Raw genomic sequence first — 57,671 nt, 5'->3', positions numbered from 1 at the left:
TCGATCACGCTCAGCGCGAGGGACTTCAGCGCGTCCAGGGCTGCGTTCACGGCGGCGCGGACCGCGTCGAATATCTCGCCGATCGCCGACACGAGCGCGTCGAAGGCGTCCTTGACGAAGCTGACGGCCCGGTCCCACCAGCTCTCGTCCTCGGCCTCGCGCTCGGCCCGGGCACGCTCCTCCTGCGCCCGCCGCTCGCCGTCGGTCACCTCGGCGGCGATGTCGGACTCCGCGGCGACGTACGAGCCGTCGATGGCCTGCTGCTCGGTCTGCACCTGACGGTCGATCACGGCCTCGTCGGCCTGCCGACGGCCGGCCGCCTCGCCACGGATCCGCTCGACCTCGGCCTGCTGGGCGTCGATCGCCGACTGGCGCTCCGCCTGGATCGTCGTCCGCGCGTCCGTGACCGCCGCGGTCTGCTCCGCCTGGGCCGTCTCGTTCAGCTCGGCCGCGCCCTGCTGGGCAGTGGCGACGGCCTCGTCGCGGGCGGCGTCGCGGGTGATCGTGGCCTCGTCGGCCTTCGCCGCGGCCTCGGCCATGCTCTCCTGCATGGCTGTCTGCTGCTGCTCGTCGAAGGTGAGCTGCACCTCGGGCGGGAGGCCCAGGGCGAGGTAGGCCTGCGGACCGTCCGGGACGGCGAGGGTCGCGGGCGCGGGCGGCTCGACCGGCTCCACCGCGTACGACTCCTGCAGTCCGGCCGGCTGGACCTGTTCCGGGCCGGGGCCGTCGACCACCGCCCGGACCGCCTCGTCCCGGGCGGCCGCGGCCTGGGTGGCGCCCGCCGCCTGCTGTGCCGCGATCCGCTCGGGGTCGGTCTCCCCGCCGAGCGGGATGGCCGGCGGCGGGCCCGGCGTCCTCGGGACCGACGGATCAGTGGTCCGGACCTCGCTCAACGTCTCGCCGATCGCGTCGGCGAGCTGCTCGGGTGCGGGTGCGGTGAGGTGCCCGAACGCGCTGCTGACACGGTCGTTCGCGGTGAACGGCGCCGCCTCGGGCACCTCCGCCAGCTCCGGCTCCGGCGCGGGCGCGACGGCTCCGGGCTCGAGTCGGACCTCCGCGGCCGGCGGGAGCTCCACCCGGAGCGACGCCGGCGGTGCGTCGTCCGTACCCGGCAGGGAGGCCTCGATCGGCGGCACCGCGCTCTGCCACTCCCGGGTCTCGGCCGGCAGCACCGTGTTCAGGTGCTCCGACAGCGACGCCGCCTGCTGCGCCTTGACCGTCGGCGCTGCGCTGACGTACGTCTCCAGCAGGTCACGCGCGCTGCCTGCGCCGGTCAAGGGCGCCGCCGCCTCGGCGGCGGCCGCCTCGCGGGCGGCCACCTCCTCGGCCGACACGGTGGGCTGCGCCGCCGGCGCGAGCGCGAACGCCTCGCCGGTCGGTGCGGTCTCGCCTCCGGCCGGCGCCGCACCCGCCTCGATGCCCGGCGCCGGCCGGGTCGGGCCGGCCGTCTCGGCAGGTGCCGGTCCCTCCGCGGCGGGAGCGGACGGCGGCGCCGCGTCGACGCTCGGCGGCGGCGCGGGCTCGGGTGCGGGCTCGGGCTCGACGGCGATCGTCGGCTCGGCGGTGATCGGCGGGCTCTGCAGCAGCAGGGCGATCGCGCTGAGGGCGAGTCCCTCGGTCGGTCCCACGGGCGCGCGCAGCGCCCGGAGCGCCTCGACCTCCGGTGCGGCGTGCTCGTCGACGATGCCGCCCGGGCCGGGCCCGCCGCGGCGGGCCTGCAGCGCATGGGTGACCTCGTGGGCGACGACGTCAAGCGGTGCCGACGGCGCGCGGAGGAAGACGTCGTCGCCGCGGGTCGCGGCCGTCGCACCGAGCGCGTTGAGCGCGTCGGTGACCAGGGGGCCGGACCGCACCCGGATCCAGCCGAGCGGCTGGCCGAAGTGCTGCTCCAGGGCCGCCGCGTACGGCAGGCCGTGCACCGGCTCGGCCAGCGCGGCGTCGAGCATCCGGCCGGCGCGCTGCTCGGCCGGCTCCTGGATCGTGATGCGGTCGAACCGGTGGACGCCCACCTCCCCGGCCGGGCCGCCGGGCAGGCATCCGCGAGGTGGCGTCCGGTCGCCCGACCGGGTCCGGCGGGCCGCCGGGCGGCGTTCGGCGACCGCACGGGCGGGCGTCATGCCGGTGCCCCTGGAGCCGCCGGCTCCTCGTAGAGGCTGAGGGCCAGGACGCGGGCCAGGCCCTGCTCCCCGCCCCGTCCGTCCCACGCCATCCCGCGGATCACCGCGAGCGGGGTCCGCGCGTCGCGGCTCCAGGTCTGTGGGACGCCGCGCTCGGCCACCACCGTCCGGACGGCGTCGGCGAGCGCCCGCCGCAGCGCGACGGCGTCGACCGCGTGCCGGCTCTCCACCACCAGCCGGTCGATCCGGACGGCGATGTCGAGGGGGGCGTCGGCCGCGGGGCTCATGTCCAGCCCCGGATCTCGGCGTCGGGCAGCGACCGCTCCAGCTTGGTGTACTCGCTCCGGGCCGCCGCCAGGACGTGGGCCATCCTCACCGGCTCCCCGCTCTCGGCGGCGGCGAAGGCGGCGTTCAGCGCGATGTTGCGGATGGTGCCGCCGGCGACGCTGAGCCGAGCGAGCTTGTCGAACGCCAGCCCCTCGGTCGGCGTCGCCGCCGGGAACGCCTCGCGCCAGATGAGCGCCCGCGCGGCCGCGTCGGGGAACGGGAAGCCGACGACGAAGCGGATGCGACGCAGGAAGGCCGGGTCCAGCGAGCTCTTCAGGTTGGTGGTGAGGATCGCCAGCCCCTCGTAGGCCTCCATCCGCTGCAGCAGGTAGCTGACCTCCAGGTTCGCGTAGCGGTCGTGGCTGTCGCGCACCTCCGTGCGCTTCCCGAACAGCGCGTCGGCCTCGTCGAAGAGCAGGACGACACCGCCGGCCGCCTCCGCCTCGTCGAAGATGCGGCCGAGGTTGCGCTCGGTCTCACCGATGTACTTGCTGACCACCCGGCTCAGGTCGATCCGGTAGAGGTCGAGCCGCAGCAGCTCCGCCAGCGCCTCCGCTGCCATGGTCTTGCCGGTCCCGCTCGGGCCGGCGAAGAGGACGGAGATGCCGAGACCGCGCCGGGTCTTCTCGGCGAAGCCCCAGCTGCCGTACACGCGGTGCCGCACCCGGGCGTGGGTGGCGATCTCGCGGAGGGCCTGCTTCTGCTGCCGGGGCAGCACCAGATCCGCCCACGCCGTCGAGTCGGGCAGGTGCTCGGCGAGGTGCCCCAGACGCGGGCGGCTCCGCTCGCGGCAGAGGTCCCACAGGATGCGGCCGGCGTCGGCTGCGTCCACGGGGTCCCGCAGGGCCAGCTCACCGAGCACCGCCCGCACGTCCCGGCCGGTGAGGGTGAACTGCCCGGCGATCCGCTCGATCCCGAGGTCCGGCTCCGGATCGGGCAGCACCGCACGCCAGGCCGCCAGCCGCTCGGGGAGCGGCGGGGGCTCGACGACCAGCCGGACGTCCTCGCGGCGCAGACCCGGCAGCGGTCGCCGGGCCAGGACCAGGGTGGGGCTGGCCAGCAGGTCGAGGAGGCGCACGACGCCCGCCACGGCCGGCGGCTCGTCGCCGACCGTGCTCGCGTCGACCACGAGCAGCAGGTCGGACAGCACGGCCTCGCGCTCCCACAGTCGGGCCAGCTGCTCGCGCTCGGGTGCGCCCGCAGGGACGTCGTCGGCGTGCAGGACGGCGAGCCCGAGGCCCAGCCCGGCCGCGACAGCGGCGGCGACGTCGCGTGCGCCGTCGTCCCGGCCGGTCAGTTGGACCAGGGGCATCCTGCCGAGCGGGACGGTCGCGGTGAACGCCCGGATCGCGCGCTCGGCCAGCAGCGCGTGACTGGGCGCCAGCTCGAACCGCTCGGCTGGCCGCTGGAGGACGTCGACCACGCCGTCGATCTCCGGGGCCAGGGTCTGCACGCCGGCCAGGAAGTGCACCACCCGCTCGGCTGCGCGCAGCGGGGCCTGGGACAGCAGGCCGCCCGGCGCAGGCTCCACCAGGCGCCACCGCCGCAAGGGGGCCGACGGCGCGAGCGCGCTCCAGTGGGCGTCCGGCAGCAGCGCGAGCGCGGTGCCGAAGGTCGGCTGCCCGCCAGCTCCTGCCCGGCGCAGCGCGTCGACGAACTCGGCGTCGAGCTCGACACCGGCGCACATGAGCAGCACATCCCGCTCGAAGGCCGAGAGGCCGAACGCCGACGCGAGCGCCTGCAGGGCCGGGGGCCGCGGCATCTCGCGGGCGAGCTCGTCGAGATCGGGAGACGCCGCGACCGCGTCAGCCCCGCCGCCGACGACCCTGCCCAGCCGGTGCAGTGCCGATGAGAGATATGCCTGGTTGGCCTCGGTCCAGCGGCTCGTCGTGGCGGTCGTCATGGCACGGTCACCGCCGGGCCGACGTACTGCCCCTCGGTCGGACTCCCCGGCGTCGTGTCGACGGCCAGCACGGTCTCGGCGCCGTCGACGGTGACCCGGATCAGGTAGTCGCCCGCCGGAACGGCGACGAACGGCAGGTCGAGGTCGACGGTCTGGTCGGGCTCGCCCTCGGCGTCGCGGCGCTCGTCCTCGAACACGAACGACCGCCCCGTGCCACCCGGCACGGCGTTGAGCAACAGCGTCACCTGCTGCCGGCTGCCGACCGGCGGCTCGACGCTGACCGCCAGCCCGCCTGAGCGGAGCTGGGTCTCGGAGTCGGTCTGCACGTCGTGGACGGCGCCGGCGGCGAGCGGCAGCAGCCGGGGCTGGATCACGACGGGGAAGACGCTCGACTGCCCGGCCAGCCGGGGCCGGGGCGGTTCCCCCATGAGCCGACGGTGGATCACCCGGAGGCCGGTGACCCCGGCGCGGACCTGCGCCGGCACCTGGACCTCGATCCTGGTGCCGGAGACGTCCTGCGGATCCGGTGTCACCTCGACCCCGCCGAAGGCCACCACGGTGATCTCCTCGCCGCGGAGCTGGTTCCCGGTGATCAGCAGCGTCGTGCCGGCCCGGATCGGGCTGGACGGGGGACCGTCGGCCACCGCCCGCCCGATGACGGGCCGGAGCACGGTGGTCGCGAGGATCCGGCGCTCGCGCACGGGCAGAGCGCGGGTCGGCGTCTCGTCGGCCGTGAGGAGGACGACGCACGCCTCGTACGCGACCGAGAGCCGGTAGGGCGCCTGGAAGAAGCTGGACCACAGCGTCGACAGCTCGTCCACGGTGAGCGGCAGCGGACTGACCCGGACGAGCTCCACCTGCTCGGCGAGGTCGGACAGGCCCAGCGGGTGGTCGGGCGCCTGGGCCAGCACCTCGGCGATCGTGGCCTCGATCCGGGCCCGCGTCAGGAGGGGCACCGCCTCCAGCGTCCGGACGACGCTGCCCAGCATCCGGTGCGGCGCCAGCTGCGCCTCGTTGCCGACGAACGTCAGGAGGTAGTGCAGGTTCAGCCCTATCTGCGGTCGCTGGTACAGCTGCCCCGTGGGCGAGCGGGTCGGCACCGCGGTGTTCCGCCACGACGGGTTGGGCTCCACCCGGTAGAGGAAGAGGCGCACCTCCGGATCGGCATCGTCGGTGGCCGTGGCGTCGGGCCGCGCCGGGACGACCTTCGCGGCGTCGAAGTCGCGCTTCAACCGGTCGTCGAGCAACTCGACCAGCGTCTGGGTCGCCGCGGCGACGGCGAGGTGGTTGCTCATCGCCACGCCTCCCGGCGCAGGTAGTCCTGCAGCGACAGCCGAGGCTGCGGCCGGCGCGGCTGCGGCGGCGGGACCGGTGACGGCGGTGCGGCGGGCGGCGGGACCGGTGACGGCGGTGCGGCGGGCGCCCGGACCTCGACGCGGCCGATCGAGACGGTGACCTGGACAGGCGCCGACGGCGTCTCGCGTCCGCCCGCGGGGAGAACGCGTTCCGCGTCGACGCGGGCCGCCGGCTCCGCCGGCCGCGCTGCCGGGACGACCGTCCGGGCGCTCGCCGGTTCGGTCACCGGGGAGCGGCTCGCGGGCGGCGGCGCCGTCCCGACCCGCTCCGGCACCGGAGCGGGCGCGGGCGCCACGCGCTCGCGCGGTGCTTCGCTCGGCGGCTCCGGCCGTCGGTCCCGGGACGAGGGGGCCAGGGGCGAGGACCCGGGCTCGGCGGAAGCGCGGGGCACGTTCGGCAGGGACGACGTCGGCGGCGCCACGGCTAGCCGTGGCACCGCTGCTTCCCGGCGCACTGGCGGGGACTCGACGAGCACCGGCGCGGACGGCGCGGGCTCGACGGGAGCCCGCGGCACCTGCAGTGGCGACGGCGCCGTGGCGGGCTGGGGGACGAGGAGAGCAGCCGTCGGCGTCCAGTCGGCAGGTGCCTCCGCGCCCGGGCCGGGGGGCGCGTGCAGGTCGACCGCGGGCTCCTCGAGCGCAGGCGCGAACCGCGGCGCCAGGGCGGGGGCCAGCGCCGGCGCCACACCGAGCGCGCGGGCCGCGAGCGCGTCGAACAGGTCAGCCATGGCCGACCAGCTCGAGGTAGCGACGCCGGCGGCGCGGCGACAGGGCGAGTACCTGGCTCTCGCTCCAGCCGTACGCCGTGGCCAGCGCGTGCACGTCGCCGATCAGCCGCTCCGCCCACGCGTCGAGCTCCCGCCAGAGGTAGCTGTCGATGTCCAGGGGGCGGTGCCACGTGGTCCCGCAGGCGTCGCAGCTGATCGGCAGCTCCACGTCCGCCAGGGGCTCGGCGACGGCGAGCGCGGCGGCGGCAGTCTGCACGACGTCGTCGGGCAGGTCGGCTGCCGCGACAGGTGTGCCCCCCCGTTCGGCCGACAGGACCGCGCGCGCGACGAGCAGGGCGCGGGCGGCGCTCGCCGAGCCCGCCGCGGCCGCTTCGGCCAGATCGGTCATCCGTGGCACGCGGCAGCGGAGGGAGTAGCCGGCGACGTCCACCCCGACGACGTCCGGCCCCCGCTCCGCGCCGAACAGGGCGGAGGTCGTCAGTTCCAGCTCGAACACGAGACCGCAGGACGGGCAGTCCGCCAGCGCGCGCAGCGTGTGCCCGAACAGCCGTTCGCGCACCTGGATCAGCACCCGGTCGCGCTCGCCGACGTCCAGCTCCGCCAGCGCGTCGGGCTCCAGCCCGGTGACCGCGCGCAGCAGCGGCCCGGATCGGTGCACCGGGTGCAGTGACGAGCCGGCGTCCCAGGCATCGATCAGCTCCCCCGCGTCAGGTGTCCGGATCACGGCGGGTCCGTCACACGGCGGGTTCGGTGAACGTGGGCTCGGTCGGCTCCACAACCTCGTAGTCCCGCTCCCAGCCTTCGTTCTCCAGCTTGATCTTCTGGATCGCGACCCCGTTGCCGTTGGCGTCGAGCTCGGGCATCGCCTCGTACTCGGAGACCCAGCAGCGGTAGAGCTTGTACGCCACGGCGAGTTGGCCGGCCTCGTTGTAGAGCTCGAGGATCACGTCCTTGCGGAAGTCCTGCAGCGAGACCTCCCGGCCGAGCCCGGAGCCCCAGTTCCACACCTTGTTGGCCCACTTCTCGAACTCAGTGTCGTGCGAGACGCCGCGCTCGAGCATCACCGGCTCGTACTCGGTCCGCCCCGGTGACTTCCGGCTGGAACTCGGGTCGCCACCCTCCCGGTGCGTGACGACCTCGGTCTTGCGGTTGAGCGCGCCTGCCTTGCTGAGCCCGGCCACGTAGCGGCCGTCCCACTTCAGCCGGAACTTGAAGTTCTTGTAGGGGTCGAAGCGCGATCTGTTGACGCTGAACTGTGTCATGGCCCTACACCTCGACCTGTCCGGCGATCTGCTGGATCTGGATGACGACGAACTCAGCCGGCTTGAGCGGCGCGAAGCCCACGACGATGTTCACGATGCCGCGGTCGATGTCGGCCTGCGTGGTGGTCTCGCTGTCGCACTTCACGAAATAGGCCTCCTGCGGCGTCACCCCCTGGAATGCGCCCTGGCGGAAGAGGCCGTGCATGAACGCGCCGAGGGTGAGCCGGATCTGGGACCAGAGCTTCTCGTCGTTGGGCTCGAAGACCACCCATTGGGACCCGCGGAACAGGCTCTCCTCGATGAACAGGGCGGTGCGCCGAACGGGCAGGTAAGCCCACTGGCTGGCCAGGTCGTCGTCGCCCACCAGCGTGCGCGCACCCCAGACGACGCGACCGGCGGCGGGGAACGTGCGCAGGCAGTTCACCCCGCGCGGATTGAGCTGGCCGTTCTGGCCGTCGGTCAGCCGGAGGGTCAGTTCGCGCGCGCCCACCATGGCCGCCTCCAGGCCGGCCGAGGCCTTCCACACGCCGCGGGCGGCGTCGAGGCGGGCGATGACGCCGGCGACGACCCCGGAGGGGGCGAACTCGCGCAGCCGCTTCTCACGCAGCGGGTCGGCGGCGCAGATCCTCGGGAAGTACAGCGCGGCGTTGGGTCTGCGGGTGACGACGTTGGTGATGTTGTCGAGCACGTCCTGGGGGTCGTTCCAGGCGACGGGCGGGTCGACGATGACGACGGCGCGGCGGCGCGTGCAGTAGCTGACCGCCGCGTCCCACGTCGCGGGATCGACGTCGTCGGTGTCGGAGTACGGCGGGATGCACAGCAGGTTGAACAGGTCGGCGTCCTCGAGGGCGAAGATCCCGCGCCGGGCGTTCTCGAAGTCCGGACCCGCCACGTCCGCGTCGTCGATCCGGAGGCCGTCGTTGCCGTCGATGAGCGGCTCGGGGTCGGCCGTCACCACGGGCCGGCCGCCCGGCAGCGCGCCCACCCCCCGGACGAGCTCCGACTCCTGCTCCAGGACGTCGGTCACGAACCGCTCCCCGGCCGGGTCGAGGGTCAGCCGCAGGAACTTCTCCTCCGTCACCACGGCCGGTGGAGTCGCGCCGTCGGTCTCCTGGATCGTGAGGTGGAACTGGCTCGCCGCGTTCGGGTTGTTCGGATCCGGCAGCGGATGCGTCACCACCGCCTGCAGTCGGTTGCCCCACGTCCCCGGGCTGGACGCCTCCAGCCGCAGGACGCCACCACCCTCGGCCGCGAGGTCCGTGGCGGCGTGGTCGCGCACGCCGGGGGCGCTCTCGTGGTGCACCCGCACGATGAGCGCATCCGCGCCGCCGTTGAGGAAGAAGTGCTGGACGGCGTAGCTCATCGGGCTCTCGTCCCACAGGCCTCCGAAGAGCCGCTCGAACTCCCCGAATCCCTGGACCCGGACCGGCTCGTCCACCAGGCCGCGGCGGGCACGGCCGACGAAGGCGGTGATCGAGGTCGGTACGCCGCGAACCGTTCGGATCGCGGGTTCCAACTCCTGGATGTAGACGCCGGGATGGGCGAGCGTGAGGGGCATGGCATTCCTTCGATGAAGGGAATGGGCGGGTCAGGCCTGCCGTCCGACGAGGATGTTCACGTCGACCGGGTCGGCCGACGGATTGGCGAAGCGCAACGTCTGGGGAGGGTCGGCGAGCAGGCTGACCGGCCCTGCACCGATCAGCACGAGCGGACCGTCCAGGACGAAACTCGTGGTGCCTGCGTCGGCGCTGAAGCTGACGTCCGCTTTGTACGAGCTCGCCATGATGATCAACAGCTGCACGTCACCGGCTGCGGCTGACGGCTGGACGTCGACGTCGACGTCGGTCGCGGCAGCAGCGAGTTGGATGCTCATCTTGTCGTAGGCATCGGTCGTCTGACTCCCCGAAGCCGCAGCCTTGGGTCCGAGCACGACCGCGAAGTTGACCGACCAATTGATGGTCTCGGACATCGACCCCCCTTGCGAGAAGGACCTCTCGTGACCAACACACGCGCCCGGTCGAGCACACCACTGACCGAGAGGACTCTGCTGTGCCGTCGCGGTTCGGAATGGTGCGACGCTGCGGTCGACGGAGGTGAAGCCTCGGTCGAAGGTCTACCGGGCCACCGTCACCACACCGTCACCGCGGTGTCACCGCTGGCAGGACGCTCGGGGTCAGGTGCGCAGCAACCGTCGAGGCATACCGCCGCTTTCCGCCCTGAACCGTCGGAACCTGTTACTCGGTCAACTCGCGAGCGATGCCGGCCGACGTGCCGCCCGCTGCCTTGGCCTCCATGATCCGATCGACCCCTCGGGAAAGGGTGCGGGAGGCGACCTGGTCGAGCACCAGCACTTCTCGCAGCAACTGTCTCTCCGACTCGTCGAGGAGGGAGGAGTCCGCGCTGTTGCCACGCGTGCCGGCCTCTGAGACCGTCTTCGCGCGACCGGCTCAGTCATTCGAGGTCGTCAAGCCTCACCCCGTTGTCGTCCACCACGAGGTTTCTCTTCTTTCCCCCGGCGACAGCGTTACCGCCTATGGCTGAACCCGGGTCGTCCCAGCCGGTGCGTGAGGTGCGCACGAGATCCTCGCCCCCCACGGTCCGCTGCCAGATGTGAGCGATGACCCTTCCGGAGGAGTCCTGGATCTCCAGGTGCTTGGTCCTGAACTGGTCCTCGTTGTCGACCCAAGGGACATCGCAGCCTACTGACCTGGACCGGTTCGCAGGTACAGATCTATTGCAACCGGAGTTCTCGAGGTTCTGGTACTCGATCGCAGTGTTCCGGTTGTTCTCCACGGTCTCGATCCGCGTCTTCGCCATGCGAGTTCACGCTCCCACTGCTGTCGTCTCAGGCAACGGTCCGACAAGGGCCCACCTAGGAGCTTCTTCGGGCTCCCTCAGATGGTGCGTTGATGACGAAGGAGAGTTGCGGGACGAGCCCGTGACCGACGAATCCTATGTCGGGACCCCAGGTGATCTCCATGACCGCGCCTCCCCGCCTGATCTCTGCATGGAGACGGAGCGACTGGCTTCGAGGGTCGCCGGGTGAGAAGGTCACTCCTGATGGGAGAGCTGTCCCGGTTGCGGTGAAGTACCGTGCTAGATCCGTGACGAGCCCGTCGCGTAGATCTGCATCGGCACCCTGGATCTCACCAGTCGCGGAGATGATTCGGTCATCCTGAGCCAGCTCCAGGACTGCCTCGTGGATGGCGATCTCATCCGCGGCGACCTCCATCAGTCGTCGGAGCTCCTCTATGCGGCGGCCATGAGCCTGTATGTCCTCACGGAGCCTGGCAGCTGCTTCCTCTGGGAGGGTTTCCACGAGAACCTCCTTCGAGCCGGTGAGGCGACTGGGCTCCCAGCGCACCTCGTCGGACCTCTCCGGCCACTGATCTGCAGCACCGAGAGGCTTGGCGTCTCCACGGTTGCCGCCCATGCCTCCCACGACCGACTCTTCCCCACCCGCGTCACCCGCTCGTCACTGTTGCGTCACCGCCGGTGAACGATGCTGGGCCGGGTCCTCACGTTCCTGATCGCGAGCAGCCGCATCGCGACATCGCAGAGGGAACCCACGATGGTCCGGATCTCTCAAGACCATGAGGTGGGTCATGGGACAGGTCGGGTATCCGCGCTCCGCCGGCCGAAGCGCGAAAGGGCGCCAGCTGTACGTGGCCGCAATTCGGGGACTCCCTTCTGCTCCTGGCGTGTACGGCGTCCTGGCGCCGCAGACGACGATGGGTGCCGTCGCCCATCTCCCGGACGATGCGGCTCACCTCACCCACGGCGGTGACCGTGACCCCACCGGCCGAGACCGACTGCCGGGCGGGACCGAGGAACTACTCACCCCGCTCGGTCCACATCCACACCCGGATGTGCGACGGGCTGGAGAGCCTCAGCTCCGTGGCCAGTTCTTCCCGGGTCAGCGCCATGGCCTGGTGCCGGACCGATCGCCTCTGCGTCGCTCGTCGGCACGACGGTGCTGTGCGGCCAGGGAGCTGCAGGAGCGGAACTGGAGGATGGGGTCGCCGGCGAGCGCAGGGTGCAGCCGGCGATGGGTCCCGGGAGGACAGCGGCTCGGGGTGGACGCGCTGGGGGCGCCACCCGTAGCTCGCCGCTCCCCCACCGGGACTGCCCCGACGGTTCGCACGCGTGGCTCGCAGCGCTCCGGGGACCCGCCCAGCACCCGGAGCAGCGAGGACGTCCACACGCATCGCTCGAGGGCTACTTCAGGGGTTCGTCATGGTCCACTTGGGGACCTGCCACGCTCATGAGGCCCCTGACCTGCGGTTCTGCTCCTCCGATTGGACTCGAACCGACAACCCTGCGAGTTGATCGTGCGGCTGTCGACAGCGGTTAGCCGATGACGAAGGTGCAGGTCGGCGACGTCCGCGTCATCGGCTGGCATCGGTGATCGTCGGGCGTAGAAGGTGGTTCGTCGGTCGTGAGTCGGTCGCGTCATCGACGCGTGACCGATCGCCGGCTCCGACCGACCCGGTGGAGGTCGAGCCGGCACCCGCGGTTCTGGTGCGGCCCATCCCGAGGTCATCGACGCTGCGCCAGGCCCGTCGCGGCGCGTGCATCCGGTCTCGCACAGGCCACCCGGCCCGCCGCGGTGGAGTCGTCGGCGGGGTCGCAGCGGCCGATGCGGCGGCACGGGCCCTCGGCAGCGGAACGCCCGGCTGCACTCGTCTCCTCGTAGCGCGGCCCGTCGCAGAGCCGATCGCCCTCACACGGGCCTGCATCCTCGTCTGGCTGCGTGCTCCCACGTCGCATTGGCGCCCTGTCCGGCCCGCAGCCGTTCCCGATGCCCCATCCCCGGTGGGTTCATGGGGCCGTTCAGCCACGATGACTGCTGGGTCCACGCAGCCAGGGAGAGTGCCCCCGGCGACAGCGCACACAGTGGTCGACTCTCGTGACGGGCGCGTGACGCCCGGGTGACGAACCCGGATCAGCATGCCCGTCGAGAGCACGATCCAGCGACTCGAGGCGCAAGGGGGCCGGCGAGTGGATGAGGCACGGTCCGGCGGCCCCCTCGGCCGCTTCTGCTTCCTGAGCCACGAGATCGATGCGGCGAGCCTCGCCCGGGCGAGCAGCCGTGTGGAGGTGGAGGGGGTCCGGTGGTGGGGATCGGGCTGCCGGGACCCCTCCTCGTCGGTCGTGGACACAGCCGACGGTCGTGTCGCTCGCGATCGACGGCACCGCCCACGAATCCGACAGCGGTCATCCCGAGAGTCGCCGAGAAGATCCGGTCGAGTGCCATCGCCGTCCAGCGATGAGTCCCGTTCCGAACGGTGTGACGCTCGAGGAGGCTGCATGACGGCCCGAGCGGAGCCGGCGGGACCACCCCGTCGTATCGACGCCCGCTCGCGGAGCGCGCCGCATCCCTCGTCCCCGGCCGGCCGGCCCCCCGATGCCCCGGTTACTGCTGGACGGATCGGGTCACGCTCGATCTCTGTTGGCCGCCCAGGGCGCTCCCACCCCTGCATCCAGGAGGAGAAGTGAGCCCCTCCACGCGCCGCAACTCCCGCCGGGGCCGGCGAGGTTCGAACCGGATCGCCTTGCGCCTCCGACGATTGCGTCGCCGGCTCACCAGGACCTACGCCGGGTGGCGGGACAGGCTCCGGCGCAGCCCCAGCGAGGTGGGCATCGAGAGACCGAGACGCTGGCAGCGTCGGAGATGGGCGCGTGTTCTCCGGTGGCTCTGCTACACGGGTGCCGCTCTGCTCGCGTTCTGGTTGGTCAGGGCCATCGTCGTGATGGTCAACGGGGCGCCGATGGACTTCCCGCCAGGATTCAACCTGGAAGAGATCTGCAGTGACATCGCACCGTCCTGCGGTGCCGTGACGGGCTTCGCCCTGCCGTGGCTCACTCTCGCCTTCGTGACGGCCTTGTTCTTCGTGAACCGACTCTGGTTCGTACCCAGGGAGCGGACGAGGAGAGCCAAGGAATCACCCCACAAACTCGTCCCCACGGCGGGCAGTGTCACGGGAGAGGTGGTCGGACGAGACGAACTCTGCAAGGTCCTCATAGACAACGTGCACGCGAACCGGGATCGTCGCCCGCAGTTGATCATCGGCGGAGTGGGAACCGGGAAGACGGCTGTGATGGTGCAGTTGACGAAGTTGCTCGCCGAGTACGGAGCGACTCCGGTGGCCATCCGGCTGCGCGACGTGGAGAAGACCTTCAGCTTTCGTGAAGTAGCTCGGATGGATTTCAAGAACCAGGTCAACGCCAGACTGCTCTCGGATGCCGAGGGGGAGAAGGTCTGGCGGTTCCTGCGCTACGACGACAGGATCGTCGTGCTCGCGGATGGCCTGGAGGAGGCTCTGACGCAGGACAAGGATCGCGATGACCGCATTCGCCTGGCGGTCACCCAGGCGAGGCGGGACAACTTGCCCCTGGTGATCGCATCCCGACCTCATGAGTCCTTGCGCGGAATGGACGCCTCCGTCCTGGAACTCGAGCCGTTGAGTGAGGAGGCGGCGCTCCAGTACCTGGGGAGCGGCAGCAGCCAGGGCGACCCCCGACGCATCGACTGGATCGTCGAGACCGCCGGCGTCACCGAAGCGCCGTTGTACCTCCGGATCGCTCACGAACTGGACCGGGAGCGACTGCTCGGGCATCTGGTCACGGACGACGAGGAGGCCGCGACCACCGTCAACACCAGGGACCTGGATCGCTCGGCCCTTCGACGCAACCTGCTCGACACCTGGAGGTCGGCACTGACGCGGGGGCGTCTGCACGGTGAGTCGCCATTGACGCCATCACACCGGCAGGCGACCGTCGCACTCGTCGCTGCGCTTGCCTGTGTCGGTCTGCTGAAGGACAAGTTGGAGGTCAAGTACGTAGACGCGCTGTTGGACGGCGGCGAGTCCGAGGGGACCGGGGGTGAGCCCGGGCAGGACAGCGGTGAGGCCGAGGAGGACGTGCGCCGGCGTGGACTGCCCGCCCTGCCCGTGCCGACCCGGCAGAGCGACGTCGCAGCCCCCGTTGACAGCGACGAGGAACCGGACAGCACCTGGGAGCTGGACGAGTTCCGCACCGAGGGGCTGACGGCATGGGTCCGCAAGAGTCAGGAGCGCTTGAGGCGGTCGAGCTACGCGAGCGGCGTCGTCAACACCCGTCTCGCCATGACCGTGAACACACGCATCGCGGCCACGTGGGGAGCGCAACTGGGTCTGGTGGAGGTGCGCGGCGAGGCGGTCCGGTTCCAGCACAGCGTCCTGCAGGCCTACCTCGGGTCTCTTCCCTTGGAGGACGTACTGGACGACCCTGGGTTCCTCGACGAGGCCTTCCGCTGGCCCGACCGCCCAGGTCGGGAAATGCTGATCGCCATGGTCCTGCTCTCACGGGCGGAGGCCGGTCAGCAACTCAACGAAGGGGTCACCAATCTTGCGTCCGCGACTCCGGGGTCGGACAACGCAACAGCGGTGAAGTTGGTCGAGACCCTCCACGAGAGAATCGAGATGCGCTTCCGCAGCGGGTATGACAACAAGTGTCTGGACATCCTCGCTGCCGCACTGGAGATCGGGACGGTCGCCCCTGCGGACAAACGACACCAGCTGCAACTGGTGCAGCTGGCGGCGAAGAACTGGTCCCGCTTCAACGCGGCGGATCCGCGGACCCTTGAGGAGGCGAAACTCGGTTTCGTGTACCGATTGAGTGAGGCGCTCCGGGAAGTCGACCAGCGCTCCAGGAAGGCGAGGGTCAAGGATGACTCCCCCGAGCGCAAGGACATCGTGAGTGCGTACAGGGAGCTGTTCAAGATCGGCTGCTTCGAGGCCTTTTCCTACCCTGTGCGTCGCGCGGTGGCCGAGGAACTCGGCGCCGGCGGGACGATCGCCTTCCTCGCTCTACGAGGCAACTTCAGGAAGGCCCTCCAGTCACTGAACACCGACGAGTGGATGACGACCGGAGAGCGCTGGCGCGCGACGGTCATGTCGGCTTGGTTGGCGCCGCTCCTGCTGACACCTGACCGGAGAGACGCTGACACGGCCGGCAAGAGCCAGGGCCGGGACTTCACGCCCAGGCGCAACCTGGAGTACTGGATCCGCCGCGTGGGTCGCCCTGAGATCCGCGCCCGCGGCGGGGGATCCGAGGGTGATGAGAAGGCGGGTCCGGGAGGTGGGGTGCGAGGAGGCGGTCGAGACGAGGACGTCCATCCCCCGAACCCCGGATCGCAACTTGTGCAGACCCAGGTGACTCACGCGCCGGACGCCACCGCGGCGCAGGGCCCAGATGACCAGGGCCGCCTGGGCGGGGCTGGTCCGGAGGACGGTGACCCGTGGCTGGGGACGTACCGGCAGCTGCCCGTGCCCCCGCTGCCCATCTCGATCGAGGTCGCGTTGGCCAGGGGGTTCAGATATGCCGCGAACAGACGCGAGCGGCATCGTCAGGCTCATGCAGATGCGCGGACCCATCTCGCCGAGCAGGCACTGGAACTGCTGAAACGCAGCGGTTTCTGGTTCTCTCAACTGACTTTGCTGCAAGCCCTCGGCCTGTGGGCCCTGCCGGACGACGCCGACGGCGGCGGTGAGCGGATCCCTGGGCCTTCCCACAAAGGTGTGGACGGCGCCGACATTCGCGCACGAGTGCACCATTGGGTCGACGTGGCCGGGAGCCTCAGGGACGAGGGGCGAGAACCGCGCAGCCAAGGCGACGCGCCTCGTACCCACCGATTCGTCGTGGAAGCCGGCGAACTGGTGATCAACGCGCTGGAGAGCGGCCGGCCGGAGCGGTTCCTCTGGGTTGACGAGCACGGAGTCACCTCGAAGATCGGAGCGAGTGCGATGAACCGCGCGGAACTCCGCAAGCACCAGCTCTGGATACCGCCGTCCATCGGCTGGAGCGCCTTGGATCCGCGCGCCCAACAGCTGGTCGCAGACGTTCTCCTGCTCATGAACCTCGCCGACCGAGGAGATGACGTCGGAAGCCGCGAGGAGAGGCTCATGAGGGTTAACCGGCGGGATCTGCCGCCGTGCATCACAACCGATCGGGCGCCATTGGACCCGAATCGGAAGATCGGGTCGAGTGAAGGCTCCCGACCAGGGAAGACCTGCCCGGGTGACTGCGAGTACGGCCTCTGCCCGTATCCCCCCAAGGGGAACATCACGTACCACGCAGAACTGACGGAGACGTTCTGCCGACGACAGCAGACGCTCCTCGACCACAGTCTGCGTCGAAGGGCAGCTCCCTGGCAGGAGATCGCCCGGGAGGACCTGCGTCAGTTCTGGAGAGAGATGGCCGCGCGAGCACGCCGGTGAGCGGGCGGACGTGCCGGGGACGGCCGGCTCCCGCGTCGCAACGTCATCAGATCGACGTCAGCGGGATCGGCGGTTGGTCACTCGACTTCGCAGCCGCGCCGGCCACCAAGGGGATCATGGCCAGGACAACGGCCGCAGTGCGCCGACGAGCCATCCCTCGTCACCTCCGGAGAGCGTCGGTGGAGGCAGGACGACCGTCCTGTCACAGGAGCACCAGTGAACTCGAACCGCACAGTCCCGGGCGCACCGACAGGCTCCAGGGCGTCGTCACGGCGGGTCAGGCGCGAAGAGCTCAGCCACGGCCTGTCGCGTCGGGCCGTGCTTGGCGTCACTGAAGCCGCCCTCAGGGACACCAGCGCACGCGGTGCCCAGGTCGTTCAGTCCTCAACTGCGTCCTGCGGTACTGGTCCGACCCGACGTGACGAGGTCCCAGAGCCGATGGGCCACGACGTGGGGCTCCACGCGGCCACGCCGACCTAGGGAACGCTGCCCCGTGGTTCGTTGGTCGTCGACCGAGGCTCGGGTCGCCTACCAGGCCGTTGAGCTGCGGTGTTGCTCCCCCGATTGGACTCGAACCAATAACCCTGCGAATTGGCGAACACCGCTTACCGTGCTTGTCCGCTACGCACCGATCTGGCCCTTGACGTGCGGATACATGGTGGTCCGACGCCCCGACCCGTACCTTCACACATCGCCGGTATCCGTCATTTATCAGGGGTAAATCATGGGCAGGCCGGGACTGGCGCTGGGAACGGCGGGCAAGATCCGCTTCCACGCGACGCCGTCCGGGCACCGCGCCGTCGCCTGGTACCGGGACTACGACGGCAGGTGCCGTCAGGTCGAACGCCGCGCCAAGACCAAGGCCGCCGCCGCGGCCGCGCTACGGCTCGCCCTGCGCGACCGTGCCCGCTCCCACACCGCCGGGGACATCAGCCCCGACACCCGAGTGAGCGTGCTGGCCGAGGCGTGGTTCGCCGGCTTGAAGAATCTCAGCCCCACGACCATGCAGGTGTACCGCCATCGCCTCGATCAGCAGATCCTCCCGGGCCTGGGCAGCCTCCGGGTGCGCGAACTCAGCGTCGGCACGGTCGAGCGGCACCTGCGCCTCGTCGCCGACAAGCACGGCCCCGCCATGGCGAAGATGACCAAGAGCGTCCTGAGCGGGATCTGCGGCCTGGCCGCTCGGCACGACGCGCTCGACCGCAACCCCGTCCGCGACACCGGAAGCATCGAGGCCCCGGCCAAGAAGGCACCGCGGGCCCTGACCGCAGTGGAGGCGCGCGCGCTTCTCGCCCTGCTCGCCGGCGACGAGCAGGCGCGGCGGAACGACGTACCCGACCTCGTGGCCTTCCTGCTGGCCACCGGCTGTCGCATCGGCGAGGCGACGGCCGTGACGTGGGACGACCTCAACCTCCATGCCGCGACCGTGGAGATCCGGTCGACGATCGTCCGGGTGAAGGGGCAGGGCCTGGTCCGCAAGAGCACGAAGACGGCCTCAGGGGCCCGCACGCTGCTGCTGCCGTCCTGGTGCGTGGAGCTGCTCAGCTGCAGAGCGTCCGGTGGCGGCGCCCCGCGGAACGCGGCGCGGCAGGGAGCGCCGGCGTTCCCGGCCCCGCTCGGGGGATGGCGCGATCCCTCGAACACCCAGGCCGACCTCCGGGCCGCCTTCGCCGCCGCCGGCTTCGGCTCCATTACCAGCCACGTGATCCGGAAGACGACCGCGACGGTGCTCGACCACGCCGGCCTGTCCGCCCGCGCGATCGCCGACCAGTTGGGGCACGCCAACCCCAGCCTCACCCAGGACGTCTACCTCGGCCGCCAAGTCGCCTCCACCGGCGCCGCGGTGGCGCTGGAGGCTCTGCGACCTGCCGGTCCCGGCCGCGCCCAGGTCGACGGCCAGGAGTGAACGGGTCGGACCGCGGGCTGCGCACACGCGGACGTCGCACCGTTTCCGGATCCCCGCCCGACCGAGACGCTCCGGGCCGACGGCACTGCCGCTGCAGTTGTTGTCCAGTTCGGCGCCCGGCGCCCCGTTGTGTTCGGATGAGCCTGCGCGGCCGCCTCGCCTCGTCGACGCCGGGGTATGGCACGGAGCAGGAGGATGACTGCAGGCCGCCGGAGCAGCCTGCGGCCATGAACTTCCCACTCGTGACCGACGGAGCCGTGGGCCTCTCCGTGGCCGGCGCCGATGCACTGCTGACGCCCAGCCAGGCCGGGGACTACCTGCAGACCGGCGAGCGATTCATCCGCCGGCTCATCGCCGAGCGACGGATCGACTACGTCAAGCTGGGCAGGTACGTCCGCGTGCAGCGGTCGGTCCTGGACGCCTTCATCGAGTCCGGCCGGGTCTGCCAGGTACCGGACGCCCGCTGATCGACCGAGCGCCCGCACGCCCATGTGACCCGCGCCGGGTGGCAGCTCGACGGACAGCACGAGGCTTCCTGGGACCGGGTCGACCACCCGGGTGCCGAATCATCACGTCGCACGGTGGGAGGGTCACACCCCGGAGCAGCTGCAGGGCACAGTCGGCCGGGTGGACGGGCTCCGGAGCGGACCTAAGACCGCCACCGGGGACGAGCCAGCTCCCGGGCTCAGGCAATCCGCGGGCGCGCTGCGGGGCCGCGTCACGTCGAGGGAAGCGGATCCGAACTCCCCGTCTCGGTTGATCCCCACAGTGTTGTGCGTCACCATGCTGGTGTCGGTACGCGGCCGCCGACCAACTCGGCTACGCCGACACCTCCATGACCACCGACGTCTAAGACTCAGACGTTCGGAAGCGGTGGCCACCCGCCGTCAGGAGACTCGCCGCGCCAATCTGCCTCACTCGGTGGGTAGATCTGAGCGCGGTCTATCGCGGCGAGCATGCTCCGAGTCGCCGCCGGATCGGACGAGTGGACTCTCATCCCCCTGCTCGGCCACAACCTCTCAGCCGTGAGCCACGAGACCAGGCCCAGCGCGGTTCCCCCGTCCAGAATCTGTTCGCCGAGATCGTGGTCGAGGCTGGCCCACTCGACCCTGCGGTGACGCAAGCATTCCTTGGCCTCGGCGACGGAGTGGCACCACTCCCATCCGCGGGGGGCCGGCCGCCGGTCGTCCAACCACAGCCTCATGCCCTCACCATTCCGCGATCCCCTCGTTCGAAGTGTCCGCCGGCCGACGCGGCGTCGGACCCTACGCGGAACGACGGAGCATTCAAGATCAGCATCTGCCGACGTTGGTGGGCTGGCCGAGCTTCCGCGGTCGCAGCGCAAGGACCCCGACCGAGAGCGCGGCCAGAGTGAGGCCGCTGGCGGCACCGAACCCCCCGACCAACGCGCTCATGCGAGCCGACAGCGCACCGGTCAGGCCCGTGCCCATCCCGAACGCGACTACAACCACCGAACTCATGATCGCGAACGTCTCGTTCTCCCGGCCCACCGGCGCGACCTCCCCTGCCACGGTGTAGAGGCCGGAGAAGGTCGGCGCCAGTGGCAGACCGAGGACGAAGGCCATAACCACCTGCGCAGTGAAGCCGTACTCGAAGGCCACGATCCCCGTGAGGCAGAGGAACGCGAAGAGGAGAAGACCGACGGGCACGGCCGATGCGACCGGACGGCCGTCACGCCACCTGGCGAACGCGGATCCCCCGACGAAGCTCCCGACCCCCCAGGCCGTCATCAGGAGAGGCCCGTCGACAGCCGTCGACGGGACGACGGCGAAGACGGTAGCGACGCAACCGTGCGCGGCAGACGCCAACAAGGTGACCAGGAACAGCGGCCATCCCCGCCGCATCGTCATCGCGGGCGACGACCCGAGACGCACACTGGCGGCAGGGCCGAGCCGACGGTCCAGGCTCAGGCCGAGCCCCCCGACCGTCAGCAGGAGCGCCTGCACGAGCACGATCGTCTGCGCGGTGACGGCGGCAAGCGCCGCCACGAGGATGCGGCCGACGATGTGCACGCCTTCGGCCAGGATGGACTCGACGTCCGACGCCCGCACACGCGGCGCCCCCGCGGGCAGCAGGCGGTTCCAGGTGGCACGCATCGCCGCGGCCACCGGCGGGGTCCCGACACCGAGCAACAGCGCCCCCGCAACCGAGGTTCCGTAGCTGGGCACGAGGAGCAGCGCCGTCCCGGCGAGGTTGGCCCCCACGCAGAGACGCAGGACGAGTGGAAGGCCGCGGCGGTCGGCCAGCGCTCCCCACACCGGCGCGGCGCACCCGAGGGCAACGGTGTAGCAGGCGGCGAGCGCACCGGTCTGTCCCGGACCGAAGCCGCGCGCGACGCCCAGGGTCAGCACCCCGACCGCGCCCATGCCGTAGGGCAGGCGGGCGATGACGCTGAGGGCCAGCAGACCAGGAAAGGCCGAGGGCCCCCGCGGAGGTTGGCGTGCCGCGGGGGCGGGGCGCGGCACGAGCCCTTCCCCTTCGCTGCGCCGCCCCGCCCTCGGTTTCCCGTGTCTCACCTGGACGAACCGGCCGCTCCGGCTCCCGGAGCCGGCGTCCCACGCACCCGACCGCCCGCACCCGGGGAGCCGGGCCGGCCGGCACCGCGCTCCATCAGGGCGTGACGGCAGCCGAGAGCAGCGCCCGGTAGTTGCGGATCGCCGACCGGATCTCCTGGAGGTAGTTGGTCGCCGTGAACGGCTGCGCGAGCTCCGGGACGACGTCGCCGGGGACCACCCCCACGGTCTCGACCTCGACGCCGAAGGGCAGGGCCAGCATGCGCAGCGCCGCGGCCTGCTGGGCCGGGACGTAGATGGCGGTCGTGATCGCCAGCAGCCGCTGCCCGGGCTCGAGGCGGGCGAGGCGGCGGGCGAACCACTCGTAGGTGTCCGGCGTGTTGGCCCGACGCTCCGCAGGTGAGCTGGACGGTGCCGCGGCGACGCGGATGCGCAGCCCCGTCGGCGTCCGGTAGGTGCGCACGGACCAGGTGCCCCCGGGGAGGTCGGACACCTCGCCTTCCTCCGCGGTCGGGGCCTGGAGGTCGAACGCCCGCCGGGTCCCCACGTCGAGCGCCTCGTACTCCTCCGCGACGTCGGGAACGCCCGCGCGCCGCGCCAGGTCGTGCTCGTTCCCGCCGAAGGGACGGTGCCCGCCCAGCGCGGTGACCTCCGGCGTCCGCACCGTCCCCGAGCGGATCAGCTGGGCGGCGTGGACCGGCCGGACCAGACAGGCGCGGACGAGACCGCCGAGGATGAACACGTGGTCGTAGGAGTCCCGGCGCGGTGGACGGGGATCGACGAGCCCGAGGGCCCGCGCCGCGGCTAGCACCAGCTCCTCCACCTCGTCGGTCAGCTCCAGCTGCGCCGCGAGGTTCCGCTCCGCGCCCTTCCGGGTGTCCCACCGGTCCGAAAACTCGTCGAGACGCTCCAGCCGCGCCGCCGGGTCGCCGTCGAAGCACTCGTCGCCGCCGCCGAACGCGGCGACCAGGCCGCGCAGCGGCGGAGAGGCCGACCAGGCCGCGATGTCACCGACGAGGTCGGGGCCGCTTCCGACGATGGGCACGGGGGCGAACGAGGTCATGGCCGGAGGCTAGCGAGCCCCCGGCACCGAACCGGGCCCGGCCGGGCCCCGTCCAACTGGCACGAGGGCGCATCCGGCGCCCCGGACCCAGGAGCCCACCGTGACCCAGCAGTCCCTTCCCGTCGACGCCCCTCGCCTGCACGCGACGCTGACCGCCCTCGGACTCCGCTTCACCCGCGACGAGGACGACGTCGCCCACCTGGCGTTCGTCCCCGACGGCCCGGGCCGGCCGGACCTGCGCATCACCGTCGCGGCCGAGGCCGACGGCGGGGTGGTCGCCATCCGCGGCCACCTCGCCACTCTCTACCCCGCGGACCGGGCCCCGGCCGCCGCGTCGGCAATCGCCGCGGTGCACGCGCGTCGACGGTGGCCCACCGGTCGACTGGTGTGGGGCGGCGCCGACGACGCGGATTTCCTCGTCGCCGGCGAGTTCTACCTGCCGGTCTTCGCCGGGGCCACCGACGCGCAGCTGGAGATGAGCGTTCAGGTGGCCGTCCGGGCCATCGGCCACCTCACCCGCGCGGTGCACGACGCGCTCCAGCCCCCCGCCGTCACCGGCCCGGCCGTCCCGTCGGCGGCCGAGCTGGAGTCCTGGCTGCGGGACTGACGGACGCCGGCCCGCTCGCGACCGCGGGGCGCGAGCGGGCCGGTCCGTCCTCGTCAGCCGTCGAGACGCTGCACCCGGACGCGGTCGGGCGGCGACGTCCGAGAGCCCGTAAGGGTCAGCGCCCTCGCCGTCGTCCCGGCCTTCGCGGCCAGCTCGACAGCGAGGACCCCATCGGGGGACTCGCCCCACGCCAGGCGGATCCGGTACCGCCCGGGCTCCGCGCGCGTGAGCCGGACGTCCCAGGTGCCGACCTCCGGGCCGGGCCGGACGACGACCACCGCGCCCGTCGACGGGTCCTCCGCCGTCACCGGACCGGGCACCCCTGGGCCCTGCACCGCCGGACCGGACCGGACCTGCTCCGCCGTCGCGCTCCCCAGCAGCAGCCAGAGGTCCCAGTCCCACTCGTCCAGCCCGCTGTTGCTGTCGTCGCCGGCCGCCGAAGCGTCAGATTCCGTCACGTGAGGGCCGGTGCCGGCACCCGACCGCAGCCGGGCCGCGAGGTCCCGGGCGTAGGCATATTCCTCGTCGGTGACCGGCTCCGCCATCAACTCGTCGGCGTCGATGCTCGCCGAGACGATCGCGATCAGCTCGTCCAGCTGTGCCCGTGACATCCGGGGCTCAGGCAACGTCCTCACCCTCCCCTAGCTGATCACGGAAGTCCTCGAGGATCTTCCGCAATGCCCGCATTCCGGCATTCTTGCGACTCTTCACCGTTCCCGGCGGCACACCGAGTTCGGCAGCCAGCTCGGCCTCGGATCTGGCGTTGAAGTCACCCGTGCGGGAGTCGTAGCACAGCCGGAGCATCTCCTGCTGCTTCTCCGGCAAGCGGGAGATCGCGGCCTCCATGACGGCCTCGACATCTGCGGACTCGAGCCGTCGCACAGCCGACGATCCGGCGTCGGACGCGGACTCGGAGTGCTCCCTATCCCGGGACGTCAGTCGCCCATACTTCTCTTGGTACGTGCGGTGAGTGACCTCCCCCTCCGTCCGGTCCTTGGCCATGTTGACGGCTGACGCGTACACCCAGGCACGAGGGTCATGTCCCGGCGGTTTACCCGCCCGTCGCTCCAGCGCCAGCAGCGTTTCCTGCGTCGCGTCGTCAGCGTCGTACTCGTTTCCGTAGTAGCGCCGCAACGCGCGACGGACCACGACGATCGCGTCCTCGAGCTGCATCCCGGTCTTCTCGACGAACCGCGCCTCGTCGAAGGCCGCGCGCTCCTCCCCGGGCCCGACGCCCTCGCCCCAGGCTCCACCGGACACGCGCGCCCCCTCGATCGTGGCCATGTCCCCCAGTCGCGGCCGGGAGGCTGGGCGCAGGCTACACAGCTCCCCCGCCGTCGTCATGCCGTCCCGGCCAGCACGTTCCGGCAGCCTGCGGCGGACGGCTCCAAGGCCCGTCCGCCCGGGACCGAACCGCCGTGGGCCGAGTCCCGTCCCTCTCGCACACGCCCCCGCCCGGGCCCAGCGAGAGGACGACGCCATGCCGCCCACCGGTTCCGCCCCCCTGGTGATCGCCACCGACGCGTCCGTCGGCAACCTCCGCGGCATCGGCGTCGCCGGTGTCGCGTGGATCGCCGCCGACGGCCGGTACGCCCTGAGCACCTGCCGGACGCGCGTTCCGGTCGTAGGTGAGCTCACCGCGATCCGGCAGGCGATCACCGCCCACCCCGGCCCCCGACCGCTGACCATCCTCACCGACTGCCGGCCCGCCCTCGACGCGCTGGCCACCGTGGTCCGCACCGGGCGCATCCCCACCGCCGCCGGGGTTCCCGGCTGCCGCGACACCGCGCGGCTGCTGCGCCAGATCTCCGTGTCCCTGCGCAGCCGGCCGATCGCCCTCGAGTGGGTCAAGGGCCACGCCGACCACCCGCTCAACGACGCCGCCGACCGCCTGGCCGTCCAGGCCCGCCGGTGCGTGCAGACCGGCGGCTCGCTGACCGCCATCACCGACCTCGCTGCGCGGATCGCGGCCGAGGCCCACCGAACCGTTTGGGCGCCGCTCGCGTCCTGAACCGGCACCACACACCCACCGCCACATCCGGAGGTTCCATGTCCCGCCGCGACACCGACCGCAACCCCCTGCTCCTCGACACCCGCGCGGCCGACCGCGTCCGGGTCCTGCAGCGCTACTGGACGCACATCCGCGTCGCCGACTGGCTCGCCGGCCGGCGGGACGGCCGGCGCGGCCTGCCCGAACGCGAGGAGACCACCCAGTGGCAGCACCGGGTGGCCGCTCAGAGCCGCGAGGGCTGCCAGTCGGTCCGCCGCATGGTCGACCGCCACTCCGCTCCCCTGGTCAAGCAGCTGTACGGCCTGCAGGCCGAGCTGGAGCAGGCCGACGAGGACCTCGAGGACCTCACCGAGCGCCTCGGCGCGATCCCGGCCGAGCCGTCGGCCGAGGCGCTGGCCGTCCGCGGCCCGGCCGAGGCGCAGGACCCCGAGGCGGTCATCGCCGCCCGCGCCCGCCGCCGGCACGCCGCGACGCGGGAGGCCGCCCGGGCGGCCCAGCGGGCGGCCGTGCAGCGCCGCCGCGCGCTGGCGGTGCAGGCCGACCAGGTCCGCGCCGACCTCGACGCCCTGCACGCGCTGGGCTGCACCCAGGCCCACCGCATCGTTGAGCACCACCAGCGGCGCACGCACGTCTACCTGCGGGCGCTGATCCGCCGGCACCCCGACCGCTCCCGGGTGGTGGACCTGTTCGACCGGCACCCGCTCACCCCGCCGGCGTGGGCGACCCGCCCCTCCCCGTGGACCACCGAGCGCCACCCGCTCCCCGGCCCCGACCGGCACCTCAGCCTGGCCTGACCACCGGGCCGGTGGGGGCGCTCATGCCCCCACCGGCCCGGTGCCGGGTCCGCGACCGAACCGGCCGGGGACGGCGCCCGTCCCCCGGTCAGCACCACCCATCCCGACGTCCTGGAGGACATCGTGCCGTTCCGCAGGAGGCCCCGCCGCCCCGACGACCGCGTCGGCGGGGTCGATCCCGACCGCCTGACCCGCTCCCCCTTCCGCGCCACCGAACCGTTCACGCCGGTCGACCGGCCCGACCTCGTCCGCCTGATCCGGCACCCACAGCCGCTGACGCTGTCCAGCGCCGCCGACTGGGAGCTGGAGGTCCTGCAGTGGATCGACGAGCTCCACGCCCGGGGGGCCCTCGACGACGGCACCTACGACGTGGCCGACGAGGCGATCCGCACGCGGCTGGAGGCCGAGCTCCAGCTGATCGACGACGAGGCGCGGGCGGCGACATCGACCGAGCGCGGCCTGCTGGCACCCAACGACCAGGCCAACCTCCGGGCGGCGCAGCAGGAGGTCCAGCGGCTGCGGGAGACCGACCGTCAGGTGCGCGTCCTCATCGAGGTCCACACCGCCCGCCTGCAGGGCCGCGACCCCGCCGTGGACGCTGACGCGCAGGCGACGGTCGGGCAGGACCGGCCCGCGGCGGTGCCGCCGCTGCCGGCCCCGGCGGACCTCAACGACGTCCTGCTGCCGCCGGTGCGGCCAGCGGCCTCCGCCCCGCCGCCCCGGCAGCCCCCGCCGGCCTGAGCGGCCCCTGGCGCGCGGCGGGGACGGGTCCAGCGGCCCGTCCCCGCCGCGCTCCCGGCCTCTCCACCACACCGAACCGGCCCGGGCCGGGCGCCGTCCACCACTCGAGCCGCCCTCGGAGGCGGACCCGATCGCCGAGGACCCCTGATGACCCTCACCGCTCCCCCGCTGCCCCCCGCCGACACCGCCGGCCCGGACCACCCGGCCGGCACCCGCGCGCCGCTGACCCGGCTGCTCGCTCTGGCCGGCCGCGGCCGGCGCCGCCGCCGCGAGCCGGCCCGCCCCCGGGGCTGGACCGCACCCTGGCTGGTCCAGGTCACCTGGCCGTATTACCTGCTCCTCACCGCCCTCGACGGCCTGCTCATCGCGTTCGTCAGCGTCGCCGACCTCTTCTTCATCAAGACCACGCTCGACCCGCTGATCGGCGAGGCCGAGGTGTTCTCCTGGATCGTCGCCCTCGCGCTGGCCACCCTCAGCGTCCTGGCACCGCTGCAGGCCGGCCGCTTCACCCGCAAGTACCGGGCCACCGGCCACCACCGCACCTCCGCGATCGCGCTGACGGCCGTGTGGGCCGCGCTGGGCGCGGGCCTGTTCGTCCTGCGGTGGATCGCCGGCGACCTCACCACCACGGTGATCTACGAGGGCACCCCCACCGGCGGGGGCGACACCGCGCACCACCTGATGGCCCTCGTCCTGGCCACGCTGCACCTGGCCACCGGCGCGACCGCCTTCGTCAGCGGTTACCACTTCACCAACCCGGAGGCCTTCGGGCTCCGGACGGCGCGTTTCCGGCAGCGCCGGGTGGAGCGGCTGCTCGCCACCGCGGAGTCCCGCTTCACCCGGTTGGCCTCCGCCCTGGGCGCGCGGGTCGCCGACATGTCCGAGGCCGCCCAGGCCGCGGAGACCGCCAAGCGGGCGCGGCGCGCCGTCGCCGACCACGTCGTGGCGATGGCGCGCCTGCGCATCGCCCAGCACCTGGGCGACCCGTCCTGCACCGGCGGCACCCGCCGGCCGGGCGAGCGGCCGGGGTCCGCGGTGCGCGGCATCCCCGAGGCGGAGGCCGGTGCCGCCTGAGGCCAGACCCCCGCGGAGGGCCGGGATCCCGTGCGGGATCCCGGCCCTCCGTGCGTGCACGGCGGCCCACCGAACCGGGGCGCCGCGGGCGCCGTCCCCCTGTCGAACCCCCACCTCGAGGAGGACTCCATGCCCCCGTCCACGGACTCCGGCGGCCTCTCCCGCCTCCGCATCGTCGTGCAGCGCTCCCGCACCGGCTGCCGCCAGTGCGACCTGCTGCTGCTGCGCTGCCCGCGCGGGACCGCCTGCCCCGGCTCCTCCGCCCCCGACCCGGTGATCTGCCTCGACTGCTCGTGGGGGCTGCGCTGCCCCACCCACGGACGGCACTGGACCACCGCATGACCGCCCGCCCCGCCCCTACCCCACCCACCAGGAGGAACCCCGTGCCCACCATCCCCGCCCGCCTGACCGGCCTCGTCGCCTCCGCCGGCGTCGCCACCGCGCTCACCGCCTGCGGCTCCGCGATCCACGGGCCGGACCTCGCCCGGTGCGCGCCCGCCGCCGGAGCGCTGATCCTCGAGTTCAGCGTGCACCAGAACGCGGCCGCCCCCGACGTCCCCGAAGACCTCGGCTGCCTCATCGAGGCCACCGTCCTGCACGGCATGCCGGTCAGCGTCGTCGGCATCGACGGCACCCCCGCCGTCGACGCCCTGGTCAACGGACGCACCTTCCCGATCCGCACCGGCAACGCGGCCGCCGCCCGCGCAGACGCCGCGGTCGCCGTCGCCACCGTGGTGGCCGCCGTCCGGGCCCTCGAGGCCGACAGCGACGGCGCCGACGTCCTGGCCGGCATGGGCCTGGCCCGCGACCTCGCCGTCTCCGGCGGCACCTCCTCGGCCACCGTCGTGCTGGTCGACCCGCTGGTGCCCGACACCGGGGCGCTGCGGCTGACCGAGCCCGGCTGGCTCTACGCCGAGCCGGCCGAGGTCGCCGACCACCTCGAGGACAGCGGTCAGCTGCCGCCGGCCGACGGCCTTCACTACCTGCTGGTCGGGGTCGGCCACACGGCCGCCCCGCAGCAGCCGCTGCCGACCGCGGTGCGCGACAACCTCACCGCCATCTGGACCGCGGTCCTCGAGCGTGGCGGCGCGCAGGTGGCCATCGACCCCCGGCCCCGCCAAGGCCAGGGCCCCGACACCCCGTTCACCACGCAGACCGTGACGGTGTCCGAGATCGACCAGCCGACCCCGTGCACCGGCGCGCCGCTGGTCTACGACAACACCTCCCCGGTGGGCTTCCAGCCCGACTCCGACGTCCTGCGGGACCCGGCGGCCGCGGCCGAGGTCCTCGCCGGAGTCGCCGACTGGCTGCTGGCCGACCCCCGGCGGCACGCCGAGATCGTGGGCACCACCGCCAACGTCGGCGACATGGCCGGCCAGGAAGAGCTGAGCCGGCGGCGCGCGGCCACCGTCGAGCGGCTCCTGCTCGACCTCGGCGTCCCCGCCGGCCAGCTGCACAGCGACGGCGTCGGCAGCGCCTTCGACGACTACGTCGACGACGCCGGCAACCCCGCCGCCCGCCAGCTCAACCGCACCGTCCGGATCACCCTGACCGGCCCCCACAGCAGCTGCTGACCCCGCCGGGGGTGCGGTCGCCCCGCACCCCCGGCCCTCCCACCCGCTCAGGAGTCCCCGTGCCCGACGCGCTGTCCCTCCTCCTCCCCCTCCTGTTCCTCGCCGGCATCTCCGCCGTCCTGCTGCGCGGACGCCGCCCGGCCTTCCGTCCCGCGTCCGCCGACGCCCGGTTCGGCTCCGTCCAGGGCCCGCTCATGGCGACCTGGCTGGCCCTCGTCGCCGCCACCTGGACGCTGCTCGACCTCGCCGGCACCGAGCGGCTGCCGGTGGCCCCCTCCGTGGTCGCCACCCTGGTGCTGGCCGTGCTCGTGGGCCTGGTCGCGGCCCCGCGCGCGACGCTGTTCGTGCTGGCCGCCGCCGGCCTGGCCGGGCAGTTCCTGGCCCTCGCCGACGACCACGGCCTCAGCGTCGCCGCCGGGCTCATCGCTGTCACCGGCCTGGTGACCTGGTTGTTCGGCGCGCTCCGTGGACTGCTCAGCCCACGGGCCGGCGCCGGACGGCTGGTGGCCGCCGGCGTGGTGATCGTGGTGCTGCTGCAGGTCACCGCCGCCTCCTGGGCCGGCCCGGGCGACCCGCCCGCGCCGGTCCCCGCCGCGGGGGATGCCCGGTGACCGCCGGGACCGGGGTCCTGGCCGTCGGCAGCGCGGCCACGGTCGACTTCCCCGTGTTCCGCGCCGCGGCGACGGCCGGGGCCGCGCTGCTCGACCTGCCCGTGCCCGCCCGCTGGACCTGGACCGTGCAGGCCGGCGGCGGAGCCCCAGCGCGCGCCTGGCTGGCGATCGACAGCCTCGACGACGACCGCACGGCGGAGGCCGTGGAGACGGCGGAGGCCGCGCTCCGGTCGAGCATGCCGTGGCTGGGCTGGGTGGCGGGCGGCCCAGAGGAGCCCGACGGGCTCCTGCCGGTCGCCGCGGACCTCGTGCAGGCGCCCCCGGATCCGCCCGGGACCGTGACCGATGACGACGCGCCCTGGGGGCCGGATCTGCTGCTGCCCTTCTGGCGCGGCGTGCACGCCGGTCCGCACCGGGTCCGCGTCGCCCTGCGCTACCGGGCCCCGGCCGCGCCCGGCGCCCCGGGCGCGGCGCCCACCGGCAGCCTCACGCTGTCCTCCGCGTCGTCCGCGGTGCTCGTGCACGCGGGCCTCCTCGCCGCCGCGCTCAGCCGCGGCCCCGGTGAGCTGACTGTCGCACCGCACCGCTCAGCCGCCGGCATCCTGCCGCTGCCGGCCAGCCGGGTGGGCCGGTGCCTGGCCGCCGTCTGCCTGCTCCCCGACGCGTGGCCGAGCCGGCCGCTGTGCCCGCCGGCGGAGGTGGTCGAGCGCCTGGCCACCACCACCCCGCCGCACACCGTCGTCTTCGGCGGCAGCGGGCTGGGCAAGACCACGCTGCTGGAGGCCCTGGTCGAACACCGCCTGGCGACCGGCCGCACCACGGTGGTCATCGACCCGCACGGGGACCTCGCCGCCCGCGCCGCCGTCAGCGCGCAGGCGCTCGGCCGGCCGGCGACCAGCCTGGACTTCGGCGACGCCGAGCAGCCCCCGCTGTGGAACCTGACCCAGCCGCCGGCCGGCACCGACCCCCGCGCCTGGGCCGCGGACCTGCTCGACGCCATCCAGGCCAGCTGGCCCGATGCCGACCAGCAGTGGTTCGGCCCCGTGTACCGCCGCGCCATGCACAGCCTGCTGCTGCCCCTGGTCCTTGACCCCCGCGGACCGTGGCCGCTGGGCCGGGTGCACGACCTCGCGGCTCCCATGGCCAGCGGACCCGCGCGGCCCGGCGGCGCCAGCGAGCAAGCCGCCGGCGCCGACCGGTGGCGGCGGGACGTGCTCGCCCGGATCGACGACCCGGCGGTGGGCCGCGACCTGTGGGAGGCGGTCCGCATGATTGACGGCGACCGCGAGAGCCACGCCCGCACCTGGCTGCTGAGCAAGCTCGAGCCGCTGCTGCGGCACCCGGGCATGCGCCGTGTGGTCGACACACCGGTCACCAGCGTCGACCTCGACGCCGTGCACGCGGGCCGGTCACTGTTCGTCGCCGCACCGGCGAGCGTCCTCGGCGACGAGGGCGCCACGGTGCTCAGCATGCTGGTGCTCCGCCGGATCTGGAGCGGGCTGCGCCGGCTGGGCCCGCCCCCGGGAGGCCTGGACGTCGTGCTCGACGAGGCGCACCGCATGCCGGCCGCCCTGTGCCGCGAGCTGCTGGCCGAGGGCCGCAAGTACGGCCTCCAGCTACGGCTGGCCACCCAGTCCCCCAGCCTGCTCGCCCCGCAGCTGCGCTCGGCGCTGCTCACCAACGCCGGCACCGTGGCGACCCTGCGGCTCGGCGCCGAGGACGCCGCACACGTGCGCAGCCGCTTCCCCGACCTGGCGAGCGAGGAACTGGGCACGCTTCAGCCCTACCGGGTGGCGGTCACCCCGGTCGGCGGGGCGACGTCCCTGGGCACCGGCCCGCGGGGCCGGCCGCTGGACGACGGGGGCGCCCTGCGCGCCGCCCACCGCACCGAGCTGGTCCGGGCCCGCGGCCGCGCCCTGGACCGGCTGCGGTCCGACCTGGACGCCCGGCTGACGGCGCTGGCCACACCGCCGGCGCCCGCGCGGCACCCGGCGGACGGCCCGCGGCGGCCGGGGCTCCCGGTGCTGCCCCGGTGACCGTCGTCCCGGGGACCGGCCGCGCCCGGGCAGGAGGTCCCTGCGGAACCCATTGTCAGGAACGGCACCGTGCTGTCTCATGCGACGACGTCCCGACGACGGCAGGGGGAGCCCGTGCTCGACGACGACGGCCAGTGGCCGGTCTGGACCGCCCCGCCCGCGCCCCAGGCGCACCGCGACGGATACGGCGGCATCGCCCGCCACGTCGTGCCGCAGGTGCTGGAGCAGCGCATCCGGCACGCCTTCCCCCTGGGCGTCCGGGAGTTGTGCCGTCAGCAGGTGCCCGCCGGTCCCGCGCTGGACCACCTCGTGGTGCAGCGGCTGTGGGACAGCCTCGTCGCCCGGCGGTTGGCCTACACGGCCCCGCCCTGGCACCCCGCGCACGGCCAGCGCATCCGCGACCCCGAGTGGCTCTGGCGCTCCGGCGGCTCGGGAACCTGCCTGGACCTGGCGCTCCTGCTGGCCGCCGCCTGCCTCAACGAGGACCTCGACACCTTCCTCGTCATGCTGCGCGGCCGGAACGAGGCGCACGCCGCCGTCGCCGTCCGCCTCGGCAGCACGCCCGGCGTCGGCGACCTGCCCCTGGGGGTGGCCACGACCGATGCGCACGGGGTCGGCGTGGTCGTCGACCCCGGCGAGTTCGTCGGTGAGCCCGACATCCTCCTGCTCGACCCCACCACCGGCACCGCCGCATCGCCCGACACCTCGCTGAAGCACACGTTCGACGTCCTGGCCGGCCTGATCGGCTGCGGCCGGTACGAGCGGGTGCACCTGGTCGACGTGACCGTCCGGCAGCGGCTCGGCGACCGACCGCTCCCGGCGCCGAGCCGGCGCGGCACCCTGCGCAGCCGGCTCGCCGCGCCGCAACTGTCCCGCACCCGGTCCTTCCCCTCACGCGACCGGGCCTGGGCCTCCCTCGCGCAGCGGCGCGGCGGGATCGTCGTGATCCACGGTCCGGAGGGCACCGGCAAGAGCACCCTGGCCCGCCAGTTCGCGCTCGAGGCCGATCACGGCTTCGGCTGGTTCCTCTCGGGTGGAACCCGCGGGGCGTACCGAGCATCGCTGGCGCGCGCGGAGCTGACCGAGCGGGCGCAGGAGCTCGCAGCCCTCGACGCCGACATCGAGGCCGAACTCGCCCGCAGCGCCCTCGACCGGCTGGCCGACGAGGCAGGCGACTGGGTGGTCGTTCTCGACAACGCCAACGACGGACCCGGTCCCCTCGGTGCGCTCCCCGTCCCCGGGCCCGGTCAGTTGCTGATCGTCACCACGACCGGGGCGCCGGACGCGTGGCCGGGCGCGGCCCCCGTGGAGCTGCCGGAGCTCGACGAGGCCGACCTGGTGCGCACCGACGTCGACCAGCGGCTCCGCCGCGTCACGGCCGGCAGCCCACTGCTGCTGTCCGCCTTCACCGCTCTCGACGCCGCGGTCCCGGACGCCCTCGGCGAGCTGCCGCCGGAGCCGATCACCGATGTGGACGCCGGTGCACGGCTCTACTGGTCGCGGCTGAGGTCGGCGCTGCCGCGCGAGGCGCCGCTGGCCCAGCGCCTGGCGCTGCTGCCCCCCGATGCGATCGAGCGGACGGTCGCCGACGGGCTCGCCCCGGGGACAGTTAGCCGCCTGGAGCGGCTTGGGCTGGTGACGGCGCTGTCCGACGACAGCTACTCCCTGCATCGGGTACTGGGCCGGGCCATCCGCGCCGCAACCACGAGCGAGGGCACGGCCGCAGGGGCAGCTGGCGACGTTCTCGCCGACGAGGGAGCGTTCCTATCCCTCGTCCGGTTCGCCGATCCACAGGTGACCCAGGTGCTGGCCGAGGCCCTCGAAGGCTGCGAGGACGGCCTCGCCTTGGCCCGGTTGGGATCCCTGCAGGAGCTGCACGACGGGGTGAAGGCGTCGCTGGCGACCTATCACCGAGCCGAGACCCTTCTCAGCGCCGTTCCTCCCACCCCGGGCACGGTGCCTGCCGCGGCCCTGGCCGACTGCTACCACGCGCGGGCGCGCGAGGTGAACCACCGCCCACCAAACTTGCTCACCGATGACGATCTCGTGTCTGCGCGGGCCGCGGTGACCGCCGCCGTCATGCTCCGGGGTCCCGAGCCGTCGGTCGAGAGGGAAAAGCACCTGGCGCTCGGGACGCTGCTCCGACAGCGAGCCGCCGACCGTCTCCCCGACGGCAGCCCGGAGCAGATCGCGGAGTACCGCGCGGTGGCGAACGAATTGGACGGGTCGTGGACACGCCGCCGCGAAGTCCTCGGCGACGAGCACCCACTGGTCGACCGGGCGCTGTTCAACCGTGCCGGGGTGCGGCTCAGGCTCGCCCGACTGGAGCCGGACCATGCCCCAGGGCACCTCTCCGTCGCCGAGCAGGTCTACCGCCGCACCCTCGACTTCCGCCGACGGCGCTACGCCGAGCGCAGCCCGCTGACCTCCGCGTCGCTCTGGGGGGTGGCCGCCTGGGGCTACTACGCCGTCCTCCTCGAGGTGACCGACGAAACACGAAGCACGATCGAGGAAGCCGTGCACCACGCCGCCGAGTCACTGGCTATGCGCATGGCCCTGGCTATCCCCGGCGACGTCACCAAGAGCGCGTCGATCCTGGCAAAGCTGAGCCTTCTACAAATCCGGAACTCCGGCGGGGACGCCTCCGCGCTAGGACACGAGGCGTTGAACGAGCTGAGGTTGCCCTGCCCCGAGCCACCCGTTCCCGAGCAGCCAGCCCAGATTCCCACCGGGGAGATGGCGCCTGTGGTAATCCCCCTGCAGCACCACGCGGACCTGGCACCGCCACGCGCGGCCGCCGGCCACTGAGGCTGGGCCAGCGTCAGGTGCGCAGACGGCCGCCCGGGAGTGGTGACCGGAGCAGTGACCGCGGCTGCCACCCGACCGGGTGAGCTGCGTCCGGGTGATCCACCCGTGCAGGCGGCGCACCGGCCGTAAGCGAACCGGCCACCTCGTCGAAGGACGCGGCGACCCCGCCGGCACCTGCGGGCGGCATGCCCCGAGACCGCGGCGCCGTTACCCTGCCGGTCCTGACCGCGCCGAACGCACCCCGGGCGCGGTCACCGAACCACGAGCGCCGTCAACAGCAAGGGGGCGAGATGGCGGTAGATGCTCAATACGAGTCCGCCTACCGTGTGCTGGTCGGACACCGGCGAACCGACGGCACGACGAAGAGCACGCGGCAGCTGCACACCGAGTACATCCGGCTCGTCGACGAGCTAGTGCGACGGATGACAGCGCCCGAGGTCGCCGCAACCGACCCCCCGCACTTCGACTTCGTCATCTGGCTGGACAAGTCCGCCCGACCGATTGCCTGGCTGACGCGGGCGCTGTGGCCGCTCCTCGCCACCGACGTCGACGGGACGACACCGCCCATGCCGCAGTTCCGCTTCGTGAACATCGACCGCAACCAGTGGGCCACGAGCGTCGACCCCGAGGGTCGGGGCACCACCCACGTCGAGCGCCTCGACCCGAGCATCTTCCGGAGCCTCCGCTCGATCTTCCTGCGCCATCCGGCGGACCGGGAGGAGGGTCTGACCGTCCGGGTGGACCGGGCTCCGGCGACGCTGGACGGCCGGCGGCTTCTCATCGTCGACGAAGTGCAATCCAGCGGCCGCACGCTGGATTACGCGCAGCGCTTCTTTCGCAAGGCCTTCCACGACGTGCACGTGGAAGGCGCCCACTGGATGGGCGGGCTGACCACCAGGGGGACTGCGACGGGGAACGCGGACATCCCGGTCTGGTATAGCGACACGACGGTCCTCGGTCGCGGGGTGGGGAACCGGAACATCGACGCATCCCTGAAATCCCCGCACCCCACGCAGCGACTGGGCGCGTGGTTCCTCAGCACCCGGCTCCCGACCCCTGATCCCCTCAGCGCTCGCCTTCGGCTGGAGATCAGGCAGCTCGCAGCCGACGCGCGGGCGGGGAACGTCCTCATCGAGCCGTCCCCCCGCCGCCCGGAGGAGGACTACGACGAGCGCGTCCATCGCCTGAACGGCTTGACGATCAAGGAGTTCATCGACAGGAAGAGGCTGCTCTGATCCATCCGACATCCGACATCCGAGGATGCGGTCGCAATAACCGACCGGCTGGTACGCCAGCGCCTTCCTGCCGGACTCGCAGGGATCTAGACGCGGCACGCGGGATGCGACCCTGCAGGAGGCTCGACGGCTGCGGATGAGCCAGGCGTCGCCCGGATCGTCCGCCGCCGCCCGATCCGCGGCTCAGCCAGGTCCCGGTACCCACGCGGCCGACCCCACCGGCTGCACGAGCTGTGCAAGCGGACACAACCGTCAGGGCATCTGGTAAGCCACGATCGACGAAGCGTCCGGCGCACCGGCCTCACAGGCAGCCGTCTGCACGTCGGCCCCGTCGTCTCGCCGCCCCGTGAGGTCCGCGCGCGTGACCCTCCGGCTCGCCGCTCCACGAGGTCGGTCCGCCGACAGGCTGGCGTGGCGGGCGGCTGGTCCCCGGACGGACCGAACCGTCGGCCACCGTCTGCTCCATGACGGCGGGTCCGACCGGAAGCCGCTTCAACGCGTACGAGGGGGTGAACCGCATGAGCAGCCCCGAGAACAAAGAGCGCCCCAACGCCAGCGAGACGGCGCCAACCCGCGACCGGGAGGCGACGGTCCGCGCACTGGGCCGCGCCGCCATCCGCGGCGCAGCCAGCCGATAGGCCCACCAGCACCACGGCGGGGGCCGGGGCGTCCCCCCGGCTCCCGTCGCCGGCCCAGCGGTCGCGGCCGTGGTCCGGTTGACGCTCGGTCCTGTCCGGTGACCGACGTCCCGGTCGCCGCGGTGCTCGCCGGCGTCGTGCAGGACCAGGCCGCCGGCACCTCAAGTACTGAGCGACGCTGTCGGCGTTGCCGAGCTCGGCCCGCGATGCCCCGTCGTCGACAAGCCGCTTGCTCACCGTTTCGACCCGGGCCGCGCAGCCACCTCAATCCTGTCCAGGCCCCTCCTCCGAGTCCAGGCTGCTCAGTGGGTGACGCCCTCCCGCTCCGAAGCGCTCCATGTCCGACGGAGACCGCTGGCGCGCACCAGGTGCCGTCCGACAGCGGCCCGGACGGCGTCCTCGGTCGCCACCACTCGAACGCGCTCGCTGGCTCGGGTCACGGCCGTGTACAGCAGCTCCCGGGTCAGCAGCGGAGAGGTCGCCGGCGGCAGCAGCACGGTGACCGCCTTGTACTGGCTGCCCTGGCTGCGGTGCACCGTGAGCGCGTGGGCCGCGGTGATCGCCGAGAGCCGCGACGGGGCCAGCAGCCGGGGCGCGGGGCTGCCCGGGAACGCCGCCCGCGGGCCGTCCGGTGTCTGCACGACGACGCCGGCGTCGCCGTTGTACAACCCGTTCTCGTAGTCGTTGGCGGTCACGAGCAACGGTTCGCCGGGCCGCCAGTCCCCCGGCGCCGCGCCGGCCCACCGACTGATCCGGTCGTTCCAGTGCGAGACGCCGAAGGGACCGTGCCGGTGGGCGCACAGCAGCCGGTGCTCGCCGAGCAGCGCCAGGCTGGCCGTGGCATCACCGGACCGCGCCGCGGCCCGGAGCGCGTCCCCGGCGGTCCTGACCTCGGACTCCAGCTCGGCGGTGCCCGCAACGAGGGACAGCCCGGTCCCGGTGTGCAGCAGCTCGAGCACGCGGTCGGCATCCCCCCGGCGGATCGCCTCGGCCAGGCCCCCGATGACTGCGCCGTACCGGTGGCTCACCCGCAGCCGGATGACGCCGTGGTGCAGCTGCCGACGATCCTCGTCGTCCAGGTCGGCCGCGTCCTCGTGCACCTCCGCCCGCAGCGGGACCGGCAGCGCCGGGGCCGGGCGGTGCACCAGGTCGCTGAGCACGGCGCCGGCCTCCACCGGCGTGAGCTGGTCCGGGTCCCCGACCAGGATCAGGCGGGCGTCCGGCCGCACGGCCTCCAGCAGCCGAGCCATCAGCGTCAGCGGGATCATCGACGCCTCGTCCACGACCACGACGTCGTAGGGCAGGTGGTTGCCGGCGTCGTGGCGGAACCGGCTGCGGCTGTCCGGGCGCCAGCCCAGCAGCCGGTGCACCGTGGACGCGGCCAGCTCCCTCGGCAGGCCCAGGCCGGCGGCCTGCTCCCGCACCGACTCCTGCAGCCGGGCCGCGGCCTTGCCGGTCGGCGCGGCCAGCGCGATCCGCGGCTGCGGGCCGCGCTGGTCGCACAGCAGCTTCAGCAGGCGGGCGACGGTGTGCGTCTTGCCCGTGCCCGGACCGCCGGTCAGCACGCTGACCCAGCGGCCGGCGGCGACCGCGACCGCGAGCCGCTGGCGGTCCGGGGCCGGGCCGTCGAACAGCTCCCCGAGGGTGGACAGGTCGGCGACGGGTGCCGGACGGGCGGCCCGGCGGTCCAGTTCCCGGCGGACCAGCTGCTCCTGCTGCCAGTACCGGTCCAGGTACAGCAGCCCGTCGACCAGGCGCAGGGGGCGCCACGGCGCGGAGGCGCCGACGGCGACCAGCGCGCTGTCGGCCAGCTCGGCCCAGTCCGCCGGCCACGGCAGCCCGCCCGGCCCCGGCGCCTCCTCGCCGGCTCCCACCGTGTCCGCGACCGTGGCCAGTTCGACGCACACCGAGCCCGTGCGGACGCCGCGAACGGCGAGCGCCGCGGCCAGCTGCACGACCGGGGACTGCTCACCGCCCAGCCGGGCCAGGCGCAGGGCGACGTGCACGTCGGCGGCGGAGAGCACCCCGGCCTCGCAGAACTGCCGGAGCAGCCCCGCGGCGCGGACGGGGATCACGACCGACCGGCCAGCAGGTCCGACAGCTCGACGACGAGCGCCGGCGGTGGCGACCAGGTGAACACGCCGGCACCGTCGGGGTTGCCGGGACCGGTCATGCCGCGGACGAACAGGTACAGGACCGGGCCCAGGTGCCGGGCCGGGTCGTAGCCGGTCTGCCGCCAGCGCAGGTAGCGGTGCAGGGCCACCGAGTACAGCAGGGCCTGCAGCACGTAGTGGCCGCGCAGCATCTCCTCCGCCATCGCCTCCGGCCGGTAGTGCCAGGTGGTCAGTGGCTCGGCCCCGAGCCGGTTGGTCTTGTAGTCCACGACCGCGAACCGCGGGCCGGGCAGGCGGAGGACCCCGTCGATGCTGCCGGTGAGGAACCCGCGCAGCGCGACCGGGTCGAGGGCCGCCAGGACGTCCGGATAGCCGGCCAGCGCCCCCAGGTCGTGCCGGCGCAGCAGCTCGACGACGTCGGTGAGGGTGGCGTGGTCACCGGGTGCGTCGCCGCCGGCCAGCGGCAGCTCGAACTCCAGTTCCGCGACCCGATCGGCGGGGAGGACGTCGGCCAGGGTGATCCCGAGGGCGCCCAGCGGCGTGGCCAGCACCGGCCGCAGCGCGTCGGCCAGCGCTCCCGCGGTGACCCCCGGCAGCGGCCGGCGGGCCAGCGCCTCGGCGCACCGCCGGTCCAGCGTCGCGGGATGGGGGTCCTCGAGGACGTCGTGGACGAGCGTGCCGAAGGTGGCGCCGCCGGGCAGGTCGCGCAGCGGCGAGGGCACGGCGTTCCCCGGCGGCGCCGACGGGGCGGACCCGTCGCTGTCGAACTCGTCGTCGACCACGGCGACGTCCGGCTCGGAGCCGAGCGCCGGCGGATGGGCGGCGACGGTCAGGGCGCTGTAGGAGGTGCGCCGCCAGTCGGGGTCGAGCACGCGGGTGAACCGGCTGACCTGCAGGACCTCCGTCGGGGCCGGTTGCGTCGCCGTCCACCGCGGCGGAGCGGCCGGGGTCACCGTCTGGATTTCGATCAGGTGGCCGGGGGCGTCGGCGAGCTCGTCGAAGCGGCGGATCACGTCGTCGTCCGGGGGCGGGGGCACGCTCGCCGCGGGCACGGCGCCGGCGCCGTTGCCGCCGAAGAGCAGGCGGTGCAGCGCCGCACCCTGCGTGTTGCCGCTCGGCGCCCAGTGCGCGACCACCTGGCACTGGGCGCGGGTCTGCGCGACGTAGAGCAGCCGCAATTCCTCCCCCGACTCCTCGGCCCGGTGGCGGGCGAGGGAGGCCGGGTAGCCGGGGTCGGTCGGGCCGCCGACGTCGAGCACGCGGTGCCCGGCGTCGTCGTGCAGCCGCAGGATGTCGGGATCGGCGGGCGTCCAGCAGTCCCAGCCGAAGGGCACGTAGACGACCGGGAACTCCAGCCCCTTGCTCACGTGCACGGTCATCACCTGGACCGCGGCGGTGTCGGAGTCCAGCCGGCGGGTGCGGTCCTCGGCGGCGTCCCCGGCCGAGAGGGCGATCCGGCGGCGCAGCCAGCTCACCAGGGCGCTCACCCCGGGCGCCTCGCTGCGCTGCGCGGCGTGCAGCACCTGCCCGACGTGCCGGAGGTCGGTCAGCGCCCGGTCGCCGTCCGGCCGGGCGAGGATCCTGGCCGGCAGGTGCTCCTCCGCGCTGAGCGTCTCCAGCAGGGCGGCGACGCCCCGGTCGGCGAGCAGGTCGGCCCAGCGGCGCAGCCGGGCGCCGAGCCGGTCGGTGACGGCGTCGGCGTCCGCGTCGAGGGCCGCCTCGGTGTAGCCGAAGAACGGCGAGACGGCGGCGGCGCGGACGCGGCCCGGCCGGTGCGGCTGCTCCACCGCCTCCAGCAGCACCAGCCACGCCCGCGCGCCGGCGGTGGCGAACACGCTGCCGCCGCCGGCCACGGTCGCCGGCACCCCAGCGGCGCTCAACGCCTCCCGGATCAGCCGGCCCTGCTGGTTGGTGCGGACCAGGACGGCGAGGTCCCGCGGCTGCAGGGGCCGCCCGTGCAGCCGGGCCGGCCCGGACAGCAGGTCCACGATGTCGGCGGCCACGTCGCCGGCGACGGCGGTCCGCAGCGGATCGATGCGCGGCAGGCCGCGCCACAGCGGGCCGTGCCCGGTGCGGCTCACGCGCCGCAGCCGCAGCGGGGCGCCGGCCCCGGTCAGGCGGGCGTGCGGGTGGGCGGCGTCGACCGGGCGGACCACGATGCGGGGGTCACCGAGCGCGGCGCCGTCGAACAGGTGCGCCAGCGCGCCGAGCAGCGGCCGGTCGCTGCGCCAGTTGCAGGTCAGCGTGGCCGCGCCGGTGGCGACCGCCGCCGCCTGCAGATAGGTGGTGACGTCGCCGCCGCGGAACGCGTAGATGGCCTGCTTGGGATCGCCGATCAGCACCAGGGTGGTGCTGCCGTGGAAGGCGGTGCGCAGGATGTCCCACTGCACCGGGTCGGTGTCCTGGAACTCGTCGACGAGCACCACCCGGAACCGGCGGCGGATCCGGGCGCAGGCCACGGCGCCGTGCTCGGCGTGGGTCAGCGCGTCGCGCAGCCGGACCAGCCAGTCGTCGTAGTCGACCAGCCCGAGGCGCCGCTTGCGGACCTCCACCTCGCGGCGGACCGCCTCCGCCGCCCGCCGCCGCCGCTCGGCCGCCCCCTGCGCCGCCGGCGGCCACAGCAGGGCCTGCCGGTCGCTGCCGACCGCCCGGCGGCCCAGCTCCCGCAGCTTCTCGTACGTCAGCGCGGGATCGGCGGCGGCGCCGGCCGGGGAGAACACCTGGACGTACAGGTCGTCGACGACCTCGCGGACGAGGTCGTCGATGCTGTCGGTGAAGACCGCGGCGGGATCGGCGTCGGCGGCCACGCCGAGGCCGGCGAGCATCTGGGAGCAGAAGGAGTGCGTCGTCGCGATGGTCGCGGCGTCGAAGTCGGCCAGCGCCGCCGCCAGGCGCCGCCGGCGGCGCTCCGCCTCCTCGTCGGTCACGTCGGCCAGCAGCCGCAGCACCGGATCGCCGGTGGCGGTCCGGGCGGCCTGCGGGTCGCGGAGCCCGCGCTCGGCGGAGGCCAGGCGCTCCCGGACCCGGTCCCGCAGCTCCCGGGAGGCGGCGTTGCCGAAGGTGACCAGCATGACCTGGGACAGGTCGGCCACGCCCTCGGCGACGTAGCGGGCGGTCAGCGCGGCGATCGTGAACGTCTTGCCGGTGCCGGCGCTGGCCTCCAGCACCGTCGTCCCGGTCGGCAGCGGGCCGCAGACGTCGAAGGCGTTCACGACCACTGCTCCGCGTCGCGGACCGGTGCCCACAGCCGGCAGGCCAGCGCACCGAACCGGGTGGACTCCCCCGGCCACTGTTCCCCGTCGGCCGGGGCGGCGCCCAGCAGCGTCGTCAACGGGGCGCGCTCCCCCCACACGTGCGCGTGGTGCCGGTCGTCGCGCTCGCCGCCCTCGCCGCGGGCCCACGCGTCGCCGGCGCTCCGCAGGGCCTGCTCGACGCTGGTGCCGCCCAGGCGGGCCTCGGCGTACGCCGCCGACGCCCTGGTCGCCAGCGGCAGCGGCTCGCACAGCCCGGCGTCGTAGAGCTCCAGCAGATCCCCGAGGACGTCCAGGGCGTCGGTCGGCGCCGTCAGTCGGGAGGTGCGCGCCGCGGTGCCGCGCCGGCCGACGGTCACCGCGCCGTCCCCCTCGCCGGTGGCGCCCAGCACCAGGGCGCACACCCACGCCCGCACGCGGTGCCTGGCCGACAGGGTGGAGTAGCCGACGCTGATCGCGGTTCCGTTGCGGACCCCGGTCACGGTGCCGCGCAGGTCCCGGCCGCCGACGCGGAGGCGCACGTCCACGGCGCGCGGGCTCCCGGTCAGCAGCGGCGTCGCGGCGGTCACCAGCGGCGCCACCCGGCCGCCCACCCGGATCAGGGCCTGCGCCCCGAGCTCGCCCGGAGGCAGCGTCCCGCGCAGCCACTCGGCCTGCGCCGCCTGCTCCGGGGACAGCCCCCGCAGCCGCGCGGCCAGCAGCCGCTCCCCCACGGCCCACTCCTGCAGCGGGGCCAGGGAGGTGGACAGCGCGTCCTGGATCTCGTCGTCCTCCGCGGGCAGCGAGATGCCGAGTCGCAGCCGCAGGTATGCCCGCACGGGGTGCTCCAGGAAGCCGATCAGGTCCTCGAGGGCGACCGGCCCGGTCCGCGGCGGCAGCGGCACCCGGGCGGGCGCTGCCACGCGCGGCTGCCCGGCCCGCACCGCCCCGGCCAGGTTCACCGGGTCGAAACTGAATGGTCGGGGTCCGGTGAACGCCCGCGGGTCGAACGGCTGCAGCGGGTGGCGGACCACGACCTGCTCGCGGGCACCGGGCGCCATCGCCTCGACCGTGTCCAGCAGCTCCCCGATCGGCACCGCGGGCGGCCGCTCGGCGCCGGTGACCGGATCGGCCCCGGTGTACAGCACGATCAGCCGCTCACCGGCCGCGACCAGGGCGTCCAGCAGCAGCTGCCGGTCCTCGCTGCGCGCGTCCCGCTCCCCCACGCAAGGGTTCCGGGCCAGCACGTCGTCGCCGTCGGCACCGGTCGACCGGGGGAAGCAGCCGTCGTCGAGGCCGAGCAGCACGATCACCCGGTGCGGCACCGACCGCATCGGCACCAGCGTGCAGACGGTCACGTGGCCGGTGCGGAAGTTCGCCCGGGTCGGGCGCCCCTGCAGGCAGTCGGCCAACATGGCTCGCACGTCGGCCAGCCGCAGCGGGCTGCGGCCGCCCGCGGCCGCCTCGGCGAGCGCGGCCCGGGCCTGCGCCAGCTGCCACGCCTCCCCCGGCCCGGTCGCGGTCAGCGTCTCCAGCGCGCCGGTGAGCGTGCCGGTCCAGTGCTCGACCGGGTGCTCCCCGGACAGGCCGGTGAGGACGTCGGCGAGGCGGTCGACCAGTTCGGCGAACCGGCCGGCCAGGTCGATGTCGCCGCTGTCGACGTCGTCGAGGGGCAGCGCCCGGCCCAGCCACACCGGCTCGGTCTCGTCGGTGGTGACCCCCAGCAGGAGGCGGTCCAGGCCGGCCTGCCAGGTGTTCTGCTCCACCCGCTCAAGGGCGTACGGCCGGCGGCCGTCCGCGTCCAGGCCCCACCGCACGCCGGCGCGGGTGACCCAGTCGCGCAGCCGGTCCAGCTCCTCGTCGTCGAAGCCGAACATGCGCCGGACGGCGGGCGCCGCGGCCAGGTCGAGGACCTGGCCGGCCGTCACCCGGCTCCCGGCCAGCTCCAGCAGGACGGCGACGGTGTCCAGCAGGGGGTTGGTCTGCCGGAGGCTGCGGTCGGCCAGCCGCACGCGCAGTGCGTTCCCAGGGTGCGGCACGTCGGGGCCGAGGCCGAACGCGGCCGAGACCAGCGGGGCGTAGGTCTCCACGTCCGGGCACATGACCAGCACGTCCCGCGGTTCCAGGCTCGGATCGTCCTGGAACAGCCCCAGCAGCACCTCGCGGAGGACCTCCACCTGGCGGCCCGGGCCGTGGCAGGCGTGCACGCGGACGGTGTCGTCGACCGCCCCGCCGGTGGACGGCCGGTCCTCGCGCAGGTCGGTCTGCAGGCGGTCCAGCAGCGTCGCCGCGCGGTCGGTGTCCGGATGGTGGTGGTCGACGTGCGGCGGCAGGCGCAGCTGCAGCTCCCGGACGTCCCGCCCGAGGCTGCGCAGCAGCGGGTGGCGGACGGTACGCGTGGTGGGGTCCGTGCCGCGGCGGCCGGCGCGGACCCCGCGCAGTTCCTCCCACAGCGCGGGGCTCGGATGCGGCAGCCACAGGTGGACGTCGCGGTGCTCGGCCAGGGCGGCGAGCAGCGCCAGCGCGTCGGCCGGCAACCCGGTCGGGCCGAACACGCTGACCCGCGGGGGCAGGTCCACCAGCCGGGGCTGCGCGCGGAGCCGGGTGCAGTGCGCGTCGAGGTCCTCGGCGGGGCTGGGGCCCAGCCGCTCACGCAGCCGCCGCCACAGCTCCGCCTGCCAGCGGAGATCCTCGTCCAGCGGCGTCTCACCGTCGCTGTCCCGGCCGTCGGCCCAGGCCCGCAGCATGTGCGGCCGGTGCGCGGCGTAGGAGCGGAACAGCCCGGCCAGGTGCGCGGCGACGGTCCACCGCCGGCCCCGGCGGTGATCGTCGCCGCCGTGCCCGAGGTGCTCGGCGAGGACCGCGCACCACGGGTCGGCCGAGCACTCGTCGATGACCTCCAGCAGCGGCCACACCGGCCGGGCCCACGCGTCCTGGTCCGGGCGGACACCGCGCACGGCGGCGAGCACGTCGTCGACCAGCCGCCCCGTCGACGTGAACTGCACGCCGGCGCAGATCCCGTCCGCCTCGGTCGCCGCACCGAGAGCGGTCGACAGGCGCTGGGCCAGCCACCGCTCCACACCCTTGGCCGGGACCGCGACGACCTCCCGGGCGAGCACGTCCTCCAGCGGGCCGGCCAGCATCTCCGCGAGCCCGGCGGCGAGCGAAGCCGTCCGTTCGGCCCGGTGGACGTGCAGCACCGGCCCTGTGTACCGGGCGAACCCGTCTCTTCTGAGGGTCCCGACCCAGCGCGTCCGGCTCATTCACCCCAACGGGCGCACGCGGCCTCACCCGGCACGCGGGGCCCGCAGTCTCGACCGCGCCGATCCGCTCTCCGCCCGCCGACGGGCCGTCGCCCATCCCCGGGGCGGATCGGCGGCACCCGGCGAGCGGCGGGTTCAGCTGCCGGGCGTCACAGCGCGGCGGTCAGGTCAGCCGTGAAGGCATGCGGCTCGGCCGCGGCCAGGGCCTGCTGCGCCGTGAACTCCACGACCTCGGCCGCGCCGAGCGCCTGGAGCACGACGGCGAGCACCCAGTGCTGGTCGTTGCGGGCCGCCCGGACCTCGTTGGCGGTGAGGATGACCGCCGGCCTGGCGCCCCGGACGCCCTTGACCTCGACCTTGGCCACCTGGCGCCGGGAGGTGCAGGTGAGGTCCCAGCCGCAGTTCCGCGCACTGACGTCCTCGACCTCCCAGCCGTCGCCCTCGTAGGCGTCGCGCACGGCCCGCATGGCGGCCATCTCGACGCGCTTGTTCTGTTCGGCGTCACCGAAGCCCGCGCCCGCGGATGAGCCGGCGCCTGCCGCGCCGACCGCCGCGGGCTCCGGCCAGGCGGGCAGCAGGGTCTCGAGCCGGGCGAGTTGCTCCTTGCTGACCCAGGACGGGTTGGGCCCCTGCTTCTGCACCTGCACCTCGAGGTCACCGATCCCGGCGGCCTCGAGCTCGGCGTGCGTGATCGGCGTCGTCAGCAGGGGGATGTCGACATCCACCACACCGTCCCGGGCCGGGCCCGTCACGTGGCCGAGGCCCCAGATGCCCCGGGGCATGCGCTTGCCGCCGTCGGTCGACCACAGGATGACGCGTTGGCCCGCGGCCATCATGCGGCTGCGGTAGTTCTGCGCGACGTCCCAGTCGTAGACATGGGTCCAGCCGTCGGCGACGGCGGAATCAAGCTGCGACCTCCTCGGGTTGCTCCGCAGGAGCCATGCGCCCAGGTTCTCCTCGGTGACCAATGGTGGTGCCATGCCAGCTTCGTAGCAGCCACACCACCGCCGCAGCGGCCGCCACGGCCGCACGACGAGGCGTCCGTGGCGCACGGGCCCGCTGGGGAGCACCCCCGTGAGCCCCCGGCCGGGGGCTCACGGGGTGGGCCTGTCCGGTGCATGCGCTGCGCCCCGCGCCATGAGCAGGGAGCGGTCGCTCACCGCCGCCCGGCTGCGTCATCCGGCCGGTAGAACAGCCGGAGTCCCTGGCCGGCGAAGGTGTACATGCCGCGGCTCAGCGGGGCGAAGGGGTTGCGCAACTGCAGGATGCGCCGCTGCGTCGACAGTGCGTTGGTGATGACGAGTAGCCGCCACCGGTTGTTGCGGGCATGCCTCTGCGCGGCGAGCACCTCGCTCTCCCCCAGCCGGATCTCGCCGCCGTCCTCGGTCGTCGACTTGACCTCGTACATCACAGGCCCGCCCCCGCTGGGGACGATGAAGTCGTAGCCCAGGCCGTCGTCGCCCCTGTCTCCGGGCAGCACCTGGGCACGGTTGGCGGAGACCCAGCACTCGTCGGTGAACTGATGCGGATAGCGCTCGGCGAGCCACCGGTAGGCCAGCCACTCCCCCGCGAAGCCGATCGCGTTGAGCTGCTGGTCCGAGGCACGTTCCGCGGCACCGCGGCCGCCCCCGCCGGCGGTTCCGCCTCCACCAGCCCGACGGGTCGTGGTCGGCCCCGGTGCCAGCCGGGTGTAGCGGACCGGGGACGCCAGAAACCCGGGCGCGTCCTCCAAAGACCTGCGCAGCTGCTCGCGCAGCTGCGCGTAACCGTTGCCGATGTCGATGGGCTCGCCGTCGACCCGGACGGTGCGACGAGCCCGCTGGCGCTCCTGCCGCTCCCTGTCCGCGTCGGTGAGCTGCTCCTGCAGGTCCGCCTCGGTGAGCCCGAGGTCCGTCAGGTCCGTGGTGGCCGGCATGTCCGCCGGCCATGCTCCGACGGCGACCGCCCATGCGAGGACATCGGCGGCCCGCAGCGGCCGGAAGTCCAGCGCGCCGGCCCTGTCGAGGGCCTCCAGGACGGGACGGACATCCGTCGCGTCCGACCACTCCGCGGGCAGGGACCGGGCGTTCCTGCGACACCAGGCGTGCAGCGGGGGGCCCGCAGCGGTGAGAACCCGTTCCGCCGCGTCACGGTTGTCCCGGCGGGTCGGCTCGGCCGGAGGAAGGGCGGGACCGCCCGCGGGCAACGGTCCTCCGTTCGCGAGGACGAGCTGCCGCTCGGCCTCGGCGAGGATGTCGCTGTCGGTGAGCTCGTCCCGGTGAAAGGCCCACTCCGGATCCGGCGAGAGCCGCGACCGGTTCCGCAGCAGATGCCACTGCGGGACCGGGGTGCGGGCAGCGTGCTCCGCCCAGTGGGCCCAGCGGAGCCGGTCCTGCAGCCCGGCCCAGTGCCGCACGACGGTGAGCTCGAACGCCTCGCGGTGCCGGGCACCGTAGTCGATCCGCGGGCGGGGCGGGTCGAGGGCCTCGAGCGCCTCGTTGATGTCCGCCAGCGGAATGCCCTGGTGGCGGCGGAACTCGTCGAGATCCTCGGCGCGCCGAGCGGCCAGCAGCAGCCGGTCCGCATCGTCGGCCGAGTGCCCCGCGGCGACGGCAGCGGCGCGCACCTGCTGCTCGAGCTGCTCGTCGGACGAGGGCCGCCTCGGGACCCTGAGCGCCGCCGCGGCCGCCGCCCCCCACAGGTGGAACACGACGGGCTCCAGGCGATCCAGCGTGCTCTCCACTCCGCTGCCGAGCTGGCTGATCGTGCGCTGGGCGAGGTCGAGGTCGATGTCGCATGCCTCGGCGAGCAGCGCGGGGGACAGCTCGTCCTCCGCTCGCTGCCCGGTGCGGCTGAGCCGAAGCAGCGCCAGCTTCAGTTCGGTGGCGAGGCGGGGATGACCCAGCAGCCGCATCAGCGGCTCGGTCGCCGCGTCCAGCGCCTCCCAGGACAGCGGCTGCTCGACGGCCTGCTCGAGCACGAGGGTGGGGTGGGTCGGGTGCGGCACAGGCAGGACACCGCGCAGGCGGGCCGGCGGCGGCCGGACATCGGACCCGACCCGCACGGTGACGCGGCGGGCGGTCGCCAGCCGGAGGCTGCGGGTGTGTTCCGCGAACGCCCGCAGCGTCGCCTCGCCGGGGCGCTCGTGCGCCGGAGTCCGGTGCTCGAGCACCATGAGCAGCAGGGCCCGTAGCCACGGCACCTGCGCCAGCAGGGACGGATGGCCGACCGAGGGCTCGAAGTCCGCGCCGTCGAGCAGGATCCGCAGGCCGAGCTGGCCCGGTCGCACCGCGCCGCCCGGCGACCGTTCCGCGATCCGGGCGCAGGCGGCGTCCGCGGCGGTGTCGAGCTCGAGGACCGGCATCCCGAAGTCGGCGGCGGCGCGGCGGAGGAACTCGTCATCGCCCTCGTCGGTCACGACGACCGGCCGTTGCGAGGTCAGCGCGGTGACCGGAACGGTGCTCAGCTCGCCGGTGATGCGGACGACCAGGCCGTCTGCCGTGAACCTGGCCGCGCCTCCCGGGCGTTCCAGCGTCTGCCGCCACGCTGTGCGGTAGGCGTTGTGCAGCTGGGGCACCGCCGCCGGGTCGACGCCGCCGCCGGCGAGGAGGTCGGCCAGATGGCCAACGAGGCGCGGCGCATCCGCCGGGTCGTTCCACACCCCCAGGCCCGCCCGCCGCAGGCGCGACAGGGCTGTCGGCATGCCGTCCAGCGCAGCGCGCAGGTCACTCGCGACGAGGTACGCGAATCGTGGCGGATAGGCCTCCCGGGAGCCCTCGAAGTGCCAGCAGTGCGGGGCGGCGGCGAACTCGACCGCCGATGAGCCGGCCCCGCGCACCTTGATCCACCGACCGGACCCGATGAAGACGCCGAGCGGGGTCGGGACCCGTTGCGGGTCCTTGTTGCCCGGCCGGTCCCGCTCCCAGACGGTCTCCAGGTGGCTCACCGGCCAGCTGTCCAGGCCGGCGATGACCAGACGTCCGTAGGCCTCGCGCACCGCTGTCGGCAGCACGTCGACGGCCCCTTGCCCGGGCAGCCAGGTGAGCGCGGTCAGCGCCCGGTACGGGGTGTCGGGGGATCCGGCGCGGGTCCGGGCGGCCCAGCCGGCCGACCAACCGGTCGCGATGTCCTCCGGAAGGCCGGTCGCCGTTGTCAGCACCTCGCGGGTGAGCCGCCGCCCGGTCACCGGCCGGTTGTCACGGATCTCGAGGACGGGCAGGAGATCGCTGACCCCGAGCCGGCGCAGGAAGGCCACCCAGGTGGGGAGGTCGTCGGTGGACCTCAACAGCGCTCGGGGGTCCGGCAGCAACCTCAGCGACAGCTCGGCGAGCTCGGCGGCCACGTCGCCGGCGGAGGCGACCGCGTGCAGGTCCGCGCCCCGTGTGCCCGGCCAGTGCTGGGAGAACAGCGCGCCGGAGGCCGGCACCAGGTCCCCGGAGACCGAGGGGAGCCGGATGCCGGAGTCCGCGAGCGGCAGACTGCCCGAGGGGCGGCTGCGCTGGAGGTTGAACAGGAACCGCAGCCCTTCCCGGTGTGCGATGACGCTGCTGGTCTCGGAGAGCACGACGCGCAGGTGCTCGGCGACGCTGCGGGCGTCGAACTTGCGCACGAGCCGATGCGACTGCAGGAACGTCCGGGCGCGGGTGGCCTGCCGGTTCTCGTCGTGCCAGACCAGTTCGGGATGCAGGAAGAACAGCCGCTTCCTCAGGACGGGTGGCGGATCCAGCTCGACGTCGGGGTCGACCTCGTCCTCGTCCTCGATCCGCTGCCGCACCGGGGGGAAGAACGCGGCCGCACGGTCCGCGCGCCGGGCCCGCCGGCCGCTGCCGGGCTCGCCGGCGGACGGCGACCGCGCCCCGGTCGGCGCGGCGGACCCGCGCCCGGACGGTGCCAGGCACGGCTGCAGGGTGCCGTCCTCGGCCAGGAGCAGCCGGCGGCCGCCCAGCTCGCGCGCGGCCGGCTCCGTCGGGAAGAGCCGCGCGAGGTCGTCGTAGAGCAGCTCCCACTGCCGCACCGGCAGCGTCTCCTCCAGGCACCGCGCCGCCATCATCTCCACCGCTTCGGCCAGGCGTGCAGCCGGCAGGTCGAGGTCATGGCCCAGGGCCGCCATCGTCTCGCGCAGCCGCCGGATGCGCGGATCCCCCAGCCCGGGACGTAGGCAGCGAATCCCGGCCACCTCCTCCGCGCGGGCCGGCGTGAGGACGGCCCAGGCGCCCTCGGGCCAGTGCACCGCCTGCGAGATGGAGATCGCTCCTGTCCGCCCCGGCAGCACGGGCCATGCGTGCACCGGGGTGCCGTTCCGCTGCAGATGCCTGGCGTGGGACGGCGACCAGCTGACCAGGTCGGTGACAGCAGCGGCCAGCGCCCCGGCGGCGTCGGCATCGGCCGGCGCCGCCGTCAGCAGCGCAGCCGCGGAGTCGACCGCCAGCTCGCCGCAGACGTCGAGCAGCATGCTGTTCAGCGGATGCTCCGCCTTGATGCCGGTCCGCGAGAAGTCCGTGTAGAACGGCGCGTGCAGATGGCCGGGTATCGGCGAGACCGCCTCCTCGCCCATCGGCAGGTAGGTGTAGAGACGGTGGTGGCTGCTGTTCCAGCCGTAGGGAACCGCCAGTGCGATCTCCGCCGGCTCTGTCCACTCCAGCCACGTCTCCTTGAGCCGTTCCGCCTGCACCGCTGCGGCGATGGTGACGCGCAGCCGGTCGGGGTCGACGGTTCGACGGAGGACGAGGAACTGCGCGCCGTCGTCCACCGTGACGCGCTCGGCCGTGAGGTCGTCCGCGGGCAGCGGGACCGCGGTCACGTCACGGACCAGGTGCTGCTCGGTGGTGCCGTCGTGGCCGCGCCGGACGAGGGACAACCGTTCGATCCGCGTCAGGAACAGGACGACCGGCACGGCGCTCGTGCCCAGCTCCGCCAGTCGAGCCCGGGCCTCCACGGACGCCGCAGCGCTGCGCAGCGGCAGCCGCAGGACGGAACTGAAGCCCTCCTCCCGCAGCCGCCGCACCGCCGCCGGGACGCCGGTGATCGGGACGGGCACGGTGTAGCGGGAGACGTCGGCGAGGACGCACCGCAGCAGCGACTCGTCCGGGACGATCTCGCGGAGGTCGGACTCCTCCGCGAAGCCGAAGCAGTAGCCGTCCTCCGTGAGGTCGTCCGGATGACCGCTGTAGATCTCCGGCGACTCGCAGACCTGGAGCACGCTCTTGAAGCCAACTCCCTTGTTGCCGATCCCCTCCCCGACCGGCTTGCTGCTCAACGCGAGGTTGCTGATCGCCCGGAATGCCTCGAAGTCGAAGCCGCGCCCCTGGTCGGCGGCGTAGACGGTTCCGTGCGGTCCCTCCGTCTCATCGAGCAGCAGCAGCACCCGGCCGTCCGTGGTGCCGGGCAGATGGGCGTCGTGCGCGTTCTGCAGCAGCTCCAGCAGGAAGCGGCCGCCGTACTCCGTCGCCGTCTCCTCGATCAGGCTCTTCACGCTGCGGTGCGCGTCGCTGCGGTGGCGTGTCTCCAGGTAGGAGTGGACGACGCCGGTCCCCCAGGACCGGACCTCGTCCGCGAACGTCGGTCGGCCCGGCGCCGCCGAGCCGTCACCGGGCGCGCCCGTGCCGGCGAACGCCTCCGTCGAACCCACGAGATCGTCCTCCCCCACGTGCGGCACCGTCCCGATCACCGATCCAGCGGCACGACCCGGTGTCGCCATCGACGCGCGAGCATCGCAGCGGACCCCGACAGCACGACAGTGCGGCGCGCAGCATCCTGCGCCCACTCACCCAGAGGGGTTCCCTCCCGCCGCGCGCACCTCGTCGGCCGCCACACCGGGGAGACGCCGCGGGAACCGAACGCGGCGGGCCCGCCTGCGACTCCCTCCACGGCCCCACGCCGCGCCCCGCGGGCGGCGCCGCCGAGAGACACACCGGCGTGGCGCCGTGGTGCGCTCTCCACGTGGCGGAGACCGCGGTGACCGCGATCCCCAGACCCAGGGCGGTCAGCAGCCGAACCCGCCGCGGCGGGCCCCCGAGGCGATCCGCCGGCTCTCCCCCTTCCCGGCGCTGAACCCGCGGTCGCGCGGCCGATGCTCGCCGCGGGCGGCCGTGCGGGTGCAGCCGCGCGGTCGCTCAGGCGGTCCAGACGTGGTCCGGGTCTGCGAGGTTGCGCCTCACGAGCTCGATGTCCCGCAGGTCGGCGAACGGGCTCTTCGCGGCCAGGGTCGTGATGGCGCCCAGAACCCCGGCGACGCTGGAGACGTCGTCCGCCATCGCCCTGTCCAGGGCCTCGAACAGCCGCTCGAAGACCTGCTCCCGCTCGTCGAAGGACCGGTCGAGGTAGCCCAGAAACAGGTCCCGGCGTGCGTGGATCTCGGCGATCAGACTGCGCTCCCGGGCCGAGATCGCGGCCCGCGCAGTGACTCCGCGCTCATGGACCTCGATCCAGCTGCGTCCCAGAGAGACGATCTCCCTGATCAGGTCGAGCCCTGCCGGAAGGACCGACGGCGACGGCCCGCCGACGCCGAGGGGTGCGGGGATCATGGTGCATGCCTTTCCATCACGTCGGAGGACGCGCGGGAGACCTGCCCGTCCGCGTCGAGCAGTGGGGTGTCGAGGACCTCGCCGACCGCCGTCATCAGAAGGGCGGTGCGCTGGAACGCTTCCGCGTGCACCGCGGGGTCGAAGTCCAGAGCTGACAGCAGGGCCAGCGCGACCCGGGCGCGCTCGTCGAGCTGGGCCAGGACGCTCCGGATCTCCCGGATACGTCGGTTCAGTCGCCGGAGCAGGCGCTCCTGCAGGCGCATCTCCTCGATCGCGACGGTGACATCGGCGTCGTAGCGGTGGGCCTGGGTCAGCGCCTGGTCACCCTGGACGGCCAGCGTGATGCCGCCAATCAACAGCGCGGGGGCGAGGGCCACTCCGGTCAGGACGATCCCACCGGCCGCGACCCCGCCCCCGCCGGCGGCCAGGGTGCCGCCGCCCAGCCAGGCCAGGGTGGCGCTCTCCGCGGCGGCACCGGACAGCCCCGAGATGGCGGCGCCCGTTCCGGCCACGGCCAGGGTGCGCACCCCGGCCAGGGCCGCCTGTTGCGCGGCCATCGCGCCGACCGCGGCTGCGGCGCCGCCGGCGAGCAGGCCGCGCGCATCGGCGACCACGACCCGCAGCTGCGGAAGACTCGGCACCGCCACCGGGATGCCGCCCACCGTGGTGTGCCGCAGCCGGCGCACCTTCCGCTGGTTGCGCTCCAGCCAGGCCACCCACTCGGCGATGGTCGTGGTCTGCACCTCGATTCGGCGGTACCCGTACCGCTCCAATGCGTCGGCGGTCCTGCCCCGCGCCCGGCAGTGACGCTGGTGCGCGGCGTCGTGACGCCGCTGGGCGCCGGACACGATGCCCTGCGCCTGCACCATGGTGCTGACGCCGTGCACACCGGCGCCGGACCCGGCGAGCCCGGTGACCGCCAAGCCGATGACGACGGGGAGGAAGGGCAGCGGCATCAGCCCACTCCTCCGAGCTCGGACAGCGACGCCCCGGACCACCACGGTCCGGACGGGCCGCGGCCGGAGACGCCGGCCCCTGCCACCGTCCCCGGGCGCGCGGGCACCCGCCGGGGATCGGGCCGCACCCGGTCCGGGCCGGCCGGGTGCGGCGGCCGCGTCGTACGGCGCGCCGCCTGACCGGTCAGGTGCCGGCCGCCGCAGTGGGGGCAGTGGTAGCTGCGGCATTCCCGGCGGCGTGAGGGCAGCCCGGCGGCCGCATGGGCGGCGGCCAGACCCCGGCAGTCGCGGAGCGCCAGCCGGGCGTCCTTGGCATCCCGCAGGCGCAGCTTCCCGGTGGCCGGACAGTGCGGACGCCGGTGGCGACGCCGCCGCCGGGCGGTCCGTGCTCGGGAGGCGCGGCCCGCGCCGTTCCGCCGGGGCATCAGGCGGCCCGTCCGGTCAGGGGCGACGGGGACACGTCGGGGGCTCCGACGCCGGCTGGGCGGCCGCGACCATCCCGGCGCAGGGACGTCGGGGAGCCGGCGGTCGAGCGGCACGGCATCCGGTGAACGAGCATCTCTTCCTCTCCACGGTGGCGTTGCGGGGTGGTGCCGTCACGGTGCCGGGCGCCCCCGGCCCCGAGGGAGGGCGCGCAGATGGACAGTTCCGTGGGAACAGCACCCGCGCCCCCGGGGCTTGGTGCCCGCCGCCTCGAGCGCACCGCCCGCCACGGCACCAGTGCGGGGTGCTCGTACTCGCGGGCGCCTGGATCAGGCGCCCGGCCACGACCGAACCGCCCGGCCACGACCGGGACGGACCGGTCGTGCTGCGGCGCCGCCACGCACGGCCGGGTGCCTCGCGCCCAGGGTGCGCCGCCCCGATCGCTGTACGGGCCGGGACGCACGGTGATCACCGGCCGGGAGGCGGCCCGTCCCCGGGCGCAATACTCGGCGCGTGACCCAGTTCGTGCCGGATACGGCCTCCTGCCGGACGTTGTACGAGTTGGTCGAAGCCCTGGAGGAGCACCTCCTTGCCGGCGAGGACTGGTCGACCTTTCCTTGGAGCGCCTGGCACGCGGACAACGCGAACAACAACGGCGGACGGATCATCAGCTGGGTCGCCTGGAGAAGGCTGAGACGCCAGCTCGAGGCGGACGGGAACGCGGCGGCGCATCGCAACCTCGCGCGGCTGCTCCTTCCCGCCGCCCTGGCGAAAGTGCCCCCCACCGTCATGAACGGAGAGCTGCGCCGCCTGCAGGAGCTCACGACCAGCTACAACGACCCGGACAGTGACGTCGACTGGCACCTCATCGGCCAGGAGTCCGCCGACAGCCACTACACCCGGATGGCCACCGCGGCGCTGCGCGGTCCCGGCCTCCCCAGTGACCTGCGGTCCCTGGAGGGCGGCGCTCTCCTGGTCCTTGCCGAGATGGTGTTCGCGCGCCATCTGACATACGCAGACCTGACCGGGATTACGCAGGCGAATCTCCGCTCGGCGGGACTCCCGTTCCTGCAACTCGTCGAGGAGTGCATCCGCGCAACCGCGCCCTCGAGTGACCTGTGCCCACAGGTGGCGAGCGTGCGGCTGGCCCTGTTGCGCGCCACGGCCAGCATCGCCGCCGGCCGCAGCGGCGGCCGGCGAGGGCTGACTGCTCGGGACCAGCTCACCCAGGCGTCGGACCTCCTGCAGCACCTGCGCACGCAGGAACAGCCGGGGGCCCGCAAGACGTGGCAGCTCCTGTACGACCGTCTGCTGACCCTGCACGCCCTCTCCTCGCCCCCCGCCGCTGACGCCCACGCGAAGGCCGGGGTGGATGAGCGGTGGCGGCGGCTGTCGCTGTGCCTGCCCGTGCTCTTCCGTTGGGCCGCGCACACCGGCACGCGCCCGGTCGGCCGAGAGCTCGGATGGGCCGACGTCCCCGCGCAGCTTCTCGTTCACGCCATCACCGACCTGCAGGCGGTCGGCGCCCTTCGGGCGGCCGAAGGCCTGCTCGCGGTCGCCAGCAGCGACGCGACGTGGGAGTGGCTCCAGGGCAGCGGTCGCCTCAACGACCCGGGCTGGGTCCACCTGTTCCGGTGGGCCCAGTGGCAGCGCACGCGGCCCTCCACCCCCCGTGCCGCCGGGACCGATCGGCCCGTGGCCACGAGCGCGGAGGACCTGTACCGCGCGACCCGGCGCCTCCTGGACCTGGCCGACTTGGCACGCCTCGCCCCCCGCTCCGGGCTGCTGCCGGAACCGCTGGGTACCCGCCTCTGGCACCTGACCGAGGGCCCGCGCCATCACGACGCCGAGATCGCGGTCGAGTGGTCCCGGGGTCCCGGTCCCGATGCCGACGATCACGCGGCCGCGCGCGTCCCGGCCGCACGACTCACGTCCTATGCGGCGGCTGCGCTGGAGCTAGTCGAGGAGGGGCACGCCCTCACCGGACTGACCGACAAGCAGATCTACGAGAGGGCGGGCCACCCCAGGAGCACCGCTGACCGGGATCTCAAGGTCCTCGCTGACGAGGGCTCCCCTCGCTGCCGTCACTGCTGGCGGAGGCTCGGGCGCCGGGCGCTGGCCGCCGAGTGGCCGGCCGAGGCCCTCGTCCGGCACCGTGCCGCCCTCGCTGGGCTCGAGGCGGCCCTCATGACCTGCCCGACCTGCTCGGCCGGCTTGCCGGAACTGCCTCCGCAGCCACTTCCCCGTGGCTTCCCGGCGCTCAGCGGAACAGCCGACATGTGCCCACGCCAGCTCGCGCTGTTCGCCGCCGCCCGGGCCGAGGCCTACCTTCCTCACTCTCGCATGTCTGCGGCGGTCGAGTACCGGTATGCGGCGCAAGCCGCCGCGGTCGCCGTCGAGGACCTGCCGCACGCCCGGGCCTACCTGCAGCGGGCACGCCAGAACGATCCGCGGCCGGCCGACGACGACGAGATCGAGGGCTACCTCGACGGGCGGCTCACCCAGGCCCCCGCCGCGGACGGGCGCGGGCTCCCGCGGACGGCCGCATGGCGGATGGGCTGGCTCAAGGGGATGACCGGCCGTCCCGACGCAGCCGGACACGTCGGCGACCTGCTGGAGCACCTCGCAACGATGAAGCCCACCGGAGGGTGGTGGGCTGCGGCGCTCGCGGTCGGCGGCGTCCTGGTCACCGCCCCGGGAGGCGCCGGCCCGCAGGCCCGACGCCTCACCCACCTCGCGGAGAAGACGGCAGCCCTCGCCCCCGCGCACCCGGCGTCGGTCGCGGCCCTCCACGGGCTGGTCGCCGCGGCCGAGGGCCTCGAGGCCGAAGCCCTGCAGCACCTGCGGACCTTCATCGCCACCGGCGGCGGCATCCGGACCTTGGTCAACACGAGCATCCCGGCACTCGTCCTCGCGGTGACCCTGGAGCAGCGGTGCGGGGACAAGGCACGGGCGCACCTGCTCGCCCGGCTCCTGAGCACACCCCCGGCCATCGACGCCGCCGCCGACCTCCTGCACGCCGATCGAGAGCAGTGGTCCAGGGCCCGGAGCCAGGACAAGACACCGGTCCTGGTGCCCGACCAGGTGGCCGAGGACTGGTTACGCGCCTTCGCCCAGACCTGGGTCGCGGCAGCCGAGGGCGATCCCGGAGCGACGACAACGCTCCTGGCCACCGCACGGCACCGTGACCTCATGGATCTCGCCGACCGCTTCACCCCGACCGCCGGCTATCGACCCCCCTACGGGCACCTGACGTGGCTCAACCCGGGGCACGGCACCAGGCCCTGAGCGGCCCCGCGGCGCAGGTTGGCCGGTCTGCGGAGGCTGATCTTCGCGCCCTCCGCCGGTATCGGCGGCGCCACCCCGCCGACCCCGCGCGGCCGTCCGAAGGACATGACCGTCGCCGTCCGACCGGATGGCGGAGCGCTGCCTCGATCCGCCGCGAGCCCTCCTCGTCGAGCAGGACGGACCGTGACGGCCCCGTCCTCAGGCGGCCCGGCTGCGTGGTGTGACGACGGTGCCGGCAGGCGCGCCGCAGCAGGCCGGGGGCAACTGCCCGAGCACGGCTTGGATCGACCACTCACGGAGGTGCGGCCGGA

Annotated in this window: 37 protein-coding genes (1 of these 37 cut by a window edge); 15 read left to right on the top strand and 22 right to left on the bottom strand. The window is 73.9% G+C overall.

Going from position 1 to position 57,671, the window contains the following annotated elements; genetic code table 11:
• From ACI8AA_RS01545 to ACI8AA_RS01500, 10 genes are all read right to left on the bottom strand, one after another.
• Window positions 1–2,117, bottom strand: the beginning of a protein-coding gene (locus tag ACI8AA_RS01545; RefSeq protein WP_457042753.1) for an eCIS core domain-containing protein. It extends 2,131 nt beyond the left edge of the window; only the first 2,117 of its 4,248 coding nucleotides appear in the window; the start codon lies at window positions 2,115–2,117; its stop codon lies beyond the left edge, outside the window.
• Complete coding sequence (locus ACI8AA_RS01540) at window positions 2,114–2,404, bottom strand: hypothetical protein (RefSeq protein ID WP_457042752.1); 291 nt, start codon at window positions 2,402–2,404, stop codon at window positions 2,114–2,116. The genes ACI8AA_RS01545 and ACI8AA_RS01540 overlap by 4 nt, the downstream gene beginning before the upstream one ends.
• Window positions 2,401–4,347: an ATP-binding protein gene (locus ACI8AA_RS01535; protein ID WP_457042751.1), complete on the bottom strand. Its 1,947-nt coding sequence runs from the start codon at window positions 4,345–4,347 to the stop codon at window positions 2,401–2,403. Before ACI8AA_RS01535 ends, ACI8AA_RS01540 begins: the two co-directional genes overlap by 4 nt.
• Window positions 4,344–5,642, bottom strand: a complete 1,299-nt coding sequence (locus ACI8AA_RS01530) for a Pvc16 family protein (protein WP_457042750.1) — start codon at window positions 5,640–5,642, stop codon at window positions 4,344–4,346. Before ACI8AA_RS01530 ends, ACI8AA_RS01535 begins: the two co-directional genes overlap by 4 nt.
• 780 nt (window positions 5,643–6,422) lie before the next feature.
• The gene (locus ACI8AA_RS01525) at window positions 6,423–7,154 is read right to left on the bottom strand and encodes a hypothetical protein (protein ID WP_457042749.1); all 732 of its coding nucleotides are present in this window, start codon (window positions 7,152–7,154) and stop codon (window positions 6,423–6,425) included.
• Between the two features lie 10 nt (window positions 7,155–7,164).
• Window positions 7,165–7,692: a phage tail protein gene (locus ACI8AA_RS01520; RefSeq protein ID WP_457042748.1), complete on the bottom strand. Its 528-nt coding sequence runs from the start codon at window positions 7,690–7,692 to the stop codon at window positions 7,165–7,167.
• A gap of 4 nt (window positions 7,693–7,696) precedes the next feature.
• Window positions 7,697–9,250, bottom strand: coding sequence for a phage tail sheath family protein (locus tag ACI8AA_RS01515; protein WP_457042747.1), 1,554 nt, complete (start codon window positions 9,248–9,250; stop codon window positions 7,697–7,699).
• Between the two features lie 30 nt (window positions 9,251–9,280).
• Window positions 9,281–9,661: a hypothetical protein gene (locus ACI8AA_RS01510; RefSeq protein WP_457042746.1), complete on the bottom strand. Its 381-nt coding sequence runs from the start codon at window positions 9,659–9,661 to the stop codon at window positions 9,281–9,283.
• 482 nt (window positions 9,662–10,143) lie between these two features.
• Entirely contained in the window at window positions 10,144–10,509 is a 366-nt protein-coding gene (locus tag ACI8AA_RS01505) for a hypothetical protein (RefSeq protein WP_457042745.1), read from the bottom strand.
• A gap of 55 nt (window positions 10,510–10,564) precedes the next feature.
• Window positions 10,565–11,125 (bottom strand): hypothetical protein, encoded by a 561-nt coding sequence (locus ACI8AA_RS01500; RefSeq protein ID WP_457042744.1) that lies wholly within the window; start codon window positions 11,123–11,125, stop codon window positions 10,565–10,567.
• Window positions 11,126–13,328: 2,203 nt separating this feature from the next.
• Here ACI8AA_RS01500 and ACI8AA_RS01495 point away from each other — a divergent pair.
• The 3 genes from ACI8AA_RS01495 to ACI8AA_RS01485 all read left to right on the top strand — a co-directional run bounded on the left by ACI8AA_RS01495 (window position 13,329) and on the right by ACI8AA_RS01485 (window position 19,325).
• Window positions 13,329–16,952: a hypothetical protein gene (locus ACI8AA_RS01495; protein ID WP_457042743.1), complete on the top strand. Its 3,624-nt coding sequence runs from the start codon at window positions 13,329–13,331 to the stop codon at window positions 16,950–16,952.
• 724 nt (window positions 16,953–17,676) lie between these two features.
• Window positions 17,677–18,858: a site-specific integrase gene (locus tag ACI8AA_RS01490; protein ID WP_457042742.1), complete on the top strand. Its 1,182-nt coding sequence runs from the start codon at window positions 17,677–17,679 to the stop codon at window positions 18,856–18,858.
• A 227-nt stretch (window positions 18,859–19,085) separates the two neighbouring features.
• On the top strand, window positions 19,086–19,325 hold the full coding sequence (locus tag ACI8AA_RS01485; protein WP_457042741.1) for a helix-turn-helix domain-containing protein: 240 nt from the start codon (window positions 19,086–19,088) through the stop codon (window positions 19,323–19,325).
• A 389-nt stretch (window positions 19,326–19,714) separates the two neighbouring features.
• Here ACI8AA_RS01485 and ACI8AA_RS01480 read toward each other — a convergent pair whose 3' ends face one another.
• From ACI8AA_RS01480 to ACI8AA_RS01470, 3 genes are all read right to left on the bottom strand, one after another.
• Window positions 19,715–20,062, bottom strand: a complete 348-nt coding sequence (locus ACI8AA_RS01480) for a cyclic-phosphate processing receiver domain-containing protein (RefSeq protein ID WP_457042740.1) — start codon at window positions 20,060–20,062, stop codon at window positions 19,715–19,717.
• An 88-nt stretch (window positions 20,063–20,150) separates the two neighbouring features.
• Entirely contained in the window at window positions 20,151–21,245 is a 1,095-nt protein-coding gene (locus ACI8AA_RS01475; protein ID WP_457042739.1) for a hypothetical protein, read from the bottom strand.
• 244 nt (window positions 21,246–21,489) lie between these two features.
• Entirely contained in the window at window positions 21,490–22,455 is a 966-nt protein-coding gene (locus ACI8AA_RS01470) for a hypothetical protein (protein WP_457042738.1), read from the bottom strand.
• A gap of 100 nt (window positions 22,456–22,555) precedes the next feature.
• Between ACI8AA_RS01470 and ACI8AA_RS01465 the strand changes: the two genes are divergently transcribed.
• Window positions 22,556–23,062 (top strand): hypothetical protein, encoded by a 507-nt coding sequence (locus tag ACI8AA_RS01465; RefSeq protein WP_457042737.1) that lies wholly within the window; start codon window positions 22,556–22,558, stop codon window positions 23,060–23,062.
• Window positions 23,063–23,115: 53 nt separating this feature from the next.
• On the opposite strand, the gene ACI8AA_RS01460 is transcribed toward ACI8AA_RS01465, so the two are convergent.
• Complete coding sequence (locus tag ACI8AA_RS01460; RefSeq protein WP_457042736.1) at window positions 23,116–23,673, bottom strand: hypothetical protein; 558 nt, start codon at window positions 23,671–23,673, stop codon at window positions 23,116–23,118.
• 7 nt (window positions 23,674–23,680) lie between these two features.
• Window positions 23,681–24,346, bottom strand: coding sequence for an RNA polymerase sigma factor (locus ACI8AA_RS01455; RefSeq protein WP_457042735.1), 666 nt, complete (start codon window positions 24,344–24,346; stop codon window positions 23,681–23,683).
• A 196-nt stretch (window positions 24,347–24,542) separates the two neighbouring features.
• Between ACI8AA_RS01455 and ACI8AA_RS01450 the strand changes: the two genes are divergently transcribed.
• The 10 genes from ACI8AA_RS01450 (at window position 24,543) to ACI8AA_RS01405 (ending at window position 35,946) form a co-directional block, all read left to right on the top strand.
• Entirely contained in the window at window positions 24,543–25,073 is a 531-nt protein-coding gene (locus tag ACI8AA_RS01450) for an RNase H family protein (RefSeq protein ID WP_457042734.1), read from the top strand.
• A gap of 38 nt (window positions 25,074–25,111) precedes the next feature.
• Window positions 25,112–25,867: a hypothetical protein gene (locus tag ACI8AA_RS01445; protein ID WP_457042733.1), complete on the top strand. Its 756-nt coding sequence runs from the start codon at window positions 25,112–25,114 to the stop codon at window positions 25,865–25,867.
• A 123-nt stretch (window positions 25,868–25,990) separates the two neighbouring features.
• Window positions 25,991–26,608, top strand: coding sequence for a hypothetical protein (locus ACI8AA_RS01440; protein ID WP_457042732.1), 618 nt, complete (start codon window positions 25,991–25,993; stop codon window positions 26,606–26,608).
• 147 nt (window positions 26,609–26,755) lie between these two features.
• Window positions 26,756–27,682 carry a hypothetical protein gene (locus tag ACI8AA_RS01435; RefSeq protein WP_457042731.1) on the top strand — a complete coding sequence of 309 codons (927 nt, stop codon included), beginning with the start codon at window positions 26,756–26,758 and terminating at the stop codon, window positions 27,680–27,682.
• Window positions 27,683–27,811: 129 nt separating this feature from the next.
• The gene (locus tag ACI8AA_RS01430) at window positions 27,812–28,024 is read left to right on the top strand and encodes a hypothetical protein (protein ID WP_457042730.1); all 213 of its coding nucleotides are present in this window, start codon (window positions 27,812–27,814) and stop codon (window positions 28,022–28,024) included.
• A 41-nt stretch (window positions 28,025–28,065) separates the two neighbouring features.
• Window positions 28,066–29,256, top strand: a complete 1,191-nt coding sequence (locus ACI8AA_RS01425; RefSeq protein ID WP_457042729.1) for an OmpA family protein — start codon at window positions 28,066–28,068, stop codon at window positions 29,254–29,256.
• 59 nt (window positions 29,257–29,315) lie between these two features.
• Entirely contained in the window at window positions 29,316–29,867 is a 552-nt protein-coding gene (locus ACI8AA_RS01420; RefSeq protein ID WP_457042728.1) for a hypothetical protein, read from the top strand.
• Complete coding sequence (locus tag ACI8AA_RS01415) at window positions 29,864–31,903, top strand: type IV secretory system conjugative DNA transfer family protein (RefSeq protein WP_457042727.1); 2,040 nt, start codon at window positions 29,864–29,866, stop codon at window positions 31,901–31,903. The genes ACI8AA_RS01420 and ACI8AA_RS01415 overlap by 4 nt, the downstream gene beginning before the upstream one ends.
• A 114-nt stretch (window positions 31,904–32,017) precedes the next feature.
• A complete protein-coding gene (locus ACI8AA_RS01410) occupies window positions 32,018–34,711 on the top strand; it encodes an AAA family ATPase (protein WP_457042726.1) in 2,694 nt (897 codons plus the stop codon).
• Between the two features lie 185 nt (window positions 34,712–34,896).
• Window positions 34,897–35,946, top strand: a complete 1,050-nt coding sequence (locus ACI8AA_RS01405; protein WP_457042725.1) for a hypothetical protein — start codon at window positions 34,897–34,899, stop codon at window positions 35,944–35,946.
• Between the two features lie 940 nt (window positions 35,947–36,886).
• Here ACI8AA_RS01405 and recD read toward each other — a convergent pair.
• The 7 genes from recD to ACI8AA_RS01370 all read right to left on the bottom strand — a co-directional run bounded on the left by recD (window position 36,887) and on the right by ACI8AA_RS01370 (window position 53,649).
• Window positions 36,887–38,659, bottom strand: a complete 1,773-nt coding sequence (gene recD, locus ACI8AA_RS01400) for an exodeoxyribonuclease V subunit alpha (RefSeq protein WP_457042724.1) — start codon at window positions 38,657–38,659, stop codon at window positions 36,887–36,889.
• Complete coding sequence (locus ACI8AA_RS01395; protein ID WP_457042723.1) at window positions 38,656–41,910, bottom strand: UvrD-helicase domain-containing protein; 3,255 nt, start codon at window positions 41,908–41,910, stop codon at window positions 38,656–38,658. Before ACI8AA_RS01395 ends, recD begins: the two co-directional genes overlap by 4 nt.
• Window positions 41,907–45,128: an exodeoxyribonuclease V subunit gamma gene (gene recC, locus ACI8AA_RS01390; protein WP_457042722.1), complete on the bottom strand. Its 3,222-nt coding sequence runs from the start codon at window positions 45,126–45,128 to the stop codon at window positions 41,907–41,909. The genes ACI8AA_RS01395 and recC overlap by 4 nt, the downstream gene beginning before the upstream one ends.
• Before the next feature lie 212 nt (window positions 45,129–45,340).
• Entirely contained in the window at window positions 45,341–46,171 is an 831-nt protein-coding gene (locus ACI8AA_RS01385; RefSeq protein WP_457042721.1) for a DUF3883 domain-containing protein, read from the bottom strand.
• A gap of 176 nt (window positions 46,172–46,347) precedes the next feature.
• A complete protein-coding gene (locus ACI8AA_RS01380; RefSeq protein ID WP_457042720.1) occupies window positions 46,348–51,798 on the bottom strand; it encodes a sacsin N-terminal ATP-binding-like domain-containing protein in 5,451 nt (1,816 codons plus the stop codon).
• Between the two features lie 484 nt (window positions 51,799–52,282).
• Window positions 52,283–52,693, bottom strand: a complete 411-nt coding sequence (locus tag ACI8AA_RS01375; protein WP_457042719.1) for a hypothetical protein — start codon at window positions 52,691–52,693, stop codon at window positions 52,283–52,285.
• Window positions 52,690–53,649, bottom strand: coding sequence for a hypothetical protein (locus tag ACI8AA_RS01370; RefSeq protein ID WP_457042718.1), 960 nt, complete (start codon window positions 53,647–53,649; stop codon window positions 52,690–52,692). The genes ACI8AA_RS01375 and ACI8AA_RS01370 overlap by 4 nt, the downstream gene beginning before the upstream one ends.
• 936 nt (window positions 53,650–54,585) lie before the next feature.
• On the opposite strand from ACI8AA_RS01370, the gene ACI8AA_RS01365 reads away from it, so the two are divergent.
• Window positions 54,586–57,360 carry a hypothetical protein gene (locus ACI8AA_RS01365; RefSeq protein WP_457042717.1) on the top strand — a complete coding sequence of 925 codons (2,775 nt, stop codon included), beginning with the start codon at window positions 54,586–54,588 and terminating at the stop codon, window positions 57,358–57,360.
• Window positions 57,361–57,671 lie beyond the last annotated feature (311 nt).

The organism is Geodermatophilus sp. SYSU D01180, assembly GCF_054050415.1.
Note: the sequence above shows the minus strand (reverse complement) of the source record. Positions and strands in the feature narration are given on the sequence as shown.

Coding starts and splice junctions, on each gene's coding strand:
- ACI8AA_RS01540 (WP_457042752.1), bottom strand. CDS start 2,404: ATGAGCCCCGCGGCCGACGCCCCCCTCGACATCGCCGTCCGGATCGAC.
- ACI8AA_RS01535 (WP_457042751.1), bottom strand. CDS start 4,347: ATGACGACCGCCACGACGAGCCGCTGGACCGAGGCCAACCAGGCATAT.
- ACI8AA_RS01530 (WP_457042750.1), bottom strand. CDS start 5,642: ATGAGCAACCACCTCGCCGTCGCCGCGGCGACCCAGACGCTGGTCGAG.
- ACI8AA_RS01520 (WP_457042748.1), bottom strand. CDS start 7,692: ATGACACAGTTCAGCGTCAACAGATCGCGCTTCGACCCCTACAAGAAC.
- ACI8AA_RS01515 (WP_457042747.1), bottom strand. CDS start 9,250: ATGCCCCTCACGCTCGCCCATCCCGGCGTCTACATCCAGGAGTTGGAA.
- ACI8AA_RS01510 (WP_457042746.1), bottom strand. CDS start 9,661: ATGTCCGAGACCATCAATTGGTCGGTCAACTTCGCGGTCGTGCTCGGA.
- ACI8AA_RS01505 (WP_457042745.1), bottom strand. CDS start 10,509: ATGGCGAAGACGCGGATCGAGACCGTGGAGAACAACCGGAACACTGCG.
- ACI8AA_RS01500 (WP_457042744.1), bottom strand. CDS start 11,125: ATGGGCGGCAACCGTGGAGACGCCAAGCCTCTCGGTGCTGCAGATCAG.
- ACI8AA_RS01490 (WP_457042742.1), top strand. CDS start 17,677: ATGGGCAGGCCGGGACTGGCGCTGGGAACGGCGGGCAAGATCCGCTTC.
- ACI8AA_RS01485 (WP_457042741.1), top strand. CDS start 19,086: ATGAACTTCCCACTCGTGACCGACGGAGCCGTGGGCCTCTCCGTGGCC.
- ACI8AA_RS01480 (WP_457042740.1), bottom strand. CDS start 20,062: ATGAGGCTGTGGTTGGACGACCGGCGGCCGGCCCCCCGCGGATGGGAG.
- ACI8AA_RS01475 (WP_457042739.1), bottom strand. CDS start 21,245: ATGGGCGCGGTCGGGGTGCTGACCCTGGGCGTCGCGCGCGGCTTCGGT.
- ACI8AA_RS01470 (WP_457042738.1), bottom strand. CDS start 22,455: ATGACCTCGTTCGCCCCCGTGCCCATCGTCGGAAGCGGCCCCGACCTC.
- ACI8AA_RS01460 (WP_457042736.1), bottom strand. CDS start 23,673: ATGTCACGGGCACAGCTGGACGAGCTGATCGCGATCGTCTCGGCGAGC.
- ACI8AA_RS01455 (WP_457042735.1), bottom strand. CDS start 24,346: ATGGCCACGATCGAGGGGGCGCGCGTGTCCGGTGGAGCCTGGGGCGAG.
- ACI8AA_RS01450 (WP_457042734.1), top strand. CDS start 24,543: ATGCCGCCCACCGGTTCCGCCCCCCTGGTGATCGCCACCGACGCGTCC.
- ACI8AA_RS01445 (WP_457042733.1), top strand. CDS start 25,112: ATGTCCCGCCGCGACACCGACCGCAACCCCCTGCTCCTCGACACCCGC.
- ACI8AA_RS01435 (WP_457042731.1), top strand. CDS start 26,756: ATGACCCTCACCGCTCCCCCGCTGCCCCCCGCCGACACCGCCGGCCCG.
- ACI8AA_RS01430 (WP_457042730.1), top strand. CDS start 27,812: ATGCCCCCGTCCACGGACTCCGGCGGCCTCTCCCGCCTCCGCATCGTC.
- ACI8AA_RS01405 (WP_457042725.1), top strand. CDS start 34,897: ATGCCCCGAGACCGCGGCGCCGTTACCCTGCCGGTCCTGACCGCGCCG.
- ACI8AA_RS01385 (WP_457042721.1), bottom strand. CDS start 46,171: ATGGCACCACCATTGGTCACCGAGGAGAACCTGGGCGCATGGCTCCTG.
- ACI8AA_RS01375 (WP_457042719.1), bottom strand. CDS start 52,693: ATGATCCCCGCACCCCTCGGCGTCGGCGGGCCGTCGCCGTCGGTCCTT.
- ACI8AA_RS01370 (WP_457042718.1), bottom strand. CDS start 53,649: ATGCCGCTGCCCTTCCTCCCCGTCGTCATCGGCTTGGCGGTCACCGGG.